52 protein-coding genes, 1 riboswitch and 1 other annotated feature (2 of these 54 cut by a window edge) are annotated in these 57,671 nt (G+C 35.5%); of the genes, 23 read left to right on the top strand and 29 right to left on the bottom strand.

The genetic code is table 11. The features are described from left to right. Positions 1–759 carry the 5' portion of a helveticin J family class III bacteriocin gene (locus H3U49_RS05270; protein ID WP_198180236.1) on the bottom strand. Its footprint begins 279 nt before the window's first position, so only the first 759 of its 1,038 coding nucleotides appear in the window; the start codon lies at positions 757–759; the stop codon falls past the left edge of the window. A 133-nt stretch (positions 760–892) separates the two neighbouring features. Here H3U49_RS05270 and H3U49_RS05265 point away from each other — a divergent pair, with 133 nt between their 5' ends. Then, positions 893–1,891, top strand: a complete 999-nt coding sequence (locus H3U49_RS05265; RefSeq protein WP_198180234.1) for a CAP domain-containing protein — start codon at positions 893–895, stop codon at positions 1,889–1,891. Positions 1,892–1,958: 67 nt separating this feature from the next. Here H3U49_RS05265 and H3U49_RS05260 read toward each other — a convergent pair whose 3' ends face one another. The 8 genes from H3U49_RS05260 to H3U49_RS05225 all read right to left on the bottom strand — a co-directional run bounded on the left by H3U49_RS05260 (position 1,959) and on the right by H3U49_RS05225 (position 8,527). Beyond that, positions 1,959–2,876 carry a nucleotidyl transferase AbiEii/AbiGii toxin family protein gene (locus H3U49_RS05260; protein ID WP_198180232.1) on the bottom strand — a complete coding sequence of 306 codons (918 nt, stop codon included), beginning with the start codon at positions 2,874–2,876 and terminating at the stop codon, positions 1,959–1,961. A gap of 2 nt (positions 2,877–2,878) precedes the next feature. Beyond that, positions 2,879–3,469: a hypothetical protein gene (locus H3U49_RS05255; protein ID WP_198180230.1), complete on the bottom strand. Its 591-nt coding sequence runs from the start codon at positions 3,467–3,469 to the stop codon at positions 2,879–2,881. Between the two features lie 235 nt (positions 3,470–3,704). After that, positions 3,705–4,178, bottom strand: coding sequence for a nucleoside 2-deoxyribosyltransferase (locus tag H3U49_RS05250; protein WP_187154834.1), 474 nt, complete (start codon positions 4,176–4,178; stop codon positions 3,705–3,707). 46 nt (positions 4,179–4,224) lie between these two features. Then, the gene (locus H3U49_RS05245; RefSeq protein ID WP_198180228.1) at positions 4,225–5,055 is read right to left on the bottom strand and encodes a hypothetical protein; all 831 of its coding nucleotides are present in this window, start codon (positions 5,053–5,055) and stop codon (positions 4,225–4,227) included. A gap of 11 nt (positions 5,056–5,066) precedes the next feature. Continuing rightward, the gene (locus H3U49_RS05240; RefSeq protein WP_045927417.1) at positions 5,067–5,750 is read right to left on the bottom strand and encodes a TetR/AcrR family transcriptional regulator; all 684 of its coding nucleotides are present in this window, start codon (positions 5,748–5,750) and stop codon (positions 5,067–5,069) included. Positions 5,751–5,890: 140 nt separating this feature from the next. Further along, complete coding sequence (locus H3U49_RS05235; protein ID WP_198180226.1) at positions 5,891–6,871, bottom strand: ribose-phosphate pyrophosphokinase; 981 nt, start codon at positions 6,869–6,871, stop codon at positions 5,891–5,893. A 157-nt stretch (positions 6,872–7,028) separates the two neighbouring features. Next, positions 7,029–7,685 (bottom strand): alpha/beta fold hydrolase, encoded by a 657-nt coding sequence (locus H3U49_RS05230; protein WP_109585750.1) that lies wholly within the window; start codon positions 7,683–7,685, stop codon positions 7,029–7,031. After that, positions 7,682–8,527 (bottom strand): glycosyltransferase family A protein, encoded by an 846-nt coding sequence (locus H3U49_RS05225; RefSeq protein ID WP_198180224.1) that lies wholly within the window; start codon positions 8,525–8,527, stop codon positions 7,682–7,684. Before H3U49_RS05225 ends, H3U49_RS05230 begins: the two co-directional genes overlap by 4 nt. Before the next feature lie 189 nt (positions 8,528–8,716). On the opposite strand from H3U49_RS05225, the gene H3U49_RS05220 reads away from it, so the two are divergent. Beyond that, on the top strand, positions 8,717–9,634 hold the full coding sequence (locus H3U49_RS05220) for a DUF1002 domain-containing protein (RefSeq protein WP_370567313.1): 918 nt from the start codon (positions 8,717–8,719) through the stop codon (positions 9,632–9,634). Here the strand turns inward: H3U49_RS05220 and H3U49_RS05215 are convergent, their stop codons facing one another. Continuing rightward, positions 9,635–10,435 (bottom strand): ribonuclease H family protein, encoded by an 801-nt coding sequence (locus H3U49_RS05215; RefSeq protein WP_198180220.1) that lies wholly within the window; start codon positions 10,433–10,435, stop codon positions 9,635–9,637. A 70-nt stretch (positions 10,436–10,505) separates the two neighbouring features. Between H3U49_RS05215 and H3U49_RS05210 the strand changes: the two genes are divergently transcribed. Next, positions 10,506–11,438: an alpha/beta hydrolase gene (locus H3U49_RS05210; protein ID WP_198180218.1), complete on the top strand. Its 933-nt coding sequence runs from the start codon at positions 10,506–10,508 to the stop codon at positions 11,436–11,438. Positions 11,439–11,460: 22 nt separating this feature from the next. Continuing rightward, entirely contained in the window at positions 11,461–12,918 is a 1,458-nt protein-coding gene (cls, locus tag H3U49_RS05205) for a cardiolipin synthase (protein WP_265893541.1), read from the top strand. Between the two features lie 55 nt (positions 12,919–12,973). On the opposite strand, the gene H3U49_RS05200 is transcribed toward cls, so the two are convergent. Then, a complete protein-coding gene (locus tag H3U49_RS05200) occupies positions 12,974–13,615 on the bottom strand; it encodes a nitroreductase family protein (protein WP_034980832.1) in 642 nt (213 codons plus the stop codon). 136 nt (positions 13,616–13,751) lie between these two features. Here H3U49_RS05200 and H3U49_RS05195 point away from each other — a divergent pair, with 136 nt between their 5' ends. Beyond that, positions 13,752–14,054: a nucleoside triphosphate pyrophosphohydrolase gene (locus H3U49_RS05195; RefSeq protein ID WP_034980833.1), complete on the top strand. Its 303-nt coding sequence runs from the start codon at positions 13,752–13,754 to the stop codon at positions 14,052–14,054. Between the two features lie 31 nt (positions 14,055–14,085). Here H3U49_RS05195 and H3U49_RS05190 read toward each other — a convergent pair whose 3' ends face one another. Continuing rightward, complete coding sequence (locus H3U49_RS05190; protein ID WP_198180214.1) at positions 14,086–14,562, bottom strand: hypothetical protein; 477 nt, start codon at positions 14,560–14,562, stop codon at positions 14,086–14,088. A gap of 121 nt (positions 14,563–14,683) precedes the next feature. Then, positions 14,684–14,922: a binding site (T-box leader), on the top strand. Between the two features lie 60 nt (positions 14,923–14,982). Here H3U49_RS05190 and asnA point away from each other — a divergent pair. Continuing rightward, positions 14,983–15,996: an aspartate--ammonia ligase gene (gene asnA / locus H3U49_RS05185; RefSeq protein ID WP_198180213.1), complete on the top strand. Its 1,014-nt coding sequence runs from the start codon at positions 14,983–14,985 to the stop codon at positions 15,994–15,996. A 119-nt stretch (positions 15,997–16,115) separates the two neighbouring features. Here asnA and H3U49_RS05180 read toward each other — a convergent pair whose 3' ends face one another. Further along, a complete protein-coding gene (locus H3U49_RS05180; protein ID WP_198180212.1) occupies positions 16,116–17,018 on the bottom strand; it encodes a DUF3883 domain-containing protein in 903 nt (300 codons plus the stop codon). 581 nt (positions 17,019–17,599) lie between these two features. Between H3U49_RS05180 and H3U49_RS05175 the strand changes: the two genes are divergently transcribed. Both H3U49_RS05175 and H3U49_RS05170 read left to right on the top strand, forming a co-directional pair. Continuing rightward, positions 17,600–18,304 (top strand): NAD-dependent protein deacylase, encoded by a 705-nt coding sequence (locus H3U49_RS05175; protein WP_198180211.1) that lies wholly within the window; start codon positions 17,600–17,602, stop codon positions 18,302–18,304. 126 nt (positions 18,305–18,430) lie between these two features. Next, positions 18,431–19,210 (top strand): TerC family protein, encoded by a 780-nt coding sequence (locus tag H3U49_RS05170; protein WP_198180210.1) that lies wholly within the window; start codon positions 18,431–18,433, stop codon positions 19,208–19,210. Here H3U49_RS05170 and H3U49_RS05165 read toward each other — a convergent pair. Then, positions 19,205–19,564 carry a DUF488 domain-containing protein gene (locus H3U49_RS05165; protein WP_198180209.1) on the bottom strand — a complete coding sequence of 120 codons (360 nt, stop codon included), beginning with the start codon at positions 19,562–19,564 and terminating at the stop codon, positions 19,205–19,207. The genes H3U49_RS05170 and H3U49_RS05165 overlap by 6 nt on opposite strands. A gap of 44 nt (positions 19,565–19,608) precedes the next feature. Between H3U49_RS05165 and H3U49_RS05160 the strand changes: the two genes are divergently transcribed. From H3U49_RS05160 to H3U49_RS05150, 3 genes are all read left to right on the top strand, one after another. Continuing rightward, positions 19,609–20,241: a DNA-3-methyladenine glycosylase gene (locus tag H3U49_RS05160; protein WP_198180208.1), complete on the top strand. Its 633-nt coding sequence runs from the start codon at positions 19,609–19,611 to the stop codon at positions 20,239–20,241. Between the two features lie 415 nt (positions 20,242–20,656). Continuing rightward, the gene (locus H3U49_RS05155; protein WP_198180206.1) at positions 20,657–22,282 is read left to right on the top strand and encodes an ABC transporter substrate-binding protein/permease; all 1,626 of its coding nucleotides are present in this window, start codon (positions 20,657–20,659) and stop codon (positions 22,280–22,282) included. Next, the gene (locus H3U49_RS05150; RefSeq protein ID WP_198180204.1) at positions 22,282–23,031 is read left to right on the top strand and encodes an amino acid ABC transporter ATP-binding protein; all 750 of its coding nucleotides are present in this window, start codon (positions 22,282–22,284) and stop codon (positions 23,029–23,031) included. The genes H3U49_RS05155 and H3U49_RS05150 overlap by 1 nt, the downstream gene beginning before the upstream one ends. 65 nt (positions 23,032–23,096) lie before the next feature. Here the strand turns inward: H3U49_RS05150 and H3U49_RS05145 are convergent, their stop codons facing one another. From H3U49_RS05145 to fdrA, 6 genes are all read right to left on the bottom strand, one after another. Next, positions 23,097–23,999, bottom strand: a complete 903-nt coding sequence (locus tag H3U49_RS05145) for an alpha/beta fold hydrolase (protein WP_198223305.1) — start codon at positions 23,997–23,999, stop codon at positions 23,097–23,099. A 326-nt stretch (positions 24,000–24,325) separates the two neighbouring features. Beyond that, entirely contained in the window at positions 24,326–25,546 is a 1,221-nt protein-coding gene (locus tag H3U49_RS05140) for a dicarboxylate/amino acid:cation symporter (RefSeq protein ID WP_198180200.1), read from the bottom strand. 18 nt (positions 25,547–25,564) lie between these two features. Next, entirely contained in the window at positions 25,565–26,500 is a 936-nt protein-coding gene (arcC, locus tag H3U49_RS05135) for a carbamate kinase (RefSeq protein ID WP_198180198.1), read from the bottom strand. Further along, positions 26,500–27,741, bottom strand: a complete 1,242-nt coding sequence (locus H3U49_RS05130; protein ID WP_198180196.1) for an MFS transporter — start codon at positions 27,739–27,741, stop codon at positions 26,500–26,502. Before H3U49_RS05130 ends, arcC begins: the two co-directional genes overlap by 1 nt. 19 nt (positions 27,742–27,760) lie before the next feature. Then, positions 27,761–28,594: a DUF2877 domain-containing protein gene (locus H3U49_RS05125; RefSeq protein WP_198180194.1), complete on the bottom strand. Its 834-nt coding sequence runs from the start codon at positions 28,592–28,594 to the stop codon at positions 27,761–27,763. After that, a complete protein-coding gene (gene fdrA / locus H3U49_RS05120; protein WP_198180192.1) occupies positions 28,587–31,604 on the bottom strand; it encodes a DUF1116 domain-containing protein in 3,018 nt (1,005 codons plus the stop codon). The genes H3U49_RS05125 and fdrA overlap by 8 nt, the downstream gene beginning before the upstream one ends. Before the next feature lie 142 nt (positions 31,605–31,746). Here fdrA and H3U49_RS05115 point away from each other — a divergent pair, with 142 nt between their 5' ends. Then, on the top strand, positions 31,747–33,327 hold the full coding sequence (locus tag H3U49_RS05115) for a PucR family transcriptional regulator (protein ID WP_198180191.1): 1,581 nt from the start codon (positions 31,747–31,749) through the stop codon (positions 33,325–33,327). Next, positions 33,317–34,132: an alpha/beta hydrolase gene (locus tag H3U49_RS05110; protein ID WP_198180190.1), complete on the top strand. Its 816-nt coding sequence runs from the start codon at positions 33,317–33,319 to the stop codon at positions 34,130–34,132. The genes H3U49_RS05115 and H3U49_RS05110 overlap by 11 nt, the downstream gene beginning before the upstream one ends. A 307-nt stretch (positions 34,133–34,439) precedes the next feature. Here the strand turns inward: H3U49_RS05110 and H3U49_RS05105 are convergent, their stop codons facing one another. Next, entirely contained in the window at positions 34,440–34,811 is a 372-nt protein-coding gene (locus tag H3U49_RS05105; RefSeq protein WP_198180189.1) for a hypothetical protein, read from the bottom strand. Positions 34,812–35,193: 382 nt separating this feature from the next. On the opposite strand from H3U49_RS05105, the gene H3U49_RS05100 reads away from it, so the two are divergent. Beyond that, positions 35,194–35,505, top strand: a complete 312-nt coding sequence (locus H3U49_RS05100; protein WP_198180188.1) for a hypothetical protein — start codon at positions 35,194–35,196, stop codon at positions 35,503–35,505. Between the two features lie 200 nt (positions 35,506–35,705). On the opposite strand, the gene H3U49_RS05095 is transcribed toward H3U49_RS05100, so the two are convergent. After that, on the bottom strand, positions 35,706–37,028 hold the full coding sequence (locus H3U49_RS05095; RefSeq protein ID WP_198180497.1) for a replication-associated recombination protein A: 1,323 nt from the start codon (positions 37,026–37,028) through the stop codon (positions 35,706–35,708). Between the two features lie 160 nt (positions 37,029–37,188). On the opposite strand from H3U49_RS05095, the gene H3U49_RS05090 reads away from it, so the two are divergent. The 3 genes from H3U49_RS05090 to H3U49_RS05080 all read left to right on the top strand — a co-directional run bounded on the left by H3U49_RS05090 (position 37,189) and on the right by H3U49_RS05080 (position 41,395). Next, positions 37,189–38,712, top strand: coding sequence for an SLAP domain-containing protein (locus tag H3U49_RS05090; RefSeq protein ID WP_198180187.1), 1,524 nt, complete (start codon positions 37,189–37,191; stop codon positions 38,710–38,712). 195 nt (positions 38,713–38,907) lie between these two features. After that, on the top strand, positions 38,908–40,431 hold the full coding sequence (locus H3U49_RS05085; RefSeq protein ID WP_198180185.1) for an SLAP domain-containing protein: 1,524 nt from the start codon (positions 38,908–38,910) through the stop codon (positions 40,429–40,431). A gap of 202 nt (positions 40,432–40,633) precedes the next feature. Further along, a complete protein-coding gene (locus tag H3U49_RS05080; protein ID WP_198180183.1) occupies positions 40,634–41,395 on the top strand; it encodes a hypothetical protein in 762 nt (253 codons plus the stop codon). Positions 41,396–41,462: 67 nt separating this feature from the next. Here H3U49_RS05080 and H3U49_RS05075 read toward each other — a convergent pair whose 3' ends face one another. Beyond that, entirely contained in the window at positions 41,463–43,469 is a 2,007-nt protein-coding gene (locus H3U49_RS05075; protein WP_198180181.1) for a BspA family leucine-rich repeat surface protein, read from the bottom strand. Between the two features lie 210 nt (positions 43,470–43,679). Here H3U49_RS05075 and H3U49_RS05070 point away from each other — a divergent pair, with 210 nt between their 5' ends. Beyond that, positions 43,680–45,200 (top strand): SLAP domain-containing protein, encoded by a 1,521-nt coding sequence (locus tag H3U49_RS05070; RefSeq protein WP_198180179.1) that lies wholly within the window; start codon positions 43,680–43,682, stop codon positions 45,198–45,200. Between the two features lie 63 nt (positions 45,201–45,263). Here H3U49_RS05070 and H3U49_RS05065 read toward each other — a convergent pair whose 3' ends face one another. Next, a complete protein-coding gene (locus H3U49_RS05065; protein WP_198180177.1) occupies positions 45,264–47,105 on the bottom strand; it encodes a BspA family leucine-rich repeat surface protein in 1,842 nt (613 codons plus the stop codon). Between the two features lie 178 nt (positions 47,106–47,283). Here H3U49_RS05065 and H3U49_RS05060 point away from each other — a divergent pair, with 178 nt between their 5' ends. Further along, positions 47,284–48,807: an SLAP domain-containing protein gene (locus H3U49_RS05060; RefSeq protein WP_198180175.1), complete on the top strand. Its 1,524-nt coding sequence runs from the start codon at positions 47,284–47,286 to the stop codon at positions 48,805–48,807. A 116-nt stretch (positions 48,808–48,923) separates the two neighbouring features. Here H3U49_RS05060 and H3U49_RS05055 read toward each other — a convergent pair whose 3' ends face one another. From H3U49_RS05055 to H3U49_RS05040, 4 genes are all read right to left on the bottom strand, one after another. After that, positions 48,924–50,882, bottom strand: a complete 1,959-nt coding sequence (locus H3U49_RS05055; RefSeq protein WP_198180174.1) for a BspA family leucine-rich repeat surface protein — start codon at positions 50,880–50,882, stop codon at positions 48,924–48,926. Between the two features lie 47 nt (positions 50,883–50,929). Then, entirely contained in the window at positions 50,930–51,847 is a 918-nt protein-coding gene (locus tag H3U49_RS05050; protein WP_198180173.1) for an HNH endonuclease, read from the bottom strand. Positions 51,848–51,967: 120 nt separating this feature from the next. Beyond that, positions 51,968–52,108: a hypothetical protein gene (locus tag H3U49_RS05045; RefSeq protein ID WP_090094091.1), complete on the bottom strand. Its 141-nt coding sequence runs from the start codon at positions 52,106–52,108 to the stop codon at positions 51,968–51,970. Positions 52,109–52,286: 178 nt separating this feature from the next. Next, entirely contained in the window at positions 52,287–52,646 is a 360-nt protein-coding gene (locus tag H3U49_RS05040; protein ID WP_198180172.1) for an iron-sulfur cluster biosynthesis family protein, read from the bottom strand. A gap of 189 nt (positions 52,647–52,835) precedes the next feature. On the opposite strand from H3U49_RS05040, the gene H3U49_RS05035 reads away from it, so the two are divergent. The 3 genes from H3U49_RS05035 (at position 52,836) to htpX (ending at position 55,520) form a co-directional block, all read left to right on the top strand. After that, positions 52,836–53,936: an SLC13 family permease gene (locus H3U49_RS05035; RefSeq protein ID WP_198180171.1), complete on the top strand. Its 1,101-nt coding sequence runs from the start codon at positions 52,836–52,838 to the stop codon at positions 53,934–53,936. Between the two features lie 109 nt (positions 53,937–54,045). After that, positions 54,046–54,606: a LemA family protein gene (locus H3U49_RS05030; RefSeq protein ID WP_034980895.1), complete on the top strand. Its 561-nt coding sequence runs from the start codon at positions 54,046–54,048 to the stop codon at positions 54,604–54,606. Between the two features lie 17 nt (positions 54,607–54,623). After that, positions 54,624–55,520 (top strand): zinc metalloprotease HtpX, encoded by an 897-nt coding sequence (gene htpX / locus H3U49_RS05025; protein ID WP_198180170.1) that lies wholly within the window; start codon positions 54,624–54,626, stop codon positions 55,518–55,520. 34 nt (positions 55,521–55,554) lie between these two features. Here the strand turns inward: htpX and H3U49_RS05020 are convergent, their stop codons facing one another. Next, positions 55,555–56,493 carry an AraC family transcriptional regulator gene (locus H3U49_RS05020; protein ID WP_198180169.1) on the bottom strand — a complete coding sequence of 313 codons (939 nt, stop codon included), beginning with the start codon at positions 56,491–56,493 and terminating at the stop codon, positions 55,555–55,557. Positions 56,494–56,634: 141 nt separating this feature from the next. Then, positions 56,635–56,726, top strand: a riboswitch (TPP riboswitch). 39 nt (positions 56,727–56,765) lie between these two features. Between H3U49_RS05020 and H3U49_RS05015 the strand changes: the two genes are divergently transcribed. Continuing rightward, on the top strand, positions 56,766–57,671 hold the 5' portion of the coding sequence (locus H3U49_RS05015) for an ATP-binding cassette domain-containing protein (RefSeq protein ID WP_198180167.1). It continues 453 nt past the right edge of the window; only the first 906 of its 1,359 coding nucleotides appear in the window; its start codon is at positions 56,766–56,768; its stop codon lies off the right edge, out of view.

Raw genomic sequence — 57,671 nt, 5'->3', positions numbered from 1 at the left:
TTGACTGGAAATATAGATTGTGCGGTTGTTATCAATAGCAAAGCCCTGCAGCGAACCAACTAACCCAGCTCGTCCAGAAAATTGTGGTATTTTAAAAGCGGCTATACTTTTTATTGTTCTGATATCAACGTATTTGCTTGCAGTTGCAGCTTCATCAAGCGCCTTATTAATTTCTGCTAAATAATAGAGCGCAAAATAACCGGTATAGTCGTTATCACCGTATGCAAGCAGAAAATAACGCAAATCTGGTGAAACTGCAGCTTCTACGCGGGAAAATTGATTGCCGGCACAGCCTATGCCTAAATCAGCTCCCGCATAATTTAAATTTGATAATCTTGGTTGCATTTTGGTATTAGCCGCTATCTTAAAATAATGCGGAATTTTTATGCGCGCAATTTGTTTAGACCAAGTCGACCAGGTGGGGTTTAAGTCGTTTGGCTTTGTGCCAACGAACCACTGCCCTGGTCTTCCAGCATACTCCAGCGTCTGAGTATGACCTGCAGCGGTGCCGGTTAAATGCAAAACTGGAATTTGCTTATTAAAAGAAACATTATTGCCATTTTTGCCGCGATAAACAAAGTTGTCTCCTGCTACGTGTTGCAAAACATAAGTATAGCCGTCAATAATGCTGGTTTTCTGGACTACTACTTGGCGCAAGTCCTTATCTACTGGTCCAGTTACCCCATCCCAATCGTCCAACTTGCTTAGCAGAGCAATTTTGACGTTTTGTGCTGCCTGCATCTTTTCATTATTAGCCAAGATCGTCATTTCCTCACTAAATTTTTCCAAAAACTCAATCAATTTATTAAAGATAATTATTATTTTAAAAATAAAATTCTACTCGGTTTTATTTTGCCTTATAATTTATGCTAAAGAAAGGAGAGCATCTTAAATGATAAAAAAACTTTATTCTGCCCTCTTCTGTTTGCTTTTCACTTTTCCTTTTAGCAATACACAAGTTTTTGCTACAGAACTCACTCCAAGTGAAACGAATGAAGTGAGTCGTTTGCAGCAGGAATATGCACAACTTGATAACACTGCTTATAATCTAAATAACCTTTATTTAAACAAGCCACAGTTTAAAAACAAGTTTAAGTCGGGAGCACTTGTGCCGGACTATCTTAACAGTCAATTGGCATACACAAACTATTATAGAAAATTATTCAATTTGACTCCCGTTAAAGAAAATTTTCAAGATAATATTGCTGCTCAAAAAACTGCTGCCGTTTTAGCCGCTCTTGACGCTAATCCGATGGTCAATCAGCATAATTTGCCTTACGAAAAAAGACCGAAAATAATTAATAAAACTACTTGGCAAATAGCCCGCAACATTTCCAGCATGGCCAATCTTAATTTTAATACCAGTGACCAGACTGCAGGTGAAGTTATCACTGACTTAATTACTGATCGGTACAACTTGACCGGTGCTGACACCGGTCACCGTGCATGGCTGTTATCAACGCGCTTAACTACAACAGGCGCAGGTGCAGCCTATGGCAAAAATGGGTATCGCTATTCTGTGCAAAAAGTTTTTAACGCCGCTGATGTCTTTCGCACTCCCAGTCGAGAAACGGTAACTTATCCCAATAGTGGCGTCTTTCCAATTGAGCTTTTACAAGGTGATAATATCGCCTGGTCAATTTATCTCTCTAATAAAATTTATAAAGGCACACCAAAAATAACCATAACTGATAAAGACACTGGTGAAGCTTATCAAGCAGAAAATGTACGCAATTATAGTCACACAGGCTATGGCAATTTTGAAACTATTATTACCTACTATCCAGGCTCAATTCCACTAGTTCTCGGTCACGAATATGAAGTAAAAATCACAGGTTTAACTAGTTACACCTTTAAGCTGTTTCAACTTCAAAACAAGTCAATAGAATAATAAAAAGCATCTAGAAAGAAGTATCCTATAACAACCGTGAATTTTCATTACTAGATGAGTGAAAAAATTAATTAACAAAAAGTTCCAGCATAAGTTCTTCAATTGCATTCAAAGTGTCTTGAAAGTTTATCCTTCGGGCATAAGCTTTTTGATGTGTATAATTTTTCCATTTGTCTTGCATTGCCTTACTACTTTTTATGTCATTTAACGTAATTTGCCATAAATAATTTTCCTTATTTACTTTTTCAAAAATTTCATTAAAGCTGTTCCTTGAATTAGCAGTATTTTCTAAAGCAGTTCTAGTTATGGGTAAATTCAGCTTTAGTTTTTTATAATCTGTTTGCTTTCTAAGCTTGTTTAACATATATATGTCATAAAAGTCTTTCATTCGAGTATTGACAATACTGCGACTAAATACTGTTTCTAGTTTTTGGGCAATGATAGTTTCATTATTATAAGCATAAATTTCTATTGGACTGTTATCGATCAAAGAATTATATTCATATTTGATTTCTTTAGGGGTTATGATATCACCGGTAGAAATATCTATTTTGATATTGGCCCTAGATTTTTTATAAAGAGTGCCCAGTAAATGAACTCGGTACCCAACATATTCAGCTCCTTCATGTATCTTTTGTACATTACCAACTCTTTTAATTTCAATTGGGTCATTTTTACTTGGAATAATATTGCAAATTTCATCAACCATTTTTGTTGCTTCGGAAGAAGTCAAATTTTTCCCTTTAATATCTGTATCAATATCTTCTGTCGTTCTGTTATTAATACCAATTAAACTTGACAGCAAAAATCCACCCTTTAGGATTAAATTATTTTTATATTTTGATTTAGCTATTCTTTGTACAAAATCATCTAAAGTAAACTCCTCTAAAATTACCTGTGTAGATGTTTTATTATCTTTTGCCAGTTTACGTATATGAGCTATCATTTGTTGATTATTAGTGAAGCTTCGAAATTTATCATTCATTTTTATAGCAATATTTCTATGTATTCCTGAACTTTCTTAACAGTTTTGAATTTTCTTGCAAAGTACAGCAATTTAGCAATATTTTTATTGGGCTGTTTTAAATACTGCTTATATGCCTTATTTATCATTTCAGGATCAACGTGATTTTGTGGGCGTAATATTTCTGCCATAGTTCGATCAATAGAATAAACCCTAACATTATTTCCATTAGGAGTTTTTACTATTACAATACCCAGATTATACATTTGAGGTACTTGTTGATGAGGCACAATTTGTTCTTTTAACTCCGAGTTTTTGTACCCCCTCGGAAAAGTAAGCTCAATTTTATCTGGAACACGATCACTCAAACCATATAAATAAAGGGCGGAGCTTAACGATATTATTCCCTTTTTGAGTCTCAGCTGAATAGTATAAAAAGCATCTTCCAAATGATTTGGACTGCCATAAATTCCTTTGTCAATTAAAATCAATACGTTGTTTTTAAGGAAGCTCTTTATTTGTTGTCCTGAAAAGTTTTTCTTCGTAAGTTGTTTTCTAGACAGCACATAATTATTTTGCTTTAACAAATTTTCCAATTCAGATTTATTAGCCATTTAATCACATCCTTTTATCTATATTATACCCCATTATATGTAACAACAGGGTATAATATAGATAAAATTAAATAAATAAAAACCATATTTCAAAATGGTATGGCCCCCAAATTTGTCCTAATTTTAGGGTTCATATCAAACTTAAGTGAAATATGGTTTTTATTTTAAAAATTAGTATCCCTTCTTAGAGAGATAATTGCATCTTTAGATAGTTATTAAGCGAACTGAGTTAATTTTAAATATAGTTGGCTACGGCAGCTAATAAATCTTTTTCATTATTAACTATGGTGCCATTAAGTTTGATCAGCCCAGTAGTATACAAGTTAACATAATGGAATTGGTTTTCTGCAATTTGGGTCAAAGCTTGTAGCTTCTTTTGGTTAGTAGCTCCCTGCTGACGAGTATCTGTATATAAACCAATTATCGGAATTTCTTTTGCATAAGCTACGCCTATTTCACTCGCTACACCATTGTCAATGCTGAGGCCGTCAAGAACGGCAATCATCAAATCGCTATTAAGCAATTTTTCAGTATCAGCTTGAGCAATCATTTTAGAATCAGCATAAGCCTGTTTATCATTAATTGACGCGTTTTCCTGGGGCAAATATAAATCAATTGAATTATCTATTTGACGTATTTTAGCCGCCAATTGCGCGTTGTAATTAATTTCTGCTTGTGAAAACAGAGCATTTGCAAAATAAATTTTCATATATGTTTCCTTTGAAAAAACGATTAATTATTTTAAAACAGAGAGACTAATTATTGGGAGAACTGATTTCCCACGGAATTGCACTTAAAATATAAAGAACAACTCCTACAATAACAAAGTCCAGAAAGATACTGCTGCTTATTTCTAACACAAAACCTAATACAGCTAAACCTTCAACATTAAAAATTACTGGAATAATAGCCAATATGCCCGCAATTAATATTAACCAAAAACCTGCCCACATACCACATGCGGTAACTTCGTGAGTCAGCATTTTTGAATTAAAAAATAACTTCATATCACTTATTAATGAACGTAAACTAATAATAGCCATTATCAGTATAATTACATTGACAATTAATAAGATGAAAGCAATATTGCTTCCAAGAGTAATTGTGTTCAGATTAAAAGTATCGATTACATCAAATGGAGCATTATTTTCCTGCTCCTTTAATTTTTCTTGTACTAACTGGGCATCACTAGATGCACCTTGATCAATGTTTAAATCAATGTCATGTAAAATTTGTTTGGCCAATTTCATATTACTGAACTTGAACCAAGGTCTCCCAAGGGTATAGTCAATAATATGATCAGCAATTGGTTGAGTTTGCTTAGTAGTTAGCAGATTGGCATTACCATTTTTATTAGCTCCAATTGCTTCTGCCAGTGCATCAAAATGCTTGTTTACTTGTCTAACTACTACAGCCTCATTACTACTGTTTCTAATTTGTCCCTTCATAAAAAAGGGATTAAGGAAAGTCGCGGTAATCATGGTTAGCGATACAACCAGAAAAATGATAAAGGACAGAACCTGTTTGTATTGGTTGTTCTGTTCTTGACTTATTCTGTGCAAACCATCTCGCGCGCCATTTGCCATATTTTTCCTTTCTAACAGACAATCTCCTTGTCTTCATCAAACATCGTATCTATTGCATGATGAATGGTCTTAATGTCAGTAGATTCAATAATCTCATGACCCTCTTTAAGCGCCTTTTCAATAGTTGGTTTTGAGGAATGTAAAAAGCTGTACATGAATGCTTTGGTACCATAATCAGCTATTTCCTCAGGAGAAACTTCATATTCTTTATTATCATAATAAAGACGACTCACACCAGTTACGGCAAAGGCAATCCCCATCCGCACTTCTTTGGGATCGAAGTCAAAGTGATCAAACAACTGCTTTTCTTTCAACCAGTCGTTGATAGTTTTACTCCAAAAGTCCAGCGATTCGTTACTCTTAAACACCTCAGTAATAATACGTTTAAGACCTTCATCATAAATTCCCAGCATTTCAATCGCATAAATAAAAGCTTTGGTGCGAGCACATACTTCGTCTTCTTTATTAACACTAAACTTCTGCACTTGCTTGTCTAGTGTATTGAGAATGTTCCGAACTACATCAGCAATCAAGTTTGATTTATGGGGATAATATGACTGCAGTAATGATTTGGAAATGCCAGACTTTTCTGCAATCATTTGAAATGAAACACTGTCCATACCATTTTCTCTAATTAAGTGAAAAGTATTACTTAAAATTGTACGTCTTCTTTTATAATTTTTACGTCGTGCCATAATGTTTTCTCAGCTCCTATATATTTTGCCTTAATTATACCAATGATATAGAATAAATAAACAAAAAGGCACTGGTATATTATTGGCTGATAGTTTTTACTAAAGAAACATATACTAAAAGCAAGCCGTTTAATATGTTATTACTTTAATTTACTTTCACTTAACAAATGCATTGAACGGTCATTATATACATAATTAATTCCACGCGCTAAAAGCAAATCTACTGAAATACGAACCATTCTATCTGGATAATGGCTGTGTTTAATAGTATCAGTTACCACTATCTGTTCAATTGGCAACTCATTCAGAACTTCAGTAGCATTTTGTGATAATAATGCGTGTGTTGCAGCAACGTAAACTTTCTTGGCGCCTGCCGCTAGAACTGATTTAGTTGAAGAAGAAATACGTGATCCCGTATCAATTAAATCATCTACAATAATACATTTTTTGTCCTTAACATCACCAATCATGTCATGTACATCTGCGTCATAACGTGCGTGGCGCTGATCAACAATCGCAATTGGCGCATCAAAGCACTGACCAAAATTACGAGCGAGTTTAGCCCCAGAATGATCGGGAGAAACAACTACAATATCGTCTTCCTCTTTGGTAGCAATACCGTTATCAATAAAATATTGTGCTAAAAGTGGCATAGCATGCAAATGATCAACTGGCACATTATAAAAGCCTTGAATTTGCGAAGCATGTAAATCGAGAGCAATTAAGTGATCTAGACCAGTAATTTGTAATAAATTAGCTATGAGTTTAGCAGTTATTGGTTCGCGCGAACGAGTTTTGGTATCTGAACGTGAATAAGCCAGGTATGGCACTACCACATTGATTCTGTGTGCTGAGGCGCGATGTAATGCGTCCAAAACAATTTCCAGTTCCATAAAGTTTTCATTTACGGGATCCTGAATTGACTGAATAACGAAAACGTCACATCCTCTGACACTTTCGCCAATATTAACTTGAATTTCACCGTCACTGAAATGTTGCACAGCAGTTTCAATTAACGGCTTTTTCAAGATTTGTGCAATTTTTTCATTTAATGCGGGATTTCCGCCTAACCCAATCAGCTTCATCGGGTGCAATATTTGAAGAAGTTCTTCCTTGTTCATGACTACCTCGTTTTTTAAAAATTACAATCTTTGCAAGTCTATTATAACCAAAAAAGTCCCCAGTGCCTAGAAAAGTAATAATTCAAACAAAAAGCCGAAGCTAATATCGGCTGTTAAATATTAAATTGAAAGTAAAAGTATTCTTAAATTAAATAAACTACTTAAAAAAGTCTTCCATTAAGTTTAGCAGTTTAAAACTCTTAACTGCGTAACTTTCATGCTTTTGTCTAGGCATAATCAGAAGCTGTCCTTGAGGAATAATTTGACTGTACCAGCGAACGTGTTCTACTTTAACCCAGTCTTTTTCTCCCACGACACAATAAGTTGGTATCTTGATTGCCTTCAAGCTATCAACAGACATGAAACTTTCTGATAATTCCACCTTACTATCACGGTTCATGCGCAAAAAACGCAGAAAGCCTTCAGTCAAATAATGATATGATTTGATACCATTGCCGTTCACAAAGACACCAGCTACCATGAGCTTTTTAAAGATATTTTGATCCTGACTTGCAAGCATCATTGCTACCAAGCCGCCAGCATCAAAGCCAAAACAATAGCAGCCTCTGATATTCACCTGCTTAATAAAAGCAGCCAGGTCTTCAACTTCTGTTTGATAGTGCTCGGCAGGTTCTCCCTGACTGAGACCATGGCCTCTCATATCCAGAACATAAACCGTATAGTAAAGAGAAAGCGGGGCAACAATTTGGTCAAACATGCCACCATCTAAATGGTGTCCGTGTAATAAAAGCAGCGGGGCACCCTTGCCTAACTTACTGTAATAAAGTTCGTTACCATTAACTTTTTCTCTCATCTTTGGTCTCTTTCGCTAGCCTCTACCAAATTTTGATTAGAACTTTTTTCTTTCTTATGTTCATGCCACAAGCTGCGGACAATGATCTTAGCAATAATATAGTTAGCCTTAAAATTATCAGGAATCATTTTGGCGTTAAAGTGATGAACCATGCTGTCCTTACGCTGCCAATAATGATAGATAGGCTTGCTATCACAATAAAAACCTTCTGTTAAGGACAAATATTGCACATTAAATATCTGATCTTCCATAAAAGCTAAATTTTCCATGAAGTGAAGATGATTCTGTCGCACGACCGATAATTTATAGCCCTTGTTCCAGGTATAGCCCTTGACTGGAGTAGCCAGGCAATGATTATCACACAAAGAGCCTAATGGATTACTGATTAATTGGTAGGTTCGGGCCTTGCCTTTCATGCCGCGCACCACTTTTTTGGTGACAGGAATTGAACCTGGTTTGTTTTCATAATCAAGCCAGAAACCACAGGAAACCATTGCTGCATCAGGATGGTCGTGAAAAGCATTTACAAAAAATGCTGTATAATCGGAATCTACCCAGTCGTCACCATCATGAAAAGTAAAATATGGCGTATCAACGTTGGCAATACCGACATTGCGTGCATCAGACAGACCACCATTGTGCTTGTTTATTATCTTGAAGTAACGGAATTTTTCCCGATAGCTTTCTGCTATTTTTCGCGTATTATCCGTTGAACCATCATTGACAATTAACAACTTAAAATTGGGATCATCTTGCTTAGCCAAATGATCAAGTGCCCGCTCTAAATATCTTTCGACATTGTAAACAGGCATAATGACAGTTAATTCAGGTTGCTGAATCATAGCTCCCTCCTTTAACTTGTTATTATACCATCTTAAATATTAAAAATAACGTAAAGTAAGTGGTACATAACTATTATTTAACCTTTTGCTTTTAGCATTTAGTATAATTAGGAACAGTCAAAAGGAGTTAATTATTTTATGAAAAAAGCAAAAACATTTTCAACTATTATTACACTGTTATTGTTTAGTATGCTCATGTGCGGCACTGTTACACAAACCGTTAAGGCAGATGAATTACCGGTTGTCTGTCTTGGAACTTCTTTAACCGCTTCCCAAAAAAGCGGTACGCTAAAAACCCTTAGTGAGCCACTAAATGGCAGCAGCTACCAAACAATTACCATCACCGGTGAAGATTTGGTCAAATATCTTAATCCTTCGGGTGCGAACTTTACAACTCACTCTGGCGTCTGGTCCAGTGCCATGATTGAAAAAGAAGCACAAGGTAGTGGTATCAACGTTCACATCCTTGACTACCAGGGACGCAATAATATTACTACCATTACAGCCGATCAATATAAAAATGCCGCTTTAACTGCCGGTATCTCTGACGCCAATATTTATGTTACCAGTGCTGTGCCAATTGATGGTTCCGGTGCTCTAGCCGGTGTTTATGCTGCCTATAACAAAACCGGAGAAAATTTAAATCAAAATCAAGTAAACGCAGCACAAGACGAAATGAACACCTTAAGTAAAATTACCAAGGAAAATAAGGATAAAAGCGGTTATAGCGACGCCCAATTAAATAATGCAGTTGCCGGCGCTAAACAGGAAATGGGTAAAATCGGCAACAATGTGTCAGATAGTCAAATTCATGATATTGTAAATAATCAGATCAACATTAATCATCTTGGTGACGTCATTAATAATAATCAAAAGCAGCAGATTATTAACGTCTTAATTGAAGTCCGTGATTCCGGTGCTTTAAAAAATCACAAATTCAAGGACCAGGCTGATGCTTTATCCAAAAACATCAAAAAGAACGCTAAAGGAATCTTTGATAAAATCAATACCCCAGAAAATCGTAACTGGTTTGAACAAATTTGGCATAATATTACTTCATTTTTCAGTCACCTTTTTAGTGGCCTAATTGTGGCTGCTTTTAATTAATTACATTTGGTCCATGAATTTGTTTAACGTATGATCGACAAATTCATTGCCACGATTATTAGCGTGTCCTTTAGTCCATTCGAATTTAGTTTGAGAAAATTTACTTAAAAGCTGCTCCAGCTCCTGCCAACACTCAAGGTTGGCAATTGCACCTTTTGTACTTTTGGTCCAGCCCCGTTTTTTCCATTTTTTAAGCCAGCCCTTAGTAATTGGATTTAAAACGTACTGTGAATCCAGTACAAATAATAATGGCTTTTCGTTGAAACCCAACTCGAGCAATTTTTTGAGTGCTTCTATTAAAGCTGTTAGTTCCATCTTATTATTAGTCGCACCAAACTCACCATTTGAGTTATAAGTAGACTTTTGCTGGCCATCTTCTTGCCATTCAATTAGATAAGCCCAAGCAGCCTTGTCAGTCGTACGCACATGACCGCCCTTAAAGTTACCGGTGTTGCGGGTACCGCCGTCAGTATAAATTGTGGCAAAAAATTTGGATGATTTTGCCTTAATTGGCTTGCCTAACGCCTTATCCTTTTTAGAAGAAGTTGTTGTAGCAGGATTTTGCTTGATTTTGCGACTTTCTTTTTGAATCTTGGCAATTGCTTTTTGTAATGAATCCTCATCTTTTTGAAAGACTTGATGAACAGCTTCGCGATCCCAAGCTAAATATTCAGTGGCATCAGTTATTTTGGCAAAAGATTTGTATTCGGCACCAGAATAGCCTTCAACTTGTTTTCGGGCATCTTCCCAAGTGCGATAAACACCTGGTTTGCGGCCCTTTTTTACTGCATAAAATTTCATATGCTCCCCTATCACTAAAATTTCCAGTCAATGCTAAAATATAAGTAGTTCTATTTTTTAAGGTGGTATTATGTTCTTCAATACTAAAAAATACAAGGAAGAAGTGGAGAAAAACCACAAACGCGACCTTGCAAAGGAACCTAGCAGACTAAGCATGCTTTTCTTGGCTATCTTGGCAACTTTTGCACCTACTCGTGTTTTCTTTCGTTTACATAAAAAAAGGATTGAAGATAATGCCACAATTGAACCAAAAAAAGGCGATTTTGAACAAGTACCTATTATATATTTTCATGGCTTTCGTGGCGGTGACTACACTACAAAGGTAATGGTCAAGCAGGCACTTGCTGATAAAGGCAATCCCAAGTATCTCAAAGTTACTGCTGATTTACTGGGTAACTTTAAGCTAGAAGGAACTTGGACTGGTGATCCTAATCCAATTGTGCAGGTTGTTTTTCGCCAGCGTCTTGTTGGTGTGTATGCAATTGACTACTACCTGCGTTTCACATTACCATTTTTAGCGCAAAAGTACCACTTTTCACACTATTCGGCAATCGCACACTCTTTGGCCTGCCCCTGCATAGTACGAACCGAAATGCGTGAATACCGGAAGAAAAACTTCCCTCATTTAGTTAAATGTGCTTTCATTGCGGGACCTTTTGATGGTGTAGTTTATTTAGGAGATATCCCTAACGTCAACGCCTTTAACCACAAAGGTCGTCCAGCTGTGGTGAATCTGCATTATCTGTACCTCTTGTTCAGACGCAAACGGTTTAATCCCAACATTTCAGTATTAAATATTTATGGCAATGTTTTGGACAACACCAACAGCGACAAGTTTATTTCCGTCACTTCGGCTAAAAGCATCCGCTATATTCTAGCACCTTATGCCAAATCTTATCATGAAGTTGAGATTCGGGGTAAAAAGTACGCTGAACACAGCTGGATGCACGATAACCCATTTGTCATCGACATTATTGATAAGTTTATTGGTCTTAAAAAATAATTTAATTTTGGAGGAAACACGTGTGATTCTGCTCCGCGATATAGGACGCATCATCATTATTACTAATACTATCTTAGCCTTTTATATTGTCTTTCATAGAAGACGCTCTGTTTCAACAACTTGGGCTTGGCTGATTATCCTGCTGGTTTTTCCAGTTTTAGGGATGATCATTTACGGCTTTTTTGGTCGGGGAATTTCACAAGAAAATATTTTTGCTATTAACAAGCAACATCATATTGGATTGCGGAATGTGCAAAAATCAATTACTGCTGCACCTAAAAAAATCAGTGCTTCTGATACCTCAAATAAAGCCAAAATGGTGGTGCACTTTTTTGATCATGATGGCGAGTCACCGTTGAGCAAAAACAATCACGTTAAGCTCTATACCGATGGTGAAATCATGTTTCACGACATGATGGCTGATATTAAAAATGCCAAACAATCAGTGAACGTGGAATTTTATACCTTTTATAATGATGATATTGGCAATGACTTTCTTGATTTGCTGATTAAAAAAGCACAAGAAGGCGTATCTGTGCGTTTGCTCTATGATGCCTGGGGTTCAATGGGTGCAACCAAGACCTGGTTTGATCAGTTAAGAAAAGCTGGCGGCGTAGTCCTGCCCTTTATTACCTCACGCAACATGATTACGCGGTACCGGATTAACTACCACCTGCACCGTAAAATTGTAGTAGTTGACGGCAAAACTTCTTGGACTGGTGGCTTTAATATAGGTGACCAGTACCTGAGTCGCAAGAAAAAATTTGGTTACTGGCGTGACAGTCAGGTAAGGATTGTCGGATCTGCTTCTTTACTTTTGCAAGAGCGGTTTGTGATGGATTGGAATGCCTCAATTCAAAAAGAAAACCAAGTCATTGCTTTCAATACCATTCTTTTTCCCAACTTAGATGAAAATGAGATTCATGCTGGTGATGTAGCAACGCAAATAGTTTCAGACGGACCTGACCGCTATAATGCCAATATGCGTAATGGTATTATGCGGCTAATGTCTCTAGCAAAAAAACGGCTCTGGATTCAAACACCGTATTTAATTCCTGATGATGCGATGTTTGCCACTTTGCAAACAATTGCCCAGTCAGGAGTAGACTTACGAATTATGATACCGTGTAAACCTGACCACCCATTTATTTATCGCGCTACACAATGGTATGCCAATGAATTATCCCGTTATGGTATTAAAATTTATATTTACAACAAAGGATTCATTCATGCCAAAACAATTGTAGTAGACGACACTTTTTCTACAGTGGGATCAATGAATCAGGATTACCGCTCATATGATCTTAACTTTGAAGATATTGCCGTTTTTTATGATAAAAATTTCACTCGTGAGGTTGCTAAATCATTTGAAGACGATATGAAAGTTTCTTCATTATTGACACCCCAAGATATTGCCAAACAAGGTCGTTGGCTTAAGATTTTGCAAAGCTTTTCACGGATGCTTTCACCAATTTTATAGCAGCTAAAAAGCCTTCCAAGACGGAAGGCTTTTAAAATGCGCTATTTTTATTTATTTATTCCGCAAAGTGATAAACAGTTTCAGCTGGATAGCGAGTTGTTTTAGCCATAGTTTCTTCGGTTTCATTGCTCTTACCAATTACTATTGCCATAACTGGTAAGTAGCGTTTGGGCTCTAAGTTAAAGGTTCTGGCAATTTTAGATTCGTCATAGCCAGCAATTGGGTTAGTGTCGTAACCATGATTGCGGGCAACAAGCATAAACTGCATAGCAGCAAGTGAGCAAGACCTAATGGAATCAATTGCACAAGAATAATATGTGCCATTTTCATAAGATGGCAAAAAGGTTCTTAAGACTTCGTCTAATTTTTCCTTAGTGATATTGCCTGTCTCATATTCCTTGGTCCAATTTTCACGATATTTTTTATAAGCATAAACATCAGCAAAGACTTGCACAACAGCAGCACAGCTGTCCATCTGGGGATCGTTAAATCTCAACATGTATTTCTTAACTTTAGCAATAGTTTCCGGGGTATCTGCTACTTCAAAGTGCCAGCCTTGTAAATTGCAGCCGGAAGGAGCCGTTACTGTTTCTTCAAACATTTCTTTAAATTCTGAACGCGGAATTTTGACACTTTTATCAAAATGGCGCACAGAATGACGGTTTTGTACTACATCATTAAAATCGTTATTACGCATATCTTCACACTTTCTAATATAAATATATCTCTACTATGTTAATTTTACTACATTTTGTTATCTTTTTCACATAATTTTTCGACAAAATTAGCAGTATAATAAAATTTAAATATTATAAGTAAGGAAGGCCATAAAAATGAAAAAATTAGTTAGAGACAAAATACCAGAATTTGCGCACTATGCTACTTATCGTGAACTTAGTCACGCAGAAATTGAACCAGCTTTAAAGAAAAAATTAATTGAAGAAACTAATGAAGTTCTTGCTGCTAAAACTGAAACTAATTTAATTGAAGAATTAGGTGATGTTTACGAAGTCATTTTGGCATACCTCAAATTTAAAAATGTTGATCAAGCTACTTTTTTAAAACAAGTAAAAGAAAAGCGCGCCCTTAAGGGCGGCTTTACAAAATATCTAGAAATGAATTGGGAAGAAAAATAAGCCCATGAAAAAAGCCACGTTAATGTGTGACTTAAAAAATGTCTTGAATTTCAATCCGAATATCATGGTGAATATGGTTTTTAAGTGCCTCAACAATTTGTGCTACGCCATAGGAAAAGCGAAGATAATATTGTCTGTTCTTCTGGGTTGTTAAAATACAAATTACCTGCTTTTTCTTCGGATTAGGCACTTTAATTAAAGTGACCATCGCAATCTCTGAATATGAGACTGTCCGCCGAAAGTAACCTGAAACAACAGCCCTTTTAGGCGCGAGACCCGTAAAACCATCAATAATACCAATCAACAAGAAGATTGCCAAAAAAATATTGAGACCTGGATCGCCCTTTTCAATTAATTGCCAGGCAAAACCTATCCAAATAAAAATTACGGCCCAAATAACTGAAGACGAGCGATAATGTCCCTTTAAGTCAATATTTGCTTGCCAGTACCAACTATAACAAGTGTAGCCTAAAAGCAAGGCATCCAAAATCAGATAAAAAACTATCATATAACTCTCCTCAATTGTATTTTCATCTATTATAACAGATTGACAGTCGTTAGATATTTTTTCAACATTAATGATATTTTACTTGCATTTTTATTAAAATCATGATTAAATTATTATCAAATTAAATGCAATGAAAAAGACGAGTAGATAACTTACCTCTTTAAGTGAATCGGTGATAGTGGAAAACCGTTAGACCCTGGGTTATTGAAAAACACTTTTAGCAGCACGCTGAAATTCTTGTAAGAGTAGGTTGTGTCGTCTCCAGTACGTTACCACGCTGGTGAAGCATGATAGTGCTTCATGAGTTGGCCCTTTGGGGCAATTAAGGTGGTACCGCGGAAAAAGCCTTTCGTCCTTGTTTTTATTAAAAACGGGATAAAGGGCTTTTTCTTTTCCTTAAATTTACAGGAGGTCAAAACAATGACTTTAATTTTACCCGAAGATTATCATCCAACTCTCACAATTCGCGATACCGAAGCAGCAATTGTTTATATCCGTGAAGAATTTCAAAAGGTTTTAGCTAAAAAATTACATTTACAACGAATGTCTGCCCCACTGTTCGTCGAAAAGCATACAGGACTTAATGATAACCTGAATGGCGTTGAACGTCCAGTTGCTTTTGATGCCAAGGATTTACCAGCAGATGACACAGTTGAAATCGTGCATTCCCTTGCCAAATGGAAAAGAATGGCACTGAAGAAATATGGCTTTAACATGCATGAGGGCCTTTTTACCAACATGAACGCCATTCGCCGCGATGAAGATTTAGACAATTTTCACTCAATTTATGTAGATCAATGGGATTGGGAAAAAATCATTGCCAAAGAGGAAAGAACGATAGAAACTCTTAAAAGTACCGTTACCAAGATTTTTGCTGCAATAAAGGAAATTGAAGCTGGCTGTGTTTCCCGTTACCCTGCTTCTACTTACCGTTTACCAGAAAAACTTTACTTTATTACTACGCAAGAATTAGAAGATCGCTGGCCGGATATCAGCCCTGAAGAAAGAGAAAACAAAATAACTGCTGAAGAAAAGGCTGTCTTTATAATGAAAGTCGGCGATAAACTGAAGAGAAGCGGCAAACCACACGATGGTCGTGCACCCGATTATGATGACTGGGAATTAAACGGTGACCTGATTTTCTGGTATGAACCGTTAAAGCAAAAAATCGAAATTTCTTCGATGGGGATTCGCGTTAGTCCTGAAAGTCTGCACGAACAACTGAAGAAGGCAGATTGCCTTGATCGTGAAAAATTGGAATTTCACCGCATGTTGCTTGCTGGAGAATTACCTTATACCATTGGTGGTGGGATTGGGCAATCTCGCTTATGCATGCTTTTGCTTGGCAAAGCTCACATTGGTGAAGTTCAAGCCAGTGTTTGGCCTCATGATATGATTACTAAATGCAAAGAACATGACATTCAAATTCTATAACAAATGAAAACCATGCTGTCAAAATTGATGGCACGGTTTTTTGGCTCTATAATTTATCCTGTTGATGACTAACTAAGAACCCAGAGGCAAACAAAAAAGCTATCATATGTAATGAGTTTTTAATCATTAATATTGAAGGATACCTGATATTTGATAGGCACTGCCCTAACTTCATCTTCAGGTCTAATTATAGGATTCTTAAATGGATAAATTACAGGTTGATTACCATCAAAGAAAACAAAGTAAATCCAATAATTATCGAATTCCAACGCATGTTGGCGTTCACCTTCTGACATTTGGAAAGTTATCTGATTACTTATATTAGTAGAGGTTGTCTTAACCTCTATATGACGTTCAGTCCCGTCTTTTTCAAAAGATAGAATGTCATACCCATATGAATCAGATTTATTTGATCTCTGTATGATTCTACCTTGTAATTTAGGATAATCCTTTAATCTATTGGCTTCATAGAGCATTACCTGCTTCTCACCAGCAGCTCCAATATCAGTCTTTTTCTTCTCCTCTTCGAAATAGTCAATCTTGGGAAGAAGCTTATTGGTCTTAGATTTGGATCTAGTCTTCTTATGCTTAACTATTTTCTTATTAATTGCAATCGGGGCCTTATATGTATATGATTCTCTATTTGAATTAGCATTATCATAATCGGAATAAGAGTTGAGAAATTTTAGAAAAGCCTTGGTGCTGGCCATAGGGTACCTATGGTTTTCTTGATTAAATTTAGCAAAACCATTTAACTCCATAATTGCACTCAGATTTTTCTTAAAAGTATCACTGAAGACATCATCTGGAATAGATCCATAAATAGTCTTATAATTGAACAACATCTTGATTATACCGTCTCGATAACTATGGGGTCTACCACTGTTAGTAGCTTTCTTCGCTTTGCTTTCCTCTTCCTCATAATTTTTGAATTGCTCAAATATTTTTTTAAGATATTCATTATCTCTGATATCATTAAGCTTTTGGTCGTTTACTCGTTTTACCCAAACAAATTGAACCATTAACCTCACCTCGTAATCTTATAATCTAGAATAACATAAAGGTTCACAATTTATTTCCAGAGATTCAGGATTATTCAATTTAACAAAAATGATTAGTCAATTGGGACAAAATTTTAATAGCAAGTCTTTCTATTTATTTAAAATTGCTCTATTATATTCTAATTATTTTCATTCAAGTCATCATCCAGTTCTATCTCAAATTCTGCAGCGATTTCTCCAATTAATGAGCTGACAGAACCATATTCCTTTTTTAAGACCTATTTTGTCACTAAGCGAAATGTAAATAGTCATATACTTTCCCTTTTCTTAGACTAAATTCTCTTTTAAGAGCAGACTTTTGATTAACTCTGTATTATTTTATTTTAATCCTCATGGTCTTTTTCACCTTGTTCGTTTGAATTTTTGCTTAGTTTCGTTGATTCGATTCACTATTTTTGCGTAAGAGTAAAACCTATGTATGAGTATCTTGACAAATCACTTAAAGTAACACTATCGAACATTTATTGCAATAACCCTATATGTTAGACAAAATCTTGTAGTAAACTAGCAGTAGCAGAACTAGTTTTAAGAAAGGCAAAATTATGATTGATGCAAATGAAATAGCTGAGTTAAAAAATGATATTGATCAGGCACGCCACATTACTTTTCTGACTGGTGCCGGAGTTTCAACTCATTCTGGTATTCCTGATTATCGCTCTAAAAACGGTATTTATGATGGCGTCTCTGAAAGTCCGGAAACAATTTTAAGTGAGGAAACACTTTATCAGCGACCAGAATTCTTCTACAAATTTGTGATGGATAATATGTATTTCCCTGAAGCCAAGCCAAATGAAATCCACCAGAAAATTGCCGAGATCTGCAACGAAAAAGGCGATCTAATCACACAAAATGTTGATGGCTTGGATACCAAAGCCGGCAATAAACACGTAACCGAATTTCATGGCTGTCTTTATAATATTTACTGCACTAAGTGTCATAAACCAGTTTCATACGTTGAATACGCCAAATCTTACCAGCATGAAAATTGTGGCGGTATTATCAGACCAGGAATTGTTTTATACGGTGAAGCCATTAACGGAGACAGTTTAGCCAAATCTGTCAATGCAATGCAAAATTCTGACCTTGTAATTATTTCAGGCACCAGTTTCGTCGTGTACCCTTTTGCCCAGCTTTTATCTTACAGACAAGCTGGAGCAAAAGTTTGGGCAATTAATAAAACTGCCATTCCAGCAGAAGGAATTTCCTCCATTATTGCGGATGCACTAGATGTTTTTAAACAGCTTTAACTAGTTTTTAAAAAGAAAGCCCTTTAAACCAACAGAATTGCTTTTTTACCCGGATGCTATAAATTACTTGTGCTAAAATACGACACAGTAATTAAAAATAATTCTGAACTAGAAAAGAGCTTTTAAATGGCAATTTTTAAAATGTATGCTCCCTTTTTCAGTGGAAGTAATTGGATTCACGTACTGACCAGTGGCAAAGATTGGCTCGTCATCTTAACCTTGATTCTAATGGAATGCCTGCTTTCTGTTGATAATGCAGTTGTTTTGGCAGCGCAAACCAAGGTTTTGCCTGACAAGAAACAACAGGAAAAATCATTATTCTATGGTCTTTGGGGCGCATACATTTTTCGTTTCATTGTGATCGGCATTGGTACTTATCTGATCAATTTTTGGGAAATTAAACTAGCAGGCAGTCTCTATCTTTTTTATCTATCCTTCAAGTTTTTCTACGAGCAAAGGCATCCCCAAAAGGCTGCCGCAAGCGCAAAGATTGAAAGTGCAAAAATTACTAAGCATTCCCCCAAAAAGGGCAAACATTTTCTGTCACTTTTCTGGCGGACCGTTATTTCAATTGAAGCAATGGATATCGTATTTTCAATTGATTCAGTGTTAGCTGCCCTAGCGGTTTCCAATAATCCGGTAGTAGTATTAATTGGTGGCATGATTGGTATCTTATGTATGCGCGGTGTTGCCGAAATCATCATCAAATTGATGGACATTATTCCTGAACTGCAACCGATGGCTTACGTTTTAATTGCTATCATTGCTCTTAAACTTTTATTGTCTTTACCACCGTTACATTACGAACTGCCTAATACAACTTTTGCCTTTATTGTGTTCGGTATTCTTCTCTTAACTATTGCTTTTCATTTTATACGAGCAAAAAAGAAAAGACGGAAACTATAATCTTTGTTCAACGTATTCTTTGAGCACAACTGCCTGGTTGTGCTCTTTATTCTTTGCACCATAAAGAAAAAGGACATCTTGTTTTGCAAGTTCGTCTTTCACTCGGGTGACAAAACTGGCAGTCACAGGATTATGTTCTAATTCAGCAATGTACTTTTGCCTAAACTCAGGATATTTAGTATCATCGTGATTGAACCACTTACGCAATTCGGTGCTGGGACCAATTTCTTTAACCCACTCATCCAAATTAGCATCTTTTTTGCTTTTGCCTCGTGGCCACAGACGATCAACTAAAATGCGGTAGCCAGCAGGCTGCTCATGTTCGTAAATGCGTACTAATTTTATCTTTGTCATTGTAATATCTCCTTTTAGTTTAAGTTTACTACACGGAAGAAAAAATGAATTATTCAACTTATTTCTCTAATAGATCAACTGCTGCCATTACTAAAGATTTGATTGGCAGACCATTAACATATAATGATGGCCAGAATATAATGGGTGGCTATATTGTGGAAGCAGAAGCTTACCTGGGCGTTAAAGACCGGGCAGCACATTCTTATGGCGGTCATCGCAGTCCGGCTAATGAGGGGCTTTATCGTAAAGGCGGAACTATCTACATTTACGCCCAAAGACAGTATTTCTTTTTCGATGTCGCAGCACAAGAATATAATGAGCCACAAGGAGTTTTAATCAGGGCTATCGAACCAGTCTGGGGCATAGAGCAGATGATTAAAAACCGTGCCGGTAAAAATGGCGTGCTTTTAACTAATGGTCCTGCTAAAATGATGCAGGCTTTTGGTATTCACGATAAAAAATGGAATTTACACTTCCTGTCTGACTCTCCATTTAAAATTGATTTAGACGACAGTCATAAAAAGTGGGCTAAGGAAATTAAAACCAGTGCCAGAATTGGCGTGAGTCAATCTGAATTAGAATGGGCCAATAAAAAATTACGTTACTATGTAGCAGGTAATCCCTATGTTTCCAGAATGAAAAAAAGTGCCTATCAAAAGGATAATGGCTGGCAGTGAGAGCAGGATCCCAGCAGCCTTTTAAAATAGTAAAAGATAATAAATGAGATAATTATAAAATATTTTTTAAATAAAATTATTGACAAGTCACTCTTAATAGCCTATTATTTTTCTAAGTTAAATAATTTCCAATGCAATAGAGGTCGCGGTTGTTACGAAACTAATCTGAGTGAGCGAACACTTTGAAGGTTAGCGTAAGAATTACTGCCGAAACAAAAATGTTGTTCGTTTCAATCTTTTTGTTGGGCTGCAAGAGAATATTTTGCAGACTGTCCTGGTTCATCTCCAGGGAGCGCTATATGATTTGTTTAAAAAATAGATTATAACCTCGTTGTTTTTGACTAACAGCGAGGTTTTTGTTTACGCTTTTATTGTATTGGCTTTATTTGAAACATATTTTGTGGAGGTTTTCAAAATGAAGTCAAGATTTAAGTGGCTGGCTACCTTAGTTGCCTTATTCACCTGTTTGGGCATTGGGGCTAATTTTAGTCTGAATGAAGTTAACGCCAAAAAGGACGATGGTACGCTAAAAGTCGCCATGGAAGCTAATTATCAGCCGTACAATTGGACACAGACTAATAATGCCAATGGTGCTGTGCCAATTGAGGGCTCAAAAGAATACGCCAATGGTTATGACGTTAAAATTGCCAAAATTATTGGTCAAAAATTACATAGAAAAGTAGAAGTTGTTAAGACCGAATGGGACGGTTTGCTTCCTGCTTTAACCAGTGGCAAAGCTGATTTGATTATCGCTGGGATGAGTCCAACAGCTGAACGTGAAAAAGCCATTAATTTCTCTAAGCCATATAGAAACAGTACTTTTGTGGTAATTACCAAGATTAACAGCAGATATGCCAACGCTAAAAAGCTGACCGACTTTAAGGGTGCTAAATTAACAGCACAACAAGGTACTTTCCACTATGATCTGATCAAGCAGTTAAAAGGTGCTAAGAGACAACCGGCTATGCGCGATTTTGCGGCAATGCGGCAAAGTTTAATCTCCGGTACCATTGACGGCTATGTTGCCGAAGACACTGAGTCAACTTCCTTTAAGATGGTTGATCCTGACATTAAGTCAATTCCTGTCAGCAAAATGGCTGGTTTTCACGCTACTAAAGAAGAATCTGTCACTTCAATCGGAATTGCCAAGCCCAACAAGGCGCTGCTTAAGAGCGTTAACCAAATTTTAGCTACTATTCCCCAAGCAAAAAGGGTAAGGTTAATGACTGAAGCTGTTAAGGAGCAGCCTAAAACTGATAGTGATAAAAAAGGCAAAAAGGCTAAATCAGAACCGTGGTTAGTATCAATGTGGCGCCAATATGGCGGCATGATTTTAAACGGTATCGGTATGACCTTGCTTTTAGCTTCAGTTGGTACCATTGTAGGTTTCTTTATCGGTCTGGCAGTGGGTATTGTGAGAACTATTCCTACACCAACTACTACCGGTAAAAGATGGCTGCTTAAGTTTGTCAACTGGCTGCTTTCAGTTTATATCGAGATTTTTCGGGGTACGCCAATGATGGTTCAAGCCGCCGTGATTTACTATGGTATTGCTCAGTTCTGGCACTTGAATATTGACAGAACGGTGGCCGCACTAATCATTGTTTCCATTAACACTGGAGCATATTTAGCCGAAATTATTCGGGGAGGAATTATTTCTACACCCGAAGGTCAATTTGAAGCAGCCAGTGCGTTAGGAATGACCCACAACCAGAGAATGTGGCACATTATTCTGCCACAAGCAATCAAAAACTGTCTTCCTTCAATTACTAACGAATTTATCGTTAATATCAAGGATACCTCAGTTTTGAGTATCATCTCCGTATCAGAGTTGTTCTTCGTTGGTTCAACTATTGCGAGTCAGACATTTAAGTTCTTCCCAACTTACCTGACAATTTCTGCTATCTACCTCATCTTGACCTTTACCATTACCAGAATTTTCAATTTAATTGAAAAACACCTCCAAGGAAGTAAGAATTACAACTTAATGGCAAACCAAGTTCAAGTGGGCACACCAAAAGACATGGAGGCTAAGAACTAATGACTGAAACAAACGAAACTATTTTAAGTTTAAAGCACATCAAGAAAACATTCGGTGAACACCAAGTGTTAAAAGATATCTCTTTTGACATTAATAAAGGTGAAATTGCCACCATTATCGGTCCTTCAGGTGGCGGTAAATCAACTACTTTGCGCTGTATCAATCTGCTTGAAGAACCTACTGCCGGTGAAGTTGATTTTCGTGGTGAAAATGTTTTGGCACCAAACTACAATCGTAATATTTATCGTGCTAAAGTCGGCATGGTTTTCCAACAATTTGACTTGTTTGAAAATAAGAACGTTTTAGCTAATTGTATGGTAGGTCAAGAATTAGTATTGAAACGGTCAAAAGACGAGGCGCGTAAAATTGCACTTGCTAATCTGAAAAAAGTAGGTATGGAGCAATACGTTAATGCTCGTCCCAGCCAACTTTCAGGTGGACAACAACAACGGGTTGCGATTGCCCGTGCTATCTGCATGGATCCTGAAATTCTGTTATTTGATGAGCCTACTAGTGCTTTGGATCCTGAAATGGTCGGTGAAGTTTTAAGCGTCATGAAGAATCTGGCTACTACTGGTTTAACGATGATTATCGTAACCCACGAAATGGCGTTTGCGAAGGAGATTTCCGATCAAATGTTTTTCATCAGCGACGGAATAATTATTGAACAAGGTAAACCTGATCAATTATTCAATCACCCGCAAAATGAAAAAACCGTCAAGTTTTTGAGTAATTTTCAGAATAACTAATAAGGTCTAATTAAAAATAAAAAACTGGTAAATCTACGTGATGAATAACGTGATTTGCCAGTTTTTTAGTTTGCTTGTGGCTCTAAAAGTCCAATAATTTCCTGATTAAATTTAGTTGGCTCCTCCCACTGCGGGAAATGCCCGGAATGGTCAAACCAAATTATATTGCACGGACTAGTAATTTTAGCAGCATATTCTGCAGTCAACTGCGAGGACACATGATGGTCATGCCCGCCCTCACAGAAAGTGATGGGAATGGCAAAATGCAGGATATTTTCAAAATTAACGTCCATTAGTTCTTCCCAGAAGTATTGAATCGATTGCTTCGAGCCTTGCAAACGATGAATTAAGTCTTTAAAAGAATAATCTTTAGCAGATATAAACGGCCAAATTAATTTACGGTAGTTTTTAGCGCCATAGATTGAGCCGCCATAAGCTACAATCATTTTAGTTAATTTCAGGCTGGCATCAATTGGTTCGTGAACAAAATCAAGCTGATCAAGTTTGGCAGTGTTTTTCATTTTTGTTCGTAAAAAAGCTTTTTGTAAAGCAATATTCTTTTTCATATTAACGACTTGACCAATTCCGATGTATTGCGTAACCAGGTCTGGATACTTTTGAATAAAATAGAGCCCTAAAACCGTGCCCCAAGAATGACCCATGATAATCAATTTATCCTGTCTTAACCGTTTTAATAAATAAAGCACAAACTGATGAATATCTGTCAAGATGGTACTAATAGACAAGTTTTCTTCAGGTGAGAATTTATAATAAGACAGACCGCTGCCTCTTTGTTCCAGATTGACAAAGATAAAATGATCTTCTAGTTCACTATTAAACTTTTTGGTCAAGGGGATGCAAGCATCGCCTGGTCCACCGTGCAAATATAAAATGATTGGTTTTCGGCCTTGCTTTGAACTAATTGAAAAATAAAGTTTAGTGCCGTTAATTTCTACGTTTTCTATCACTGATGTACTACTCATTTTTTGCCTATATTCATATAATCAACTGTTATTATGCATACACTGCTACTTTATTTAAGTATATTATTAATGTCGCTACCTTGTAAATTGCAAATTATATTTATAAGGCTGACGCAATTTTTATCGAATAAAGGCTCATACTTGTACTACTCTAAACTAAAAAAGCTATCGGAAGAGCGAGCTGAGAAAACTGTAATAATTAAAAGGACTGAGACCGAAATAATATCGGTCTCAGTCCTTAGTTAAAATAAGTGAGAATTTGTAGAAGAATAGACAGTATTTTTACTTAGTAAATCACTTCTTTCTTACACCTATTTATTAAATACTTCATAATCAATGGCATCAGCCGACTTTCCAACCATTAGTGCAGAATAAACATCAGAATTAACGTTTAAAATAGTTCTGAGCATCCCTACGAACCATTCTACACCTGCAAAAATTGCTATACTTTCAACTGGTAATCCCATTTGAGGAACAATTATTGCTAGTGAAACCAAACCTGCTCCTGGAACAACAGCATTAGCAAGTGACACAAATGTTGATATTACAATAAGATAAAACATCTTATCTAAAGTAAAGTTAATATTATATAATTGCGCAATTGTAATCACCGTTATGGCCATATGCATGGCAGAACCATTAGAATTTAATGACATGCCTAATGGTAAAACCAAGTTAGTAATTCTATCTTTTAAGCCTAGTTTGTTTTTAGCTTCATTCATTTCAATCGGTAAAGTAATCGCCGAGGAAGTAGTAGCTAAAGCCATCAACGACATTTCTGACATATTGCTGATTAATTTAATTGGGTTAACTTTAAGATATAAAGATATAATTACAATCCAAATTAACAAATAAGCGAATGTTGCAAACCCATAGGAGAATAAGTATTTTATCAGCGGCAAAATTATTTTAATACCCAAATTGCTAATAGTAGAAGCAATCAGTGCAAAGATGCCTATTGGGGCAAAGAACATTACACAGGTTACTAATTGAATAATGACATCATTAAAGTCGATTATTAAGTCAAGCAATTTTGATTTAGGCTTTTTCTCCATAAATTTGCTTAATCCAATACCAAAAAAAATCGCAAAAATAATAATCTGAATAATTGTCCCATTAGATAAAGATTCGAAGATGTTGCTAGTAAAAAAGCTTAAAATTGTTTCACTTAACGAAACGGACTTAACATGTATTGCTTTTTCAGCAACCTTGGTGAGATGCACACCAATTCCAGGTTTAAATAATATTCCAACTAATGCACCGAAAGCAGCAGCAAGTAATGAGGAGATTGCAAAAATGACAATAGTTTTAATTCCTAATTTACTCAGTTCATTAGGTTTAATACCTCCTACTGCCTGAATTATTTGACCCAGTACCAAAATTGGTATGGACATCTGCATTAATTTTAAAAAAATATCACCAATTATCTTTAATTGAACTGAAAAACCAGGTAATGCAAACCCAAATATTACACCAAGAATAACGGCTATCAAAATCTGATTAACCATTGACAACTTTACTTTTTTTCTCATGGTAGTACCTACGTTTCTTTATTTGTAAGTAATTATGGTTCCAACATTTTCTGAAATATTTGGTAAATTAGAAATTGAAGTTATAATTGCTTTTCTATCTGGGTGATTTTTAACAAACAAAATAGCTGCTTGAATCTTAGGTAACATACTTCCTTTCGCAAATTGTCCCTGTTTTATATATATTTCAGCTTCAGAAACTGTAATATGACTCAAAGCTTTTTGATCTTTTTTTCCAAAATTGATGTAAACATTATCTACGGCTGTTAAAATTATTAAATTATCTGCTGAGATTCCTTCTGCAACTTTTTCAGAGCCAAAATCTTTATCAATAACAGCCTCTACGCCCTTAATTTTATTTTCTTCTATAATAACTGGTATACCGCCACCACCGGCAACGATTGGTACAATGCCAGCGTTAACAGTATCCTTAATAATATCCCCTTCAACTATTTTTACTGGCTTAGGAGAAGGTACAACTTTTCTATAGCCACGACCCGCGTCTTCAATAAATGTATCATTACTGTTTCTTTGAAGCTCAACCACTTCTTCTTTAGTATAAAAAGGACCTATAGGCTTGCTCGGAGATTTAAACGAAGGATCATTTTTATCAACTTCAGATTGAGTAATAACAGTCAGGGACTTAACATTTTCACCCAGCTCTTGAGATGCATTGTCCAAGCCCTGCTGAATCCAGTAGCCAATACTACCTTCCGTCATTGCTCCACAAGTATCTAGCTTAAATGCTGGATTCTTTTTTGAATTAGCAGCACTTTGTTGTAGTAACAAATTACCTACTTGAGGTCCATTACCGTGACAAATCGCCACCTTATTTCCAGCCATAATATATTCAACAATATAGCGTGTAGCTCTATTAACCGTTTCTTTTTGCCCAATGTCTGTTGGATCCTTTTCTAAGATCGCATTTCCACCAAGGGCGATTACACTAGTTGCCATTATACAGCTGTCTCCCCTTTCTCTGAGTCAGTTGCCATTACAGCAAAGACAATCAAGCCAATTATTAGCAAACCACAACCTAAGTAAAAGCCAATTTCCATTTGTCCTGTTACATCTGCTAACCAGCCAGTAATATATGGTGCCAAAATAGAGCCAGACATACCTATAAAATTGTAGGCACTTAATGTAGTTGACAAAGAACCATAAGGTGCCTTTTTAGTTACATAAGCCACTATGATAGGATCAATCGCTAATTTACCCGTCAAGCCATATAAGATCAACACTGCAATCAGCAAAGTTTTATTAGAAACGAAAGCAATTGCAAATACTGAAATGATTGAAAGTGGAACTAAAATATATATCCATTTTTTAGTGCTACCAGTTTTATCAGCTAATTTCGCAAAAATTAATGCTCCTGGTATTGAAGCCCATGGTACCAAGGAAGAAATAAAGCCTACACTGCCACCTTGAAATCCTCTATTGGAAATTAAGAAAGATGGTAGCCAAGTAATAATCACAAAGTTAGCGTAAATACTGCAGAAGCAAAGAATAAAGGCTGCAACTAGATTCTTGTCTGTAAAAATTTTTTTAAGGGAAACTTTTTCTTCTGGTTGTTTCTCCTGCACTTCATTTTCTTTAGGTCTATAAACTTTTTCCTTTAAACATGTAAAGAACACTATCGCCAGGATGAATGTTGGAATTGCTACCACAAAGAATGGTACTTTCCAACTTTGATGGTTTTGTAAAACTAAATAGCTTGAAAGCAAGTATCCGCCAGAAGTACCAAAGGCCATCCCAGAATTGATAATAGCGGTACCTAAAGTAAGTTTATCTTGTGGAATAGCTTCTGATGACAAAGCGTACTGCGGACCATAATAAGAGGCTTGTCCCACACCCGCAAGGGCTCTAATAATTAAAAACAAAGTAAAACTTGCAGCAATTCCGGATAGCCAGCTCATTACAGCTAATACAATAAAACCTATTGTAATCACTAATTTTCTTCCATACTTATCACCCAAAGCACCAAATGGTACCTGGAAAATGGCATAAGTTAAAAAGAAAATACTATTTGCTAATCCTAATTGTGTGTTGTTTAAGCCAAATTGCTTGCCAACGATACCCATAATAGGATTGAAAATGGTTCGTGTACCATACATCAATATCCAGCCTAGGAAAAATATAATGACAACTCTTATCCAATAATTTTTGGAAACTTTTACGCCCTCTTCATCTTTTTTCATTATTCGCTCCTTTCATAGACTAAGGAGTGTTTAAACTAGCTAAAATTCCTAGTTTAATTCCATAACTCAAATCTTTGCCGGATGTATGACCAATTTCAAGAATGGAATTCAGCTCACTGTCTATATCTTTAAAATTATGGTTTTTAAAGGATTTATATAATTGATAAACTTTGGAATTAACATATCCTTGCGTTGCACAGATTAGATAAGCTTTACTAACGTCTGTAGTAAGCTTTAAATTATTTCTTATTTGTTTAACCAAACTAGATAAATAAGTATTTGCTTTATCGACAAGCAATAGCACAAAAATATATCCACAAAGAATATCATCACCGCTTGGCGTTAATCCCTTTCCTCTACCAAGTAGCCAAGTAACAATTTGCTCTGGATTGAAATCTTTAAATGTAGTCATTTCATCAGAGAATTTTTTTAATAAAGTATTATTAGGAATACCTATTCTTTGATCCACTTTATAATTGTTTAAGACTTCTAAAGTTTTCTTTAGTCCCTTTTCTGGAAAATAATTTAGAGGATTAATTTTCAATTCGACTATATTAAAGTTTTTAACATCGATTCTTTTAATCCCGTCTTGCGTGTAAAAAACTATATTATTATCCAAAAATTTAACTATATTGTTTTCGGTTACACTTTGGATAACTGACTTTAAATTTTTTTCAGAAATATTTATGCCAAAACATGACAGGTAATTATCAAAGCAACTTATATTTATTAATCGCAAACCAACTTGAATATTAAGTGAATGTGCAAAAATTGAATGTACTCTGCCAATTTGACCAAATTTGTTAACAGGATAGATATAACTACTAATTTGAGCAACACATGAATCAGTCAACTGTAATACCTAGAGTTTTAGCATAAGCCTCCAGAGCTTTTTCAAAGCAAGTCAGCGGAGCTTTAACCGTACCAGCACCAATTTGACCGACACCTGGTTTTTTATGTGCAATACCCGTATTAATAATTGGTTCAATCCCAGTTTCCACAACTTTTCTAATATCAATACCTAAATTTGTACCCTTAAAATCCCAGGTTGGGATGGTCCAATTAGGATTATGAGTTGTATTAATTTTTTCCATCGAGTTAGAAATTCTTAATGCGTCTTCAAATCCGCCAGCACCGACAAATCTGGTTACACCAGGAGCTGCTACCATGGCCATGCCACCGACACCAACAGTTTCTGTAATTGAAGAGTCACCAATATCCGGATTCGCATCATCTTCAGAAAATCCTGCAAAGTAAAGACCTTTAGGAGTATTTACAGGTGCCTTAAACCATTGGTCTCCCATACCGGCAATTCTGATACCAAAGTCACGTCCATTTCTAGCCATGGCAGTTACGATAGTTCCTTTTTGGTACTTTCTAGCGGCATCAGCAATTGACTTACCAGTAGCCATCATAATGTTAAGGAAAAACTGGTCAGTATCTGCCAAGAACTTAATTACGTCATACCTGTCTTTTTTACTAATATCTAATTCAGTAATAAGTGGTGCCATTGCACACAAGAAGTTGGCCGAAGCAGCAATATTCCTTTGATGAAATTCATCACCCATTGTAATTGAGCGAGCAATTAAGACATTTAAGTTAAGACCATCATCAGTTTTCTTCAAAGCTTTTGATAAAACCGGGCCTAGAACATCCCTCATCCAAACTAAACGATCAATAACCTCTTGGGAATATGCACCAAATCTTAATACCTTACCAATACCTTCGTTCAAGGTACAATATGCTCTTGTATTGTCCAATCTGTTTTCAACAATAACTACAGGCATATTACCTGAAGTAATGCCTCCCATTGGCCCTACTGCATGAACAGAATGACAAGGCATTAATTTTACTTCTCCATTTTCCAGTAACTTTCGAGCCTCAGATTCATTTTCTGCCCAGCCTTCAAATATAGCTGCACCAACACATGAACCTTGCATTGGACCTGTCATTTCTGTATAGGTAATTGGTGGACCCGCATGTAACAAAGTTTTATTTTCTGTATTTAATTCCGGGATAACTGTCTTAGCTGGAACCACGTCAACTAAGAAAGGCTTAGCATCCTTAAATCTTTGGATTACTTTATCATTATCCCTATCAATTTCATCATCATATTTTTCTAAGGCATCGAGCAACTTGATCATTCGCTTGTTGCCATTAGCACGTGGTTTCCAATTAAATTGAACAGTTTTGCCACCATATTTGACGATTGATTCATTAAAACTACTAATACCTACATTAATTACTCTAGGTTTTGTGGTTAATAATTCTTTTACATTATCATTAACTTTTGGTAAAGCAACCTTTTTACCAGTATAAGGTACGACTTTCTTATCTGGTTCAGATATCTGTATTCCCTTTAATTTCAAAGCTAACTGAACAGCTTTTGCATTACTCTTTTGAACCAAAACTCCATGATTTTTTAAGCGTTCAACTGTTTCGTCATAGTTTTGTGGATCTTTATTAGTTCCTACAACTGTAGCCACAAAGTAAAGTGGTCTGCCTTCTTTCTGAGCCTTGGCTTTTTCTTCATCAATTACAGGAATTAAAGCACCTGCCATGTCATCACTTGCACCATAACCCAAAACAACATCAAGCAAAATAACACCTGTATGTGGATCTTGACAATATTCGCGCATCTTATTAATGCGAACCTCAGGATCAATCATTGGGTGTGGCTTACCTTGGGTATAAACATCATCTCCCAAGTCAATGACATCATATCCATCCGTTTTTAGAATATAACCTTCTTCTTTAGTCAAATGACCTAAGTCAAGTGCTTCAGAAATTAACATGCCGGCTTCATTAGCTAAAGTACCGCCAGAATATAAACCCTTAATAGTTTTATCTTTTGATAAAGTTTTTACATTAGCTGGTAATTCAACTTTTTCAAAATAATTCTCTTTAACTTTTTGACCTGCTGCTAAGTCAACTGCAATTTTTGCTGTCTCTTCCAATGTATGTGCTAAGTACACATTACCCTCATAATGGGTAGGTCTTTCACCTAGAAAGTCTGCAACAACCGGTTTATTACAGCTTTCAAGGATTTCCATAACTTCATCTCTAACTTCCTTTGCAGGTGGCTTAGATATGACACAAATAACATCTGTAGGTTCGTGGTCTTCTAAAGCTGCAATAGCATCCTTAACAGTAATTGCATCTACTTTGTCGCTCAAATCGCGTCCACCAGTACCAATAGCGTGGATAACACCATTGCCCAGTCTGTCTATAATAGTAGTTACTTCTTGAATTCCAGTACCTGATGCTCCGACAATACCAATATTGCCTGGTGATACAACATTAGTAAATGCCAATGGAATACTTGAAATAATTCCTGTGCCACAATCGGGACCCATCATTAAAAGTCCCTTTTTATGAGCCAGCTTTTTTAGTTTGACTTCATCTTCTATAGAGACATTATCTGTGAAAGAGAACACATTTAAATCATGTCTTAAAGCCTTTTCCATTTCTGGAGCACCATACTCTCCAGGAATACTAAATAGGGCTAAATTTGCATCAGGCATTGCCTTTAGAGCATCATCCCAATTATCTACTGATTCAATTTCATTACCTGAATCATCTTTTTTAGTAGAAAGATCTTCAAGAAATGAATGGACTGCTGGTAAAACCTTATCCATAACCTTATCATCATCACTTCTAACAACTATCATTAAGTCATTAGGTGATGCAGCTTCAGCTTCTTCAGTCAATAAATTAGTATTATTTAAAATATCCTTGTTGGCTTCTGTACCCATCATTATTTGACTCATCTGAACTTCAGACAAATCATTAATCTTATTTGTTAATAACATAAGATTAATTGAATCTTGATAGTTATCTTTTAAGATCACCGTCTTAAGCATTTTCATACCTCCAATTTATTTATTAAGTTTTACAATTCACATTGTATGGAAGCTAATAAGCGCTTACAATGGTAAAAAAGTAAAACTATTTAATCTTTTTTTATCCAAATGGATAAAGAAAAATAATTTAAGGAGATTTAGTATGAAACTATACGATCTGTTAGAATTACCTATTTTTAAAGAAAGCAAGCTTCTAACACCAAATTTGAAAAAAAATACTGAGATTAATTCAGTAATGGTATTAGAAGCTTTGGACATAGAAAAATGGTCACGTAAAAATCAAATGATTTTAACATCTTTTTATGCTTTACAGAAATTGTCATATGACGAAGTGAATACTTTTTTTAAAAAGATGGTGAAGATCGGAATTAGCGGCATTATAGTAAAAGTTGATAGACTTATTAAATTGGTACCACGTTGGTTTATAAACTTGTGCTATAAATATAGAATTCCGTTAATCAAAGTTGGTACTGAGTTAAATTATGAAAAAATTTTATTAGCGATATATCAACCAATTTTAAATAATCAATCACTAGTTTTGGAAAACTACTACAAAACAAGACAGAGGTTGATACCTTTAGCTGATAGTTTTGTCTCTTACGAAATTTTACTAAGAGAGTTTAATAATATAACTCACTATCCCTGCTTATTATATTTAGCGTCAAACTCGACCTATTATAGAAGCAAAGACATGCCTAAAAATGTAGTGATTGATGAAGGGAGACCTTATACGGAAGAAGATTCTGAATTTGTCAAAAATAAATATTATTTATTTAGACTTGAATCATTTGATAATTATCAAACATATAATGCTACAAAAATTGAATTTACAAACAACAATACAACTGAAAACAATTCACTGTTAGTAATTCATGATTCTCAAAAATTAAGTGAATCAGATACAATGATTTTCGAAAATTTTATTGATATTATTCAAAATAAATTACAAACAGAGTATGCCCTAAAGCAAAAAGAATATGCTCATTTTAACAACATTGCAGACACTATATTGCAATATCCTGTTTTAGACGACAGAGAACTCGAAACTTTATTAGACGAAGTTAATTTAAACCATTATAAATATTATCAAGCCTGTGCTTTTTTTACTTCAGATTTGAGCAAAATAGAGCTTTATAATATCAGAACAATACTTCAAAATTGTGAAAGATATAGTATTTATTCTGAACATCGTGATTATATAATCATACTTTTTAATATTGAAGCCCTCTCCAATCAGCTAAACTCAGAAACAATTGAAAAGAAATTGTCTAAATATTTTAATCTTCACGCAAATCTTTCAGTTGTTATTAGCTCAGTCAAAACAAGACGCAACATGCAAACTATTTTAGATGAATGCTTAAAAGCCTTGAGTTTCAATTCAAAAATTTTCATTGGTCACGCTTTTTCAATAGAACACTTGGGCATATTTAGATACTTTTTATCAGTTAAAAATCCTAATGCTTTAAACAAATTTATCCCGCAAAACCTGATAGATTTAAAGAAGAAAAATAATGATTTATTTAGAACGCTAAAAGTGTTTTTTGATAGCAACAAAAATTACAAAAAAGCATCTGAAATACTATTTGTACATGAAAAAACAGTGCGTTATAGGATAAAAAAGATTCAAAATTTATTACACATTGATTTTGAAAATCAGATCGACTTGATCAATTATCAAATTTCAACTTATTTACTTAGTATGGAGAAAAATAATGAAACCTAATATTCAAAAATTATCAAATTCAATGCAATACACTATATGGATGCCTGAAAGCCCAGTTTCTAACATCTTAATTTATTTTCACGGAGGTGGTTTAATATATGGAACACGAAACGATATTCCATACGCTTTAACTAGTACTTTCTTAAAAAAGGGGGTTGAAGTTATTGCTCTAGATTACCCATTAGCTCCAAATTCATCCTTAAATACAATTTTAGAAACTTCTTTACAATCATTCTTAGAATTATATCAAACTATAATTAAGCCACAAAATTTCAATTACATGTTATGTGGTCGTTCGGCTGGGGGCTTCATTATGTTCTGGTTAGTTAACCAGATTATCAAACTAAGCACTATTAAAAACCCCACTAAGATTATTAATTTTTATGGCTATTATGATCTCAAAGATAGCAATCGGAGTAAAAAACTAACAGATAAACCTATTTCAAAAGATTTAATTCTCTCAATAAATACAACTAACTTTATTCATGATGACTCGGCTTTGTCCAGATATCCCCTATACTTATATTTAGTAGAAAAATGCGAGTTGCAAAAAGCTTATGATATCAAGGAAAACGAAGTTAGCAAATATTCAATTACTAAAGAGGAGTTAAAAAAATTTCCTCCTATCTTTTCCGCTGCCAGTATATCAGACAAAGAAGTTCCCTTTAAGTACAGCAAATCATTAAAAGCTCTCTCCCCAAATAATGTTTTTTACCCGCTTTATTACTTAGATCACGATTTTTTAAAAGAGGTAGACAATCCTCAAGTACAAAAAGTATTACAAAATTTAGAAAATTGGATTTAATAAGCTCACTAATAAAAGTCAAAATTATAATTTTTCAGACTTTCACTTCTTTAAATCTTGATTCAGGGACAGAAAACTATTTGTTTTAATCTAACAGTATAATTAGCTGCGTAATCAATTCATTATTTCCTATGACCAACACTTATATTGGTAAGGATATCAAATAGATTCAGGAATATTAACTTCTATAAGAATTTAGTATTGCTGTAAAAATGAAAAACCTGTATATATTAAATAGTCTGACGAACTTCATGCTAAAAAAAGCACCAAGCATTTTAATAGCCTGGTACGCAAATTATGTTAAATTCTAATCATTTTTATCTTCAACTTTGTAAAATTTAACTCGATTAATTAAATAGTCAAGTAAGAACACACAGATTAAATTTAAGACAATAATCAAGAGTATCAATAACGGGTGGTCTTCTTGCTCATCTGTCATATTCAATAAATATAAAGTTTCAAAACTAATAGGTGCACCTTGTAATACCATACAGTAAATTAAATCATTTTCGACTTGGTCAATAAATGTATCTTCTTTTACTTCAAACCAAGCTGTAGCAATTATTGTCATGATAAACGCACTAATTGACCATATTAAGTTAAAATTCGGCTTATTGGAGAAAAAAAGCGCCATTCCAAATGAACATAACAATAGTAAAGCGGCTCTTGCTAATTTCATTTTCATCTCATTTCCTATAACCTTTCTTTTTTGAATTTTTTAATTATTGTATAATTTATAATTATAAATGAAATATAAAGATAATCAATAGTCTAATCAGTAATTGCAGTTAAATCATAAAAAATGCTGCGCTTATTTCCTGATATTTAGCAATAGATTTAATTTAATTTAATTTTAATTAATCACTTTACATCTTAATAGTTATGTACTAACCTATAAGTTATTATTATCATAGATATAACTAAAGTTTTAAGTTAAATTAAAACTGCTTTTTGTATCTGAAAAAATTCAGAGAGACATAAAAAAGTTAGTATCTGTGAAAAATTTAATATTGCTTTGTGCATAATAAATCTTGGTAATATCATGATTGGAGCTATTAATAATGATCAAAAACCAGACTACGATGAAAGAACAACTGCTAATAGATCATGGCTATAAATATTTATGGTTTATTGTATTAGGCGCATTCTTATTGGTTTTAATCTTACCGTTTTTCAAATCTGTTGATTTAAGCGTTTGCGCCTTAGGTCTTCTACTATCAGCTTTGGCGGAAGTATTGACAACATTTTTTCAACACAAACATATTACCTTTATTATAAGTTTGGTTTTAGGTTGGCTATTAGCTCTAATAATTGGTGTTATTCTGTTTTTTTATATTATGTGGGCTTCAGGCAACATGCTTTTCGTTAAATAATAAATTTAAATAAATATCGCCACAAAAAAGAAAGAACACAAAAACAGGCAAACCATTCAATTTGTGGTTTGCCCGCTTTTTAGTTGATGCTCAAATAGCAGTGTCCGCTTAATTCATCATCTAGCTAATCAATCTGTTATATTATTCTTTTAGTGTTCCGGTAATTAAAATTAATGAGGCTAGACTTTAAAAGCCCCGTCTTAATCATCGTGTTCTTTGTGCCATTCTTTAATTTGTTCCAGCCTCTTTTTAAAACGGTCTTCATGACCCTGCGAGGTTGGCAAATAATATTCGTGTCCCTCTAAACTCGGTGGCATAGTTTTCATTGTCGTTAACTTGTCTTTAGCATAATGCGCGAGCTGGTAACCTTTACCATAGCCCAAATCTTTCATTAACTTAGTCGGAGCGTTGCGAATCTGCAAAGGTACTGGTTCATCAATAGTCTTCTTAACATCTTCTTCAGCGGCTAATCTAGCCTTATAAACTGCGTTTGATTTCGGAGCAAGTGACAGATAAATCACAGCTTCTGTCAAATGCACATCACATTCCGGCATCCCTATAAATTGGCAAGCCTGAAAGACGTTGACCGCCACATTCAGCGCATTAGTATCTGCCAAGCCAATATCTTCGCTGGCAAAGCGCACTAGTCTACGTGCAATATAAAGCGGATCTTCTCCCCCTTCAAGCATCCGCGACAGCCAATAAATTGCCGCGTCAACATCGCTGTTACGCATTGATTTATGCAAAGCGGAGATGATATTGTAGTGTTCTTCTCCGTCTTTATCATACAGGACCGACTTTTGGGTAATTAATTGTCCCAGACTTTCCATAGTCACAGCAATCGTATTACCAGTTTTATGACCGTTTAAAACTGCCATCTCCAGCGTATTTAAAGCTGTTCTGGCGTCACCGTTGGCAAATTTGGCAATGGCTTTAATCTCCTGTTCACTGATTTTGACGGTTAACTTGCCAAAACCGTTAGGGTTGTGCAGAGCGTTTTGCAATAACTTAATAATATCTTTGACTTCAAGCGGTTTTAGGACAAAAACCTTGCAGCGTGAAAGCAGCGCCGAGTTAATTTCAAAGGAAGGATTTTCGGTCGTAGCACCAATTAAAATGATGCTGCCACGTTCAACGTAGGGTAAAAAAGCATCTTGTTGTGCTTTATTAAAACGATGGATTTCATCTACAAATACCAGCGTTTTTTGCCCCACTTCGTGTTCAGCTTCAGCCTGCTTCATAATTTTGCGGATTTTAGTAATGCTGCTGTCAACCGCACTAAAATTAAAAAAGCTCGCTTGACTCTGCCGGGCAATTATTTCAGCCAAAGTCGTTTTGCCGACTCCCGGTGGTCCCCAAAAAATCATTGAGGAAACCTGGTCATTATCAATGATTTCTCGCAAAATTTTTCCCTGTCCCAGCAGCTGTTCTTGTCCTACAAACTGAGCTAGATTTTGGGGACGTACGCGGTTAGCCAAAGGTTCATTTTGCCCACTGTTTGCAAATAATGATTCTTGCTTCATCATTACATCTTCTTTATTTACTTCTAGATACTTACTAACCTAATTATACAAGTATTTGTCCGCTAGCAAAAATAAATGAACGTCTGTTTGCTCTGATTTTAATAACTAGTTTGCGTTATAATTATATTGATTATAAAGTCACATATAATGAGGTGAAGATATGAAATTTTTCAAGAAAATTGGTCTTGGCTTAGCCGCAACCGTGTTGACAATTAGTCCGCTGCTGCCAAGTCTAAATCATATTCAAACAGTGCAAGCTGCGCCAAAAACACAAAAACTAGCTAAAAACAGAATTACTTTAGTCAATGACGCACCCGTATATAATCAATATGGTCAAAGACTTAAAGCAAGAAAAAACGGGAATTATTCTGTAATTGAAGCAGATGTTAATGGTTTCTGCTATGTTTCTTCTTTTGATGTCGACTCCTTAGATTATTACGGCACAATAATGATTAATGGGCAAAAATACTATAAAATTGGTCAAGGAGAATATATTAATGACGGTGATGTCAATAACGTTAACGGCAAGAGCTCTAAGACCGGTAAGCTGGTTTTGAATCACAGATCTGCGATCTATACTAAAACCGGTAAACTAAAAGGCAAGACTCTACCAGTTAAATCAGTCGTTAACTATCAGGGTCAGGTTAAGCAAACTCAATCCAAGCAAAAATATTACTTTGCAAAATTTAACGTTTCTGAGCAAAAGGCAACCTTTTATTATTTGCCGACAGAAACAGTTAATGGTAAAGACTGTTATGCAATAGGGAAAAATCGTTATATTAGAGCAAATAACGTTGACAGCATAGATGGGTATCCTCTTATGTATAATGGCGTTACCTATGCCACTGTTCTCAAAAATACGACAACTCAAACATTAACCAATGATTCTACTAAACACGTTCTAAAAAAGGACCAAAAAATTAAAGTTGATTTAGCGGTCCAGCCTTGGGCAGAAGACTTTGAAGGCTATATCTATCGCCTGCACGATTATCCTAACGAATATGTTGGTCAAAATTACATTAAATTGAGAAACTATTTGCCAACATCAAGTTACGATGAACTTACATTCACCTATGTAAGACCTAATACTACGACAAATACTAAATTCTATAATTTTGACGGTACTCCAACAGGTATCAGTTACAGGAACCGTAAGCAAAGCCCCTTGACCGTTGATGGTCTTTATTACTTATGGGTACCTAGCGAAAACAAAGCAGAACTGTTTTATCACTTTTTAACCTACAGAATAGACAGAAACTATTTTGTTAATAACGACGGTACTGACCTTAAAAAACCAGAGTTTGACAAAAACAATAAACTGATTGAATCGACAGAAGATAAGATTCGCTATACTAACAGCTTTGTCAAAGCTAGTGATGTTACTTTTGCCAGTGGAATTAAACTTACCCCTCTCAATACTGCTAAAGACGCTGAGAACGATCAGAAAGTAGCAACAGATAAGGATAAGCAAGAATTGCAAAGAAAATTTGTGGAAAATAAGAATAACAAGAATGTTAAGTGTGAGCAACAAAGTGCAGTAAGTAATTATAATAATGCTTTGATGATTGCTTCTGCTATTTTACAATCTCCAAAAGCAACGATTGCTCAAGTAAAACAGGCAATTTGGCTACTTGACACAACCAAAATTCAATTAAGTACTTTAAACTTCGCTGAATGGAGTTAAATTAAAAAATAGAGTTAATCCACCAAACAAGAGTGGTTTAACTCTATTTTTATTGCTTAATTTGAAAACTAACTAAATCATGCGAAAATATTGAAAGCCACGCAAAAGTTCTAACAATTTATATAATAAAACAATTTCAGACATCAGTTTAGGGTACAATGATATTAACATAAGCGTTTTTTGTGAGGTCATAAAATGAAATTTTTCAAGAAAGTTGGCATTGGCTTAACAGCCCTGGCTTTATCCACCACTCAATTTTTGCCATATACCGCTAACCCCCAAACAGTAGAAGCAGCTCAGAAAGCCAAAGGAAAAGTCACACTGCTTGAGAGTGATTATGTTTACAACCCGTCAGGCCATAAAATAAAATTGAAGCAAAATCGGGGTACACATAGCTATAACATTCCTAACGGCTTTAGCGCTGATCCCAAGGGCTATTTAACTACAGAAATGATAGTTTATGATGATGACAGTAGAACCAGTTATCCCTACTACGGCACTAAAAAAATTAACGGACAAAAGTTTTACCACTTGGGACATAACTATTACATTAATAGTGCTAATGTTTTAAAAGTCAATGGGCGCAATATCACACAAGGTAAATTGACTATCAAACACGATGTACTGATTTACACCAAGACTGGCAAAACAACGGGAAAGAAACTAAGAACTAATACAGTTGTTAAGTACCAGGGAAAAGCTAAGACTGCTACCAAAGCACCCAAATATTTTTACTACCTTAATGATGTCGCAAGGTACTTCCAGCCCAAATACGTACCTACCCACAAAATAAAAGGAAAATATTTTTACTCTTTAGGACATAATAGTTACATTAAAGCAGCTAACGTCGGCTATATTAACGGTCACATCGCTCGCTACAACGGCGTTTCGTCAGCGACTGTTCTTAAGAACACCGCTAGCATAACGGTAAATTATTCTGCCGTTAAACGTAAACTGAAAAAAGGACAGAAGATTAAACTTGATTTAACTGTTATTCCTTACCAAAATGATGGCTTTGAGGGTTATCTTTACAGACTGCACGACTATCCGGATGAATACGTTGATGAGGACAATGTTAAATTGAAAAAGAATTTGCCTATCATTGACTACCGCGACTTAGTTTATACTTACGTTACGCCAGTGACAGACAACAGCGTTGAACTTTATGACACATCTGGCAAGACAATTGGTAAACGTATTATAAAGCCGCAATACAGTAATCTAACAGTTGATGGCTTAATGTATCTCTGGGTACCTGAGGAAAATAAGGCGGAACTGTTTTATCATTGTTTAAATTACAGTGACGCTAGTGTGATTGATGCCAACCAACCAAACTCGGTGCCAAATTCAGAACCAACTTACCCTGCAAAAAAGCAAGCATTAATCTATGGCAATAACTTTATTAAGGTGAACGATGTGAAATACGTCAGCGGGTTAAAGCTAAAAGCACTGAATACGATTGAGCAGGCTGAAAATGGGCAAAAGATTGCGACAGGAGCTGACAAGCAGGAGCTGCTCACACTTTTTAACGAGGGAAAAGATCTAGCTCAAAATAGCGCTTATGATAATCTCATGTCTAATTATGATTGCGCCTTAAGAAACGCTTCTGCTATTTTAAGGTCTGATAAGGCAACTGTCACGCAAGTAGATGAAGCTGTCTGGTATGTTAAAACCGCTAAAAAGCAGCTGACAACTATGTCTACTCCTCCCGGTGATTAAATGGCTACTGGTCAGAGCAATATTAGTTTTACAAAAATAGTCCAAGCAAATATAATAGACAATATGTAGAGCCTGGCAAAAACGAGACTATCAGTTTAATGCTGATTTATTAGTTATTTAAAAATAGCTATCAACTGACAAAACGTGATGACCAGCCTAACGATAAAGGATATTGAAATCAAATTTAAAGGAGTAAACCAAAGTGAAATTACATAAAAATATTATTGTTGCAGCTGTTGCGGGTATTACCGTTTTAGCGCCAGTTATTAGTCAAACTTCAGCTGTTTTAGCAGATGTGGCTGCAACTAATCAAACAAATATAAATACCAACACTAATACAAATAATCCAGATACAAGTGCAACAGATAAGACTGAAACTCCTGTAGCTGAACCAATTTCGCAACCTATCCAAGATAATGATCCCGAGCCTCAGACCAATATCCACAAGACTAAGAAAACTTGGTCAAAACGCCACCAAAAAGCAAATAATTATTTCAATAAGAACGTCAAGAAGGGGCAGAAGTTAACGAATAAGACTAAAAAATTAGCCCTATACAAGAAGACCTTGAAGCATTTTAGAAATTATAAGACTAAGTATGCCAAGACTTTCAAGAATTATCTTAATGCTGAAATTAAGTGGCTAAAGAGACAAATTAAGAAAGATGTTCCTACTACTAAACCATCAGGTGATTTGAAGCCACAACCTGTAAACCCTCCTAAAAAAGAACCTAAGCATCATGAAGGATGGGGTAATACAATTTTATATGATAATTATTTAAATGATTATAAATATTATAAGAAAAATCCTAAAGTAAATACACCGTTAATGAAGCAAGATATTAAGGCTTTGAAGAAACGTGGGTATAAATTTAATGCTGATATGTCTGATAAAGGTTATGAAGCACATAACAAGAAACTAGCAAAACGTGACGATAAACTTATTGATGAAGGCAAATTAAAATAATTTTCTATTTCTTTACCAATAAAAAGGCTAATTCGTAATTAAAAACGAATTAGTCTTTTTGTCTTGTCTATTTAAGCTTGAACCCTTTAGGAAGTTTGGGCCTTTTGCCATTATACATGACATAAGTTTCCTTGGGACTCTTTTTAGCCGAATGGTTATATAGTTTTAGCAATTGTTTTTCTGTATATTTCTTGCCTCTCGGCTTTCTAATTGTGCCTTTGCCAACTGCTTGGATATGCTTAAAGCCCTTGCCTACTCCCGAACTCTTACGTAAGCGGTAATGCCCGAGCTTGACAACAAAGCCTTTAGGATTACCAGCGTTGAGCAAAATCTGACTGTTATGAATATTAAAATGGCTTAAATCAACTCCAACTAATTTTTTATCGTTTTCAAACATTATAGTTGAAGATTTTAATTTTGGTAAATGCCAGCCACTTAAATTCACATACATCAGATTAGTACAATCATTAAACATCCCAGTTGTACTAGTAACATTAGTCATTCTGAAATGCGAAAGATCTATGCTAACCAAACTCTTATTATCAGCAAACATATAAGTCATGTCTTTAACATTCTCAGTATTCCAGCCATCCAGGTTCAAATTGGTTAAAGAATAATCTCCAGTAAACATCCCCCACACGGTGGTAACTTTAGCAGTATTTAAATGACTTAAATCTAAACTTTCTATATTAGGATCTTCCGCAAACATTTCCCGCATATTGGTTACATTTGATGTATCTAAATGATTTAAATTTATGCTTTTTATATTAGGATTTTTCGCAAACATTTCCCGCATATTGGTTACATTTGATGTATCTAAATGATTCAAATTTATGCTTTTTAAATTAGGATTTTTAGCAAACATTCCTCTCATGTTTTTAACATTATGAGTATCAAGTTTGGCTAGATTTAATTGCTCTAGCTGTGAAAAGCCTTCGAACATGTATGACATGTTTGTGACATTCGCCGTATGCAATTTGCTCAAGTCAACATCCGTTAAATTAGGACAGTCAGCAAACATATACGACATATCTGTTACCTTATTGGTGTTCCAATTGTCTAAAACTAATTTTGTTATTTTGCTTGAAGCAAACATATTTGACATCTTAATAACATTACTGGTATCTAATGAGCTAAGATCCAGGGCCTTTACCCCGGTTGTTCCTGAGAACATGTATTCCATGTCTGTAACTTTACTAGTATTGAGTTTGGCAAAATCTAAATTAGAAATATCAGCCCGCTCAAACATTCCTGACATATTAGTCACATTGCTTGTATCAAGGTCAGCAAAATTAAGATTTTGAAGTTTGGTTAGACTAAACATATTACTCATTTCAGTAACGCGACTGGTATTAAAACTACTCAAGTTAATGCTTTTGGCAGTGCAACCATTAAACATATAATCCATTTTAGTGACATTGCTAGTATTAAAACTGGTCAGGTTGATGTTTTCAGCAGTGCAATTACTAAACATATAATTCATGTTAGTGACATTGCTAGTATTAAAACTGCTCAAATCTAGCTTTGATAGTCCCGTAGACTCAAACATCCTACTCATATCAGTTACTTTATCAGTTTGAAAGTGACTTAAATCAAGTTCAGTCAGAGCCTGATCCATATCAAACAAGCCACTCATGTCAGTGACTTCACTAGTGTCAACTAAGTCCAGTCCCTTAATGTCTTTCAAATTATTTAGCTCGCTAAACTTATATTTTGAATCTGCAGGAAGTTTTACGGGGGAGGCAAAAACAATATGGGTAATATTATTCCCCCAACTCCATTCTTCATTAAACGGGCGACTCGAAAGAGTGCTATTTTTCTGAGTTCCTTTAATTGTCAGAGTTCTGGTAACAATATCATAATTCCAGTTGCAGTCACCATCTTTGCCCGACCAAATACCTGGTATTTCCTGAATATCATTATTCACTTGGTCGCTAGCATCAGGTTTATTAGTTGTAGCAGAAACCGGCTTAACAGCAGCTGCCATTAAGTTCAGACCACAAAAAGCAAGACTGCTGCTAATACCAACTTTTTTAACTAAACCTAAAATTTGTTTTGAATGGTTGTGATTCATTATCATGACCTCCTTTTCATTAACTTAATTATAAGCCGTTTCAAATCCAAAATATTGCAAAATATAGTTTTCCTGGTTGTAAAAAATAATGAAAGCCAGACAAAATCCATTAAATTTACCAGATAAAATAAATTTGAGTTTCATTTTGGGTTACGATAACATTAAATTATAAGCTCATCTTTGTAAGGTCATAATTTGTGAGGTCATAATATGAAACGTTTTAAGAAAATTTATATTGGACTAACAGCCTTATTATTAACTGCTGGTCCATTATTGCCAAATATCACCAATTTCCAAACAGTAGAAGCTGCTCAGAAAGCCAAAGGAGAAGTTACGCTGCTTAAAAACGATTATGTTTACAATCCGTCAGGTCATAAAATAAAATTGAATATTTCTCACGGCTTTACTGTTCCTGAAGGTTTTAGCGCTGATTCCAAGGGCTACGTGATTACTGACATGGAAATTGATGAATACAGCGATGGCAGAACCAGTTATTCCTACTACGGCACTAAAAAAATTAACGGGCAAAAATTTTACAACCTTGGTCATAACTATTACGTTAAAAATGCCGATATTTTAGAAGTAAAAGGCCATAATATTAAAAAAGGCAAACTAGTATTAAGTCACAATTCATTGATTTACACCAAGACTGGCAAAGCAACTGGTAAGAAATTAAGAACTGATGCAATTGTCAAGTATCAAGGAAAAGCTAAGACTGCTACTAAAACACCCAAATACTTTTATTATCTTAACGATTTAGACAGATACTTCAAGCCCAGATATATACCTACTCATAAAATTAAAGGGAAATATTATTACTCTTTAGGACATAAGCGCTACATTAAGGCAGCTAATGTCGGCTACATTAATGGTCACATTGCTCGCTACAATGGTGTTTCGTCAGCGACTGTCCTTAGGAACACCTCCAGCACAACGGTAAATTATTCTGCTGCAAAGCGGAAACTGAAAAAAGGACAAAAGATTAAACTTGATTTAACTGTTATTCCATACGAAATTGATGGCTTTGAGGGTTATATATACAGATTGCACGATCACCCAGATGAATATGTTTCAGAATACGAAGTTAAACTGAAAAGGAACCTGCCTATCATTGACTATAGCGACTTAGTCTACACTTATGTCACCCCATTAGCAGGCAACAGCGTTGAACTTTATGATACTTTTGGCAAGGCAACTGGCAAGCATATCATGAAGCCGACACATAGTAATCTGACGGTTGATGGCTTAATGTACTTGTGGATTCCTGAGAAAAACAAGGCGGAACTGTTTTATCACTGTCTAAATTACAGCGATACTAATGTGATTGATGACAAGCAACCAAATCCGATACCAGATCAAGATTCAGTAACCCACAGTAATAACCAAAAATTAAACTATGGCAATAACTTTATCAAAGTTAGCGATGTTAAATACGTCAGCGGGTTAAAGCTGAAAGCACTTAATACGGTTGAGCAGGCCAAAAATGGTCAAAGAATTGCAACGACTGCTGACAAGCAAGAATTACTAGCACTTTTTAATGAGGGCAAAGATTTAGATCAAAATGCTAAATACGATACAGACCTAATGAATAATTATGACAGCTCCTTAAGTAATGCCTCTGCCATAATAAGATCTGATAAAGCAACTGTCGCCCAAGTTGCTGAAGCTGTCTGGTATGTTAAAACTGCTAAAGAGCAACTGACAACTATGTCTGTTCCTCAGGGCGATTAAATCTTTTAGACTTATAGAAAAAGGCTAATTCGTAATTAAAACGAATTAGCTTTTTTGTCTTATCTATTTAAGTTTAAACCCTTCAGGCAGCTGGGGCTTTTTGCCATTATACATAACATAAGTTTCTTTAGGACTCTTTTTAGCCGAATGGTTATACAGTTTTAGCAATTGTTTTGCAGTATATTTCTTGCCTTTAGGTTTGCTAATTGTTCCCTTGCCAACAGCTTGAATATATTTAAATCCTTGACCTACTCCTGAACTCTTACGCAAGCGGTAATGCCCGAGCTTGACAACAAAGCCTTTGCGATTACCGGCGTTGAGTAAAATCTGACTATTATGAATATTAAAATGGCTTAAATCAACTCCAGCTAGCTTCTGATCATTAGTAAACATTTCCGTTGAATCATACATTTTTGGTAACCGCCAGCCACGCAAATCAACAAAAACAAGATTATCACAGTCCATAAACATTTGGCTGACCCTGGTAACCTGACGTGTATCCCAAGTATGCAGGTCAAGCTGTTCAAGACTTTTTGCACCTTTAAACATCCTAAGCATATCAGTAACTTGGGCAGTATTAAAGTGTCTCAAGTCAATGTCTTTTAGACTGCTGTCACCACTGAACATTGAATTCATCCAGCGTACGTTCTTGGTATTCCAGCCCGTTAAATTGAGCTTAGCCAAAGAGCTGTCTCCAGAAAACAGCGAGATCATATTAGTAACGTTGCTGGTATCAAAACTGCTTAAATCCAAACTAGTAACAGCTGGATTGTCTGCGAACATTTCTCTCATATCTTTAACTTTACTCGTATCAAAGTGACTGAAATTTAGCTGATCCAAATGAGCAAATTTTGCAAACATACCCGACATGTCTGTAACATTACCGGTATTAAAGCCACTTAAGTCAAGTTTAGTTAAGTTAGAACACGCTTGGAACATATTTTTCATACTGGTGACGTTTTTGGTGTTCCAATTAGCCAAATTTAAGTGAGTAACAGTACTACCCCTAAACATTTCCTCCATATCGGTCACTTGACTAGTAGCAAAATTACTCAAATCAAGACTTGACAGATTTTGGGTACTGGAAAACATACCAGACATATTATTAACTTTACTAGTGTTAAAGTGCTCAAGATTTAGTTCAGGAACTTTTATTCCAGCAAACATACCAGACATGTTAGTGACATTACCGGTATCAAAATTAGCCAGATCAAGCTCTGCCACATCGCTATCCGCAAACATCTCTGCCATATCGGTCACATGGCTGGTAGCAAAACTTTTCAAATTAAGATGTTTCATCGGGCTGTTTCTAAACATACCGCTCATATTTGTGACTTTGTTTGTATTAAAACTGCTCAAATCTACTTCTGTTAAGGCTGTGTTGTCAAACATTCGTTCCATGCTAGTCACTTGGCTGGTATCAAAGTGACTCACATCAGCTTTAGTTAGAGCTTTGTCATTAGTAAAAAGCAAAGCCATATTTGTCACTTGACTAGTATCAACTTTGTCGAGGCCCGTAATATCCTCCAAATACTCAAGACCGGAAAACTTTTCTGCCGAATTCGGAGCCATTTGAACTGGTGTTTCAAACACAATATGCTCAATATTGCCAGACCATTTAAACTGCTTTAAAAATGGTGTGCTGGATAATTGACTGCTTTTTTGCGCGCCACTAATCCGCAGAGTTCTACTAATAACATCGTATTGCCATGTGCAACTGCCATCAGTGCCAGTCCACAGTCCGGCATCAGATGGCAAACCTGTCGCACTAATTGGGACAACAGCAGGAGTTTCCGTTGCAGCAGCTACATTTTCGTTTGTTTGCACCGTTACGACTAAACCTAATGCCATTGTTGCAATCCCTATCCCAGTTTTTTCAAACTTGATTAAATTTGGAAGCTTCATCTTGATACCTCTTTTCTCTTACCCTAATTATACGGGTTTTTTGCTTAAAACTTATTAATGATTTGAAACTTAAGTTAAACTTTGTCAGCCTTTTATTCATTTATCGTAAGACATGTATTGCTGCACCTATATTAGGTTATAATAAATTTAGTAGAAAGGATTAGTAAGGAGGTAAATCATGAAATTAACCAAAAAAATCTGTTTGGCGATCACGGCTTTGGCATTAGTCGTCACACCTTTTTTAGTAAATTGCAATCAAATACAGACAGTTGCAGCTGCCAAAAGCAGTAAAAAGACCGCAAAGGGTAAAATCACGTTAATCTATGATGCCCATCTTTATAATAAATATGGTCACAAAATTAAAAACAAGAACAAATATGTGCCTTATGCTGAAGATGATGCCAATGGCTATAAGTACATTCCAGGATTTAATGCAGATGTTATGCAATATTACGCCACCAAAATAATTAATGGACAAAAATTCTATAATATTGGTGATGGTTGCTACATTAGTACGGCGGATATTAAAGAAGTCAATGGTAAGAACAGCAAAAAGGGCAAATTGGTTTTATTACAGAAATCAGCTATTTATACTAAAGCCGGTAACAAGACTGGCCATACTTTACCTAAGCGCGCTATTGTTAAGTATCAGGGCAAAGTTAAACAAGTTAAGTCAAGACCAAAATACTATTATAGTAAATACTTTAAATCAGATAATAATGAGCATATTTACTATCTGCCACTCACAAAAATTAAAGGAAAAAATTATTATGCTATTGGTCAAAATCGCTATGTCAAAGCCTATAATGTTGCAAGTTTAGATGGTTATCCTTTAACTTACAATGGGGTTACAACGGCCATCGTTCTTAAAAAGACAGCAACTCAGACTTTAAACGAAATGAAAACCAAACATATTTTAAAAAAGGGTCAGAAAATAAAAGTTGATTTGGCTGTTGAACCTTGGGCAGAAGATTTTGAAGGCTATATTTTCCGCCTGCATAATCATCATGATGAATACATAGATGAAAACTGTATCAACCTGAGAAATTACTTACCAACGACCGACTACTCTGATTTAACCTATAGTTTTGTTACTGCAAAGACTACTGCAAACGTTAAGCTTTATGACGCCACAGGAAAACCCGTTGGAATTAGTTTTAATACTGCAAAGCAGTCTGACTTTAATGTTGACGGCTTATTCTATATTTGGAATGCGGCTACAAACAAAACGGAGTTGTATTATCACCTTCTGAGTAACAATTTAGACAGAAAAGCCCTTATCAATAATGATGGCACACAACTAAAGGCTCCAGCGACTGACAAAAAATATGGTCCAATCACTCTAACCACCAGTGAAAAAATAATAGCAGTTAACAGTTTCGTTAAAGCAAGTGATGTGAAATTTAGCAGGGGCATAAAACTTTCTCCTGTAAACACTTCGTTAGCAGCTGAGCAGAAACAAAAAGTAGCAACCGACAGCGATAAAGTGAAGCTCCAGAAAGACTTTGACTCTGGACAGCAAACTATTAACGAGAGTGTCCATTATGATGCACTTATGCAGAGCTATGACTATGCTTTAGCTAATGCTGCTGTTGTCTTACGGTCGAGCAAAGCGACACTGGCGCAAGTAGACCAGGCAATCTGGTTGTTAAAAACCACTAAAACACAGATAAAAACTTTAAACTTCCCTGAATTTGCCTAAAGTTTACTAAAAAGACAAACTAAAAAGGATTAGTTCTGAAATGTGATGTGAACTCTCAAATTTGTCCTAAATTTGGAGGTCATATCAATGAGCTAATCCTTTTATTTTACTAAAAATCAAAAATGAAATGATTTTGGTAACTGTGGTTTTTTACCGTTATACATGACATAGGTTTCTCTAGGGCTCTTTTTGGCAGAGTGATTATACAGCTTAAATAATTGCTTTGTAGTATATTTTTTGCCTTTCGGTTTTCTAATTGTTCCTTTGCCTACAGCTTGAATGTGCTTAAATCCTTGACCTACACCTGAACTTTTACGCAAACGGTAGTGGCCCAGCTTCACAGCAAACCCTTTTGGATTGCCTGCCTGATTTAAAATCCTGCTGTTATGAATATTAAAATTAGTCAGATCAACCCCTGCTAATTTCTTGTCCTGCATAAACATATCTGTCGAATCAGTTAGTTTAGGCATGTGCCAGCCGTGTAAATTAACATTAGTAAGATTAGGACATTGAGCAAACATCTCACTTACTTCAGTTAATTTGCGGGTGTTCCAATTATGTAAATCAACAGTTTTGAGATTCCGATCATTTTTAAACATCTCATATGCTTCAGTGAGACTATTAGTTTTAAGATGACTTAAATTAATATTGACCAGCTGCGGGTCGTTTTTAAACATGCGACTCATACTTCTGACCCGTTTGGTATTCCAGCCTTTCAAATTAACCGTCTTTAAATTGTCATCATCACTAAACATGCCTAACAAGGTCGTATTAGACTTAGTATTAAAATGACTTAAATCTATGCTGGTTATTTTTTTCATACCAGAAAACATATAGCTGGTATTAGTTACCTTGCTGGTATCAAAATGACTAATATCAAAATCAGTTAAATTTTCAGCACCGTTAAACATGCTAAACATATCAGTTACCTTGCTAGTATTAAAGTGCTTAATATTTAAACTGACGATATTCTTTAATCCGGCAAACATAGTGCTCATATCAGTAACATTGGCAGTATTCCAGCCCGTTAAATTAAGTTGTTTTAATGCTGTATCGTTTGAAAACATGCCTGACATATTAGTTACTTTACTAGTATCAAAATTACTCAAATCCAAACTGGTCAGATTTGAATCCCCAAAAAACATAGTTTTCATATTTTGGACATTACTAGTATTAAAATTGTTCAAGTTTAGAGTTGTTATGTTCCTACTATGAGAAAACATGCTGCTCATGTCCGTTACGTTTTTGGTATTAAAGCCTGAGCAGTCGAGCTGTTTAATCATGCAATTATCGAACATTCCGCTCATATTTTGTACTTTACTGGTATCAAAGTTAGCTACATTAATTGTTTCTGCCTTGGAACTGGAAAACATATTTGCCATATCGGTTACTTTGCTAGTATTAAAATTTTTTAAATCCAGCTTTTTAAAATTGGCTGCCGCAAACATGTTGTTCATAGTGGTTACATTTGCGGTATTCAATTTACTCAAATCTATTGCTGTAGCAGTAGCATTATCCATACCTAATCTGTTGAACATGTTACTCATATCTGTAACTTTATCAGTATTAAAATTACTAATATCTAAACTAGTAAGTTTTGTATCACCGGCAAATAAACCAGACATATTGGTTACATCACTAGTATCAGCGTTTTCTAAACCCTTAATATCAGACAAATATCTCAAATTGGCAAATTTTTGTTTTGAATTTGCAGGTAACTTAAACGGACCTTCAAAAACGATATGCTCAATACTTCCAGCCCATTTGAATTCTTTGGTAAAAGGTGTACTTGACAATTGTGCTCCTTTAGCACCACTGATAGTCAGAGTATTAGTAAGGACATCATATTGCCACGTGCAGCTGCCATCCGTGCCAGTCCAAAAGCCCAGCTGATTATTGACAGTACTGGTTGCAGTCGGTGCTTTTTTTGCAGTTTGATTGTTAGCAGCAGGTGCAGCAGAATCTGCCAAAACATTTTGGATCAGATTAGCGCCACTCATCATGCCCAAGACTGCGGCAACCGTACTGATACTCATTTTTGCTAAAATATTTTGCTTGAATTTAGTTGACTTCATTTTTTGACCTCCTTTTCCTCTTAATTTCATTGTAAGCCTTTTAAAAGTTAAATAATATCTTCTTTTGCGTTTACTTGCGCTAGTTTCCAGCCAGTCATAAAGTGCTGCTCGCGTAAAGAACGCAAGTCAGTATAATCACTCTCCAGGCTATCAATTGCATCCTGCAGTTTTTTGTTTTGCTTACGGATCTGGTCAAGTTCAGGATCATTAACAACACCCTTCAGGTGCATTTTAGCGGCTAATTCGCGTCGTCTTTCCTCAAATTCACCCTTCAAAGTAGCAAGAGCGTCTTCATATTTGACCAGTTTTCGGTTAACTTCAGGAATTTCATTATTTAAACTGACAAATAATTTATACGGCATGTTGGACTTGATGCGATTGCATTCCGTGCAGGATAAAATCAGGTTGTCAAAATCATTATTATGTGACAGTGAAACTGGGTCTTTGTGATCGACGCTACGTCCGCGCCTGCCGCAATATTGGCAGCGATAATGGTATTTAGCGCGAATGCGCTCACGGTCAATATAATCCACTTCATTGAGTTTAAAGTCGACGGTTAATCCTAATTTACTCAGATTTTCGGCAAAAGTAAATTCGCTGCTGGGCACAAAGTCAGTTTGACCTGTCTCGCTGTCAATTACTGCCTGGTTAAAATTATGTGCTGATAGTTGTTGCTGGGCTAATTCATTCCCATCATAATCCTGAATAAAGGCTTCATAACGCTTACGCAGGTCATTTTTAGCAACCAAAAATGTTGAATTATCTGCGACTTCATCTTTTCCTACAAAAGTAAACAGTAGGCATTGTGCAAAAACATTAACCGCAATATTGGCAAAGTCTTCCGGCTTTTCTCCTCTTTGAATGCATAGATCGCAAATACTGGTCAGTTTAGGATTAATCAGACCCGTTTGTTTAAAATGTTTGGCATTTATGCGCAATCCACACGCGCTGCATTGAAACTTCACTTTTAAGCATTCTCCTTAGAGCAAAATGTATGTATCATTAATCTAATTCTACTCAATTTAGAGCAATAAAAAAAGGCGGACGAAAGTTTCATCCACCTTTTAGTCTTAATTAAAAACAAACTATTTATTTTCGTCTGCTTTGGCCTTGTTCAAGAAAGCAACAACTGCTGCCACGTGCGCAACACGTTTCTTGCCGTTCTTCTTGTTCTTAGGTCTTTGGTTTGGTTCACAACCAGTGTTGTAATTTTCACCTTTACGCATAGTACTATACTTCCTTTCAAGATTTTCGAAAATCTTATATAGTTTAACACTTAGGACTTTTTGAAGCAAGATTTGCTGATATTGCGCCATTATCTTTTACCATTTAAAATAAAAAGCGCTCCATTTTGGAACGCTAAAAATAAAGTGATTTTTGAGTACATATTATTAGTTAAATACACTAATTATTTTCACTAACTGTCATGGCAGCATCAATTACGCCACTATCATCTGCCAAACTGATTGCAGCATTTTTTTCATCTACTACTAAATCATTGCCTAAATATTGCATTTCTGCTGGACTGGTATATAAGTCTAAGCCGGCATTATTTTCAACTTTAATTGCAAAATCTGGATCTTGCTTATCCAATACTACAAATTGAAAACGAGTCCCGGCAGCACAGCTACCGGCAATGTTAGAATATTTGTTGGAGCCGTCATTTAATGAAAGCAAAACAACTTGTCCGTCTTGCACACTTTTCTTGATTTTCTCAGCAGCACCTGCTTTAATATTCATCTTAACTGATTCGGAATTACTCATTTTAATATTTCCTCCTAATCTTTAGCAATTTTCTCAAGTATAGGATATATTAAGTTATAGTGTCAAAAATTATGTTTATAGTAAAAGTGCTTTTCACCATGAAAAATTTATTATTGCGTATAACAAAAAAAAAGGTCAAAATGTATATAGCGATTATAGATGATTATAACTTGTGAAAGGGGACATTTTATGACCGTCTTGAAAAAGGTTTTTAGTGATAAAATCCTGCAGATTACTTTTGTAATAACGATTATCAGTCTTTTTTTTGCTAGGCCGCGGCTTGAGGATATCAACTTACATACGATTTTTTCAGTCGCCGCGATGCTAATCATTATTCAAATATACGCTTACTTGCACGTGTTAGACGTGCTGGCGTATAAACTGACCAGTATTGCCGATAATATGCAGAAATTAAACATTTTGTTTACGCTTCTAGCGATTATTGCCGGGATGTTTCTTGGCAATGACATAACAGCGCTTACATTGATTCCCCTGTATTTAAATATTGCCAAAAGATGTAACCTTCCGCAAATTTTACCTGTCACTCTAATTGGAATGGGCGCAAACATTGGGGCGGCCTTTACTCCTTGGGGCAATCCCCACAATATCTTTTTGGTCAGTAAATATTCTGTTAGTGCTCTGCAGTTTTTCTCCTGGTCTTTGCCCTATTTATTAATGGCGTTAGTCATTACGTTTATTATTTTCTACTTTATCCCTCGTAAAAAAATTCCCAGACAAGATATTAAACAGATTAATATCAGTTTAAGACCGACAATCATTACTACAGCAGTATTTGCCCTATTTTTCTTAGGGGTATTTAAGGTCATTAATGTGGCAATTCCAATGATTGTTGCGATTATCTTAGCCTTATTAATCAATCCCAGAATTCTGCTCAAAGTTGATTTTGCTTTGCTATTAACCTTTACCTGTTTCTTCATCTTCATTAGTGATATTCAACAGATCCCGATGATTGTCAGCATCATTCATACGATGATTAATTCGGAAAGCTCAACCTACTTCACTTCGATTATCTCCAGTCAGATTATCAGCAATGTTCCTGCGACTATTTTAGTTGGTAAGTTTACTCCTTACGCTGAAGCACTATTTTTAGGTTCTAACATTGGCGGCTTTGGTTCTCCTATCGGTTCAATGGCCAATATGCTGGTCTTAAAAACTTTTACTCAAAATGCGACAGTTTCCAGAAGCGAATTTTTTAAGAAATGGTCTGTAATGCAGTTTATTGGCTTAATTGTTTTAACCGTTGTAGGCTGGGGACTTTTATTAATTTAAGATACAATTTAGTAAAGCTTTGCTAATGAAAGATAGTATAAGCTTCTTTTTTATATTCAAAAGGTCCTTAATCAGTTATAATTAAGAGATACATATAAGGAGGAATACTATGAATAGTTTAACTTGGGTAATTGTAATTATTGTTGTTTTATTAATTGCACTTTATATTACAGTTTACAACAGTTTACAAAAAGCCAAAGTATACACCGATGAATCTTGGAGTCAGATTGATGTACAACTGAAGCGGCGTAACGACTTGATTCCCAACCTAGTCGAAACAACTAAGGGCTATGCCAAACACGAAAAAGAAACATTGGAAAATGTTGTGCAGTTGCGTAATCAGTTAACTAATATTCCCAGCGATGATCACGCTCAAACTTTAAAAGTTTCCAATCAGATTTCTGATGCACTTAAATCAATTTTTGCCTTATCAGAAAACTATCCTGACCTTAAAGCCAACCAAAACTTCTTGAAACTGCAAGAAGAATTGACTAACACAGAAAACAAGATTGCTTATTCGAGACAACTTTACAATTCATCTGCTGCACTTTACGACCAAAAGTTGTTAACTTTCCCGTCTAATATTGTTGCTCACATTCACGGTTTTAAGAAAGTTGACTACTTACAAACTAATGAATCGGAAAAAGAAGTACCTAAAGTTAAATTTTAAATACCAGGTCAGTTTTTATGTTATTTCAACAAATTGCCAGCAATAAACGTAAAACCGTTGGGATTATGGGATTATTTGTCATTATTTTGGCACTTGTAGGGGCAGGACTTGGTTATCTTTTTGGTGATCGTCCTGTTTTAGGATTAATTGTTGCCGTGGTTTTTAGCTTAATCTACATGTTAATTGTCCTGCCTAACCCGGCCAACATGGTTATGAGTCTTAACCACGCTCAAGAAGTCCATGAGCAAGATAATCCGGAACTGTGGCACGTTGTACAAGATATGGCACTGGTCGGCCGGGTCCCAATGCCTCGGGTTTTTATTATTGATGATCCCAGTCCTAATGCTTTTGCGACTGGACGCGATCCCAACCACTCTGCTGTGGCAGTTACCCAAGGTCTGCTGGACATGATGAACCGGGAGGAACTGGAAGGGGTTTTGGGTCACGAGATTTCGCACATTAGGAACTACGACATTTTAGTTTCTACTATTGCCGCGGTATTAGTCGGCGTCATTTCTTATTTATCCGGTATTGCCAGCCGTTATATTTGGTGGATTGATGATGATCGCGACAGCGATAACGATAGTGGTGGTACTATTGTTGTTATTTTTAAGATTGTGGCCATTGTGTTTGTGTTAATTCTGGGACCTATTTGTGCCAGTTTAGCCCAAATGGCATTATCGCGAAATCGTGAATATCTGGCTGATGCCTCTTCAGTAGAATTAACGCGCAACCCGCAAGGATTGATTTCTGCTTTAGAAAAGATTGACGGTTCTGAGCCAATGAAAAAAGCCGACCCTAGCAGCGCCGGCATGTATATTGAAGATCCTGTACGCAAAAAGCGCAGTTTTGCTCATTTATTTGACAGTCATCCGCCAACAGCTGACAGGATTAGTCGCTTAGAAAAAATGTAATAAACTAAAGCAACCTTTTACTCGAGGCTGCTTTTTATTTTAAGTTGATGTTTGCCTGTCTAAAAAGCTCGGCCCGCATTTGGACTGGCGTTTCATGATAATATTCACTAAATTTTTTATAAAAGAAGGACTTGCCACTGTAACCTACCCGCGCAATTATTTCTTTGACGGAAATATCTGGTCGTGCAAGCAAATTGCGCGCCTCCTGCATACGTCTTTCATCAACATGTTCGACGAAACTTTTACCAGTTTTTTGTTTAACCAAACTTGAAAAATAATTAGGATTGAAGCCAAAATGTTTAGCAGTTTCATTAAGCGTTATGTCAGTAAAATGCGCATCAATATAATTTTCTAAATCAGTTTGAACAAATTGATGATTAGTCACAGGTGCTGTCGCTAAATCTTGATTTCTAACTGCAGCAATTAATAGCAAGTTTAACTCTGCCAAAATCACCTGACGAGTATAAAGATCCTGATTAAGATATTCATCAATTACTTTTTTTAGTGCATTTGCAGATTTAGACAGAGATGTACTATTCAAAAATAATAAGCGTCTTTGATTATAAGCGTCAGTAATTGCCTTAAACACCTTTTTTTCACGATGACTCATGGCAGAATAGCTTCCGAGAAAATCCAGCATCTTGAAATTATGGTCAAATTCTAACTTAACTAATATATCGTTTTCTCCCTGCCGCAATATTTCATAATCACTTTTTCTCTGTAAAAACACGATATTGCCAGCTTTAAGCAAAAAGTCCTGATCATTAATTCTGGCTTTTACCGACCCCTGAGCTTCATATAAAATAGTTGAAGCTGTAGTTTGATAGCGGTGAACTCCAGTATTGCGATTTTCCAAAAATACTCTGAATAAATCAAAATTAATATTTTTGGGTTTGATTTTTACTTCATTAGTGTCGGACTTAGTCGAATCCAAAATACTGGCTAAATATTGTTCAAGTTTAACAGCTGCCATTATTTCACCTTCTTATGCAAATTTTAGAATATATAGATTTATTATATAGCAAAATTTCATCTTACTAATAGAATTTTGTTATTTAGATTAAGGAGAGAATACTAGTAAATGTAGACATCTATTTTACTTTTATGTATAATAAATTTAATATCGGGGTGCCCGCAAAGGCTGAGAACAAACCCGTCGAACCTGCTTTGGATAATGCCAGCGAAGGGAAAACGAAAGATTTTACATCGTCAGGCTTTGTCCTGACGATTTTTTTGGTAACTAAATTGATTAAATTAAACAACCTAAATTTTTCATACGATAAGCAAAACAAAATTTTAACAGATATTAATCTCACTATTCCCACTGGAGAACTTTCATTATTAGTTGGTCCAACCGGCTGTGGCAAATCTACGTTATTAAAAATTCTAGCAAATTTATATCCGGAATTTGCGGGCCAATTAAGCGGCAGCGTTAATTTAGGCGGATTAAAATCGGCTATGATGTTTCAAAATGCCAGTGAACAGTTTACGATGACAACACCGCGAGAAGAAATTATTTTTGCACTTGAAAATCTTTGTCTTAATAAAACGCAGTATACAAAACGTTTAAATGAAGCTGTTCAGTTTACACAAATTGATTATTTGCTTGATCAAAAAATTAATACAATGTCTGGCGGCGAGCAGCAAAGAGTTGCTTTAGCTGTACTTGTTGCGATGAATGTCGATCTTTTTTTACTTGATGAACCCTTTGCCAGCTGTGATCCAGCCGCTCGCAAATTCTTAATTGCTAAATTAGCTCACCTGCGCGATCAGGGGAAAACAATTATTTTAAGTGATCATGTATTAACTGACTATGAAGGCCATTGTGATAACCTGTTTCAATTTCAAGGTAAAGATTTGGTGCAACTTTCTGCTAGTGAAAAAGAAAAACTGCTGCAAAAAAATACGGAATCCGTTTCTTATAAATTTGCCTTACCTGAAGAAAATAACGAAATTTGCTTTAAACTCAAAAATACAGAGATTACACAAAATCGTTTGCTTTTAGAGCAGGAACACCTAAATATCTTTTCTGGTAAAACTACTCTTATTACTGGAGCAAACGGGGTTGGCAAAACGTCACTTTTTAACGCACTGACCAAAATGATCCCATATGCAGGCAGTTTAACTTATCACAAGCAGGAAATCAGTAAA

This window comes from Lactobacillus sp. W8174, from assembly GCF_016100975.1.
In the GTDB taxonomy this organism is placed as follows: Bacteria; Bacillota; Bacilli; order Lactobacillales; family Lactobacillaceae; genus Lactobacillus; species Lactobacillus juensis.
This window is presented reverse-complemented; position numbering and strand designations above follow the sequence as displayed.

Bases quoted from the DNA above. Each gene is read 5' to 3' on its own strand.
- H3U49_RS05105 (WP_198180189.1), bottom strand. From the start codon at position 34,811: ATGAAATTAGCAAGAGCCGCTTTACTATTGTTATGTTCATTTGGAATG.
- H3U49_RS05190 (WP_198180214.1), bottom strand. From the start codon at position 14,562: ATGATAGTTTTTTATCTGATTTTGGATGCCTTGCTTTTAGGCTACACT.
- H3U49_RS05265 (WP_198180234.1), top strand. From the start codon at position 893: ATGATAAAAAAACTTTATTCTGCCCTCTTCTGTTTGCTTTTCACTTTT.
- arcC (WP_198180198.1), bottom strand. From the start codon at position 26,500: ATGGCAACTAGTGTAATCGCCCTTGGTGGAAATGCGATCTTAGAAAAG.
- H3U49_RS05175 (WP_198180211.1), top strand. From the start codon at position 17,600: ATGATTGATGCAAATGAAATAGCTGAGTTAAAAAATGATATTGATCAG.
- H3U49_RS05150 (WP_198180204.1), top strand. From the start codon at position 22,282: ATGACTGAAACAAACGAAACTATTTTAAGTTTAAAGCACATCAAGAAA.
- H3U49_RS05060 (WP_198180175.1), top strand. From the start codon at position 47,284: ATGAAATTAACCAAAAAAATCTGTTTGGCGATCACGGCTTTGGCATTA.
- htpX (WP_198180170.1), top strand. From the start codon at position 54,624: ATGTTATTTCAACAAATTGCCAGCAATAAACGTAAAACCGTTGGGATT.
- H3U49_RS05195 (WP_034980833.1), top strand. From the start codon at position 13,752: ATGAAAAAATTAGTTAGAGACAAAATACCAGAATTTGCGCACTATGCT.
- H3U49_RS05020 (WP_198180169.1), bottom strand. From the start codon at position 56,493: ATGGCAGCTGTTAAACTTGAACAATATTTAGCCAGTATTTTGGATTCG.
- H3U49_RS05215 (WP_198180220.1), bottom strand. From the start codon at position 10,435: ATGAAATTTTATGCAGTAAAAAAGGGCCGCAAACCAGGTGTTTATCGC.
- H3U49_RS05220 (WP_370567313.1), top strand. From the start codon at position 8,717: ATGCTCATGTGCGGCACTGTTACACAAACCGTTAAGGCAGATGAATTA.
- H3U49_RS05070 (WP_198180179.1), top strand. From the start codon at position 43,680: ATGAAACGTTTTAAGAAAATTTATATTGGACTAACAGCCTTATTATTA.
- H3U49_RS05255 (WP_198180230.1), bottom strand. From the start codon at position 3,469: ATGGCTAATAAATCTGAATTGGAAAATTTGTTAAAGCAAAATAATTAT.
- H3U49_RS05030 (WP_034980895.1), top strand. From the start codon at position 54,046: ATGAATAGTTTAACTTGGGTAATTGTAATTATTGTTGTTTTATTAATT.
- fdrA (WP_198180192.1), bottom strand. From the start codon at position 31,604: ATGCTTAAGACGGTGATCTTAAAAGATAACTATCAAGATTCAATTAAT.
- H3U49_RS05075 (WP_198180181.1), bottom strand. From the start codon at position 43,469: ATGAATCACAACCATTCAAAACAAATTTTAGGTTTAGTTAAAAAAGTT.
- H3U49_RS05210 (WP_198180218.1), top strand. From the start codon at position 10,506: ATGTTCTTCAATACTAAAAAATACAAGGAAGAAGTGGAGAAAAACCAC.
- H3U49_RS05235 (WP_198180226.1), bottom strand. From the start codon at position 6,871: ATGAACAAGGAAGAACTTCTTCAAATATTGCACCCGATGAAGCTGATT.
- H3U49_RS05065 (WP_198180177.1), bottom strand. From the start codon at position 47,105: ATGAAGCTTCCAAATTTAATCAAGTTTGAAAAAACTGGGATAGGGATT.
- H3U49_RS05170 (WP_198180210.1), top strand. From the start codon at position 18,431: ATGGCAATTTTTAAAATGTATGCTCCCTTTTTCAGTGGAAGTAATTGG.
- H3U49_RS05040 (WP_198180172.1), bottom strand. From the start codon at position 52,646: ATGAGTAATTCCGAATCAGTTAAGATGAATATTAAAGCAGGTGCTGCT.
- H3U49_RS05085 (WP_198180185.1), top strand. From the start codon at position 38,908: ATGAAATTTTTCAAGAAAGTTGGCATTGGCTTAACAGCCCTGGCTTTA.
- H3U49_RS05230 (WP_109585750.1), bottom strand. From the start codon at position 7,685: ATGAGAGAAAAAGTTAATGGTAACGAACTTTATTACAGTAAGTTAGGC.
- H3U49_RS05035 (WP_198180171.1), top strand. From the start codon at position 52,836: ATGACCGTCTTGAAAAAGGTTTTTAGTGATAAAATCCTGCAGATTACT.
- H3U49_RS05225 (WP_198180224.1), bottom strand. From the start codon at position 8,527: ATGATTCAGCAACCTGAATTAACTGTCATTATGCCTGTTTACAATGTC.
- H3U49_RS05165 (WP_198180209.1), bottom strand. From the start codon at position 19,564: ATGACAAAGATAAAATTAGTACGCATTTACGAACATGAGCAGCCTGCT.
- H3U49_RS05200 (WP_034980832.1), bottom strand. From the start codon at position 13,615: ATGCGTAATAACGATTTTAATGATGTAGTACAAAACCGTCATTCTGTG.
- H3U49_RS05180 (WP_198180212.1), bottom strand. From the start codon at position 17,018: ATGGTTCAATTTGTTTGGGTAAAACGAGTAAACGACCAAAAGCTTAAT.
- H3U49_RS05130 (WP_198180196.1), bottom strand. From the start codon at position 27,741: ATGAAAAAAGATGAAGAGGGCGTAAAAGTTTCCAAAAATTATTGGATA.
- H3U49_RS05045 (WP_090094091.1), bottom strand. From the start codon at position 52,108: ATGCGTAAAGGTGAAAATTACAACACTGGTTGTGAACCAAACCAAAGA.
- H3U49_RS05090 (WP_198180187.1), top strand. From the start codon at position 37,189: ATGAAATTTTTCAAGAAAATTGGTCTTGGCTTAGCCGCAACCGTGTTG.
- H3U49_RS05155 (WP_198180206.1), top strand. From the start codon at position 20,657: ATGAAGTCAAGATTTAAGTGGCTGGCTACCTTAGTTGCCTTATTCACC.
- H3U49_RS05160 (WP_198180208.1), top strand. From the start codon at position 19,609: ATGAATTATTCAACTTATTTCTCTAATAGATCAACTGCTGCCATTACT.
- asnA (WP_198180213.1), top strand. From the start codon at position 14,983: ATGACTTTAATTTTACCCGAAGATTATCATCCAACTCTCACAATTCGC.
- H3U49_RS05095 (WP_198180497.1), bottom strand. From the start codon at position 37,028: ATGAAGCAAGAATCATTATTTGCAAACAGTGGGCAAAATGAACCTTTG.
- H3U49_RS05260 (WP_198180232.1), bottom strand. From the start codon at position 2,876: ATGAATGATAAATTTCGAAGCTTCACTAATAATCAACAAATGATAGCT.
- H3U49_RS05055 (WP_198180174.1), bottom strand. From the start codon at position 50,882: ATGAAGTCAACTAAATTCAAGCAAAATATTTTAGCAAAAATGAGTATC.
- H3U49_RS05250 (WP_187154834.1), bottom strand. From the start codon at position 4,178: ATGAAAATTTATTTTGCAAATGCTCTGTTTTCACAAGCAGAAATTAAT.
- H3U49_RS05110 (WP_198180190.1), top strand. From the start codon at position 33,317: ATGAAACCTAATATTCAAAAATTATCAAATTCAATGCAATACACTATA.
- H3U49_RS05140 (WP_198180200.1), bottom strand. From the start codon at position 25,546: ATGAGAAAAAAAGTAAAGTTGTCAATGGTTAATCAGATTTTGATAGCC.
- H3U49_RS05115 (WP_198180191.1), top strand. From the start codon at position 31,747: ATGAAACTATACGATCTGTTAGAATTACCTATTTTTAAAGAAAGCAAG.
- H3U49_RS05240 (WP_045927417.1), bottom strand. From the start codon at position 5,750: ATGGCACGACGTAAAAATTATAAAAGAAGACGTACAATTTTAAGTAAT.
- H3U49_RS05100 (WP_198180188.1), top strand. From the start codon at position 35,194: ATGATCAAAAACCAGACTACGATGAAAGAACAACTGCTAATAGATCAT.
- H3U49_RS05245 (WP_198180228.1), bottom strand. From the start codon at position 5,055: ATGGCAAATGGCGCGCGAGATGGTTTGCACAGAATAAGTCAAGAACAG.